Here is a 56,282-nt window from a genome sequence, read left to right on the forward strand (position 1 = left end):
ACGCCGAAGGGGCGGAGCCGGTTCGACCGGCAGCAGCCGGTATGGGTGATCGTGTCGGTCCTGATCGCTGTCGAGATCATCAGTGCGTTCGAAACATCGATGATGTTCGCCGCGATCCCGACGTTGATCGTCGAATTCGACAGCAACGCATCGACGGTCGGATGGGCGGTGACGGCCTTCCTCCTCGTCTCGGCCGCCTCGGCCGCCGTGTGCGGCCGGCTCGGCGACATGTACGGCCGGGAACGGATCCTGATGGTCCTGCTCGCCGTCGCGGCGCTCGGCTCGATGGTCAGCGCCCTCGGTGACAGCCTCACCAGCATCATCATCGGCCGCGCGATCCAAGGTGTGGCCGGTGCGATCCTGCCGCTGTGCATCGGGCTGGCGCGCGAGCATCTTCCCGCTTCCCGCGTTCCCGTTGCCGTCGCACTGATCTCCGGCTCGGCGGTCGCCGCCGGTTCGGCGTCGCTGCTCGTCGCCGGTCTGCTGATCGACAACGCCGGCTGGCACATGATCTTCGTCGTCGCCGCCGTGTACGCGATCTTCGCCCTGCTGCTCGTCTGGTTCGTCCTCCCGTGGCGCCGGCCCACCGGGACCTCCGAGAAGATCGACTACATCGGTGCGGTCACCTTCGCCGGCGCGGTCGCCGCGATCCTGCTCGGCGTCAACAAGTCCCAGTCATGGGGCTGGTCGGACCCGCGGACCCTCGGTCTCATCCTGGGCGGGGCCGTCGCTCTGGTCCTGCTCGTGCGGTGGGAACTGCGCACACCCTCCCCCATCATCAACGTGCGCCTGTTCGCCGACCGCAAGTTCTCGCTCACGATGCTGGCCACCGTCGCGATCGCGGTGGGACCGCTGGGCGTGGTCACCATGATCATTCCGATCATCATGCAGACGCCGTCCACCGGCTACTTCGGCCTGGGCCTGAGCGCGACGCACGCGGGTTGGCTCTCGTTCATCGGCTCCCTGTTCGGATTCGTCTGCACTCCGCTGAGCGGCCGGATCTCCGCCGCGGTGGGTTCACGCGCGTCGATGCTGCTCGGTACCGCCCTGTTCATCGTCGGCGTCGTCGTCATGCTCACCGCGCACCACTCCGTGGTGGCCATGACCGCGATGGTCGTCGTGGTGTCGGTCGCGACCGCCTTCGCCTACACGGCGATTCCGAACCTGATCGTCGAGTCCGTGCCCGAGCACAACACCAGCGAGACGACCGGCACGAACGCCGTGCTGCGTACCGCGGGTCAGGGTGTCGGAACGTCGATCGCGACCATGCTGCTCGCGTTCACTGCGACCCCACTCGCGGGAATCAACATGGTCGGCGGCATGCTCATCGCGCTCTCCGTGGTGACCATCGGGATCACCTTGCTGATCCCACGCAGCGTGCGCACCGCCTGATCCGAACGCCCGTCTCCTCCCGTGTCCCGATTACCGGGAGGAGACGGGCGTCGGCGTCCGTCGGCGTTCTACGGTGATCCGATCGAGAAGTATTCGTATCGAAGGGAACCACTGCGATGACAGCCGTTGAGACACCGGTCGGTTCACGCTCCGTCGTACTGACCGTCGGTGCAGTCGTCCAGGAAACCGCCGACGCCGTTTCGCTGGTGTTCGACGTGCCAGAAGAGCGCCGCGCGGGCTTCGCCTACAAACCGGGACAGTTCCTCACCCTGCGCATCCCGAGCGATCGGACCGGTTCCGTGGCACGGTGCTACTCGCTCGCGAGCTCCCCCCACACCGGCGAGCCTCTCAAGGTCACCGTCAAGCGCACCGCCGACGGGTACGGATCGAACTGGCTGTGCGACAACATCACTGCAGGGCAAACCCTCGAGGTGCTGCCCCCGGCGGGCGTGTTCACTCCGGTCGATCTCACCGAGAAACTCGTACTGTTCGCCGGAGGCAGCGGTATCACGCCGGTGTTGTCCATCCTCGAGTCGGCTCTCCACAGCGGCAATCGCAACGTGGTGCTCGTCTACGGCAACCGCGACGAGAAGTCCGTCATCTTCGCCGAGAGGCTGCGCGAACTCGCCGCCCGGCACGCCACTGCCCTCACCGTCGTGCACTGGCTCGAGAGCGTGCAGGGCCTGCCGACGACGCAGCAGCTCGCGACCCTGGTCTCTGCCTTCGCCGATCACCGCGCGTACATGTGCGGACCCGGGCCGTTCATGGATACCGTCCGCGAAGGCCTGCTGCTGGCCGGCGTCCCGAAGGACCGCATCCACGCCGAGGTCTTCACCTCCCTGTCCGGCGATCCGTTCGCCGACGTACCTGCCGTCGAGATCGACGAGTCGGACACCGACGCCGCCTCCGTGACGGTGCAGCTCGACGGCGAGGAACACGACCTCGTCTGGCCGCGCAGCGCGACTCTCGTGGACATCATGCTCTCGAAGGGCCTCGACGTGCCCTACTCGTGCCGGGAAGGCGAGTGCGGGTCGTGCGCGTGCACCGTCGTCGAAGGCGACGTCGACACCCCGCCGTCCGCGATCCTCGACGAGGAGGACATCGCCAACGGATACGTCCTCGCGTGCCAGGCCAAGCCGAAAAGCAAGCACGTGCGCATCGACTTCTGACCCCCGACAATGAAGCGTCCCCGGCTGCCGTTCCGCAGCCGGGGACGAGTCGTAGAGGAAGCGGCAGAGCTCAGCGGTTCAGGAGCGCTCGCATCGCGGCAGCCGCGCCTCGGACGAGCTTGTCGCGCGGGAATCCGCTGCGCTTGACCGCAGCCTCGTAGTTGCCGCCGGCGACCCACACGGGACCGTCCTGGAGGCGTTCGAGACCTTCACGCGCAACGTCTTCCGGCTCGGCGACGAGCATCCCCGGGATGTCGAAGTTCAGGCCCGCGCGCACCATCGCCGGGGTGCGGGTGACACCGAGTACCAGTTCGACCACGTGCACGCCGTGCGGTGCGAGCTCGAGCCACAGACTTTCGGCGAAGACGCGGCTGAACGCCTTCGAGGCCGCGTAGATGCTCTGGTGTTCGGCACCCATGTAGCCGGAGAGCGACCCGAGCAGCATGATGCCACCGCGCCCGCGCTCTTTCATCGGTCCACCGAACAGGTGCGACAACTCGATCTGCCGGTGGACGTTGAGTTCGATCACGCCGCGGAACCCATCGAGGTCGCCGGTGACGAACTCGTGGCCGTAGCTGTTCGCGCCGGCGTTGAAGATGAACAGGCCGACCTCGATGTCCTCGGTCGCCTTGCGGATCTCTTCCACGGCATCGTCGTCGAGCAGATCCAGCGCGAGGGTGCGCACCTGCACGCCGTTGCTCCGTGCCTTGTCCGCCGTCTCCTCCAACGGGCCCGGCTTACGCGCGATGAGCACGAGATCGAAACCCGCGCGGCTCAATTCGTCGGCGAATGCCGCGCCGACGCCTTCGGAGCCCCCGGCGACGACGGCCCACGGGCCGTAGTACGAGCGGTCGAGATCGAGGGTTTCGGTCATCACTGGTCCTTCAGGAGGTAGTCGGAAGCTGAAGAGGTCACTGCACGATGGGGGCTCGGATCGGGGTGTCGTCGAAGACCTCGATGACTCCCGAGGCGGCCGCCTTGGCGATCGCGGCGTCGAGATGCGAACACGACATCCAGGGCGTGCCGGGTCGCCCGTCGCGCCCGTCGTCGTCCTGCACGACAGGGCAACGACGGCGCGCATCGGTGTTCCACTGGATGGACGTGTGCTCCCAGCTGTTCTTCTGGACGAGCACCTGCGCGGCGCATTCGCCGCAGCGCAACGGTTCCATCCGGTTCTGCATGTCTTTGGCTCCTAGCCCGTCGTGGTGGACTGCTGCGCGCCTGCCTGCTCGTCGAGGGCTGCCTTGCGGGCGATGTTCTCCTCGACCTCCTTCATCCACGCGGCCACCGGGCGAGTGGTGTCCATCTCGAACTCGAAGCGGTCGGTCATCTCCTGCGCAACGTCCTCGACATCGACATAGAACTGCTCGTACCAGCGCCGCAGCTGGTAGACGGGGCCGTCCTCCTCGCACAGGAGCGGGTTGTCGATGCGGGTCTTGTTGCGCCAGATTTCGATGTCCTGCTCGAAGCCCTTCGCGATGAAGTTCCCGAACTGCTGGGCGGTCTGCAGCGCCTTCTCCCCCTCGAGGCGGTCGGACTTCTTGACGATCATGCCGTACATCAGGACGAACTTGTGCTGGGACACCGGGTAGTGGCAGTTGATGAGGACCGACTCGACGTCGTAACCCTCGTACTGGTAGACGAGATCGTCGATCATGAAGGACGGTCCGAAGTAGCTCGCGTCGGAGCGGCTTCCGAGCATCTTCGGCTGTCCGTCCGCGTGCGGACGAGCGTCCATACGAGCCTGACCCCGCATGAACTGGCTGGCCACGTGGCCTTCGAAGACGTTCTTGAAGTAGACCGGGAAGGAGTAGTGCACGTAGAAGAAGTGCGCCATGTCGACGATGTTGTCGATGATCTCGCGGCAGTTCGTATCGACCTCGGTGGTGTACCAGACCCAGTCGGTCCACTCGTCGCTCGTGGCGCCCTCGATGTGCGGGATGGTCACGTCCGCGGGCGGCGGGTTCCCCTGGGGGTCGTGCCACACGAAGAGCATGCCGTCCTGGTCGAGAGTGTGCCACGCGCGGGTCTTGGCGATCGGAGGAACACGCCGCGCATACGGGATGTTCTTGCAGCGCCCGTTGCCGCCCCAGCGCCAGTCGTGGAACGGACACGCGATCTCGTCGCCCTTGACCGTGCCTTGGCTGAGATCCCCACCCATGTGCCGGCAGTACGCGTCGAGGATCTTGATCTCGTCGTTGCTGTCGGCCCACACCACGAGCTTGGTCCCGAATGCCTCGATCGAGTGCGGCTTGCCGTCCTTGAAGTCCTTCGACAGGCCGAGGCAGTGCCAGCCCCGGGCGAAGCGGGCGGGAGCCGACCCGGCGACGATCTCGCGGATCTCGGATTGTTCGGAAGTGCCGATGCTCACGGTCGTCCGTCCTTTCGGGAGGGAAGCGTTGAGGAGGTCAGGCGGCGGAGTCCGCTGGAGCATTCCGTCGCGATACGACCGAAACGCTAGGTGATCGGTATCACCCCTGATGAGGCCATCTCACTGGTCGAGACCTTCTGATGTCGTGAGACCGGGCCGGACCGCGATCATGCGACCGGCGCAGGTTCGGTGGTCGGCAACAGGGCCGCCCGGCCGTTGGCCACGAACTCCCGCTCGATGCGCGCGCGTTCCGCGTCGTCGAGCAGGACGTACTCGGAGGTCCGTCGGACACGCACGTAGACCGTGTCTGGGGTGTTCCACGCGACCGCCCGCAGCGGGGCTTTGTTCACCTTGTTGCTGCCCGTCAGCGGGATCTGCGCGGTGACGCGCACGAATCGCGGCCACCACTTGTCTCCCATGTCGGGCTGCTCGGCGAGGGTCGCCCCGAACACCGCCGGGTCGAACTCCGCGCCGGGCTCGAGTTCGACGGCGCACATGACCTGATCCCCGGTCGTGGGATCGGGCACGGCGAAGACCGGGGCGGACAGGATGCCCGGCACCCGCAGGATGATGCGCTCGACGGGAGTGGCGGAGAAGTTCTCGCTGTCGACGCGAAGCCAGTCGGAGGATCTTCCGGCGAAGTAGAAGAAGCCGTTCTCGTCGCGGTACCCGAGATCCCCCGACCAGAAGTCGTCGCCCTTGACCCGATCGGCCATCGCCTCGGGATTCTTGTAGTAGCCCTCGAAGGTGTGGGCGGCACCGCACGCGACGATCTGTCCGACGGCGTCACTGTTGAGGAGGCGACCGGTCTCGTCGAAACGGGCGCGGGGGCACTCCTGCCCGGTGTCCTCGTCGAGGATGCGGACATCGACGCCTCCGACGGCGACCCCGAGCGATCCGGTCGGGGTGTCGGGGGTGCGGTTGATGCGGAAGACGCCTTCGCTCATCCCGTAGCCTTCGACGACCGTGCAGCCGAAGCGTTCGGAAAAGCGGGCCACGTCGGCTTCGGATGCCTCGGTGCCGAACGCGAGTTCGAGGGTGCTCGCGCGGTCGCGGGGGTCTTCCGGCCGGCTGAGGATGTACGACAGGGCCCGGCCCACGTAGTTGACGAAAGTGGCGCCGTAGTTGTGGATGTCGTCGGAGAACCGGCTCGCGGAGAACCTCCGGATCATGCAGACGGTCGCGCCGGCCCGCATGGCCGTGCCGAGGTTGAGCATGAGTGCGTTTCCGTGGAAGAGCGGCATGCACAGATAGGCGATCGAATCCTCGCGCATGCCAACACGTTCGGTGAGTGGACCGAGGAGGCGCGCGAGCCGGCCCTGGCCGACGATCACGGCCTTCGGAGCGCCGGTGGAACCGGAACTGAACAGCAACAATGCGATGTCGTCGGTGGACGGGATCGTCTCCGGCAGATCCGCACCGCGGAACGGCGCGAGGAACTCCGCGTAGCGATCGTCGTCGATGTCGAGGATGCGGTCGGTCGGCAGTCCGTGGCCGGTGTCCTCGAGCAGATGGGCGAGGCGGGATTCGGTGACGACGAGGTCGATGTCCGCGTGCGCGATGTCGCGGGCGATCTCGGGGCCGCTGCGGCTGGCGTTGATGCCCACGACGGCTGCTCCGGCCAGGGCGCCGGCGCCGATCCAGAAGACGAAGTCCGGGACGTTCTCGAGCAGCACCCCGATGTGGCGCTGCCGATCTGCGGGAGCGGGCACGGTCGCGACGATCGCGGCGGCACGATCGGTGCTTTCCTGAACCACCTCGCCCCAGGTCCACTGCTGGTCCTCGAAACGCAACCCCACCTTCGGGTCACCGTGACGAGCGCGCACTATATCTGCGAACGTGTCCAAGTCTTTCCTCCAGACGGTTGTGGCGATCAAGCGAAAACGGCGCGACCGCCGGACAGGACGGCGCCGGTCTCCGTGACGACGTCGAACCGAACATCCGCTGCGTCACCCCAGGCGCGGACCTGTGCCGCATCGCCGGGGAAGACGGGGGCCGCGAAGCGCCCGAACAGCGTCTTCAGGTCGGCGGGGTGCCCTCCGAGCATGTCGGCCAGAGGCAGGGTCGCGGCCGCCAGCGTGCACAGGCCGTGCAGGATGGGGCGGGGTTGTCCGATGCGCGCCGCAGCCTCGGGATCGATGTGGATGTGGTGCCGGTCGCCGGTCAGCCGGTAAAGCGCCGCCTGGTCGGCGCGTGTGGCGAGCGTGCCGACCACGTCGGCATCCCCCTCCGGTGCGGACGGCGCCGACGGTCCGCGCTCGCCGCCGAAACCTCCCGCTCCCGGTGCGAACAACGACCACGTCGCGATGAAGAACTCGCTCTCGACGACGACCTCGAACACCGCTGCCCGGCCCTTGTCCCAGACCTCACCGACGCGCGCCGACATCGCGATCTCCCCGGAGCGTGGCAACGGTGCGAGCACCTCGAGGCTCTGGGAACCGTGGAGCGCGGTGGCCGTGTCGAAGGCACCGAGCGCACCGAGCGCATCCGGTGCCCACTGGGCCAGCGTCAGGGCGAACGTCGGCAACACCCGCAGCCGGTCCTCGAACACGAGATCGAGGTCCGCCGCGCCGGCGCCCACCGCGAGCGCGTACAGGATCGCGTCCCGCTCGTCGTAGCGGATCGTGCGGGCACCCAGGTCGTGGCCTCGCCACTGCGCGGGCGTCGGCGTCGTTGCGGTCATTCGTCTTCGGTCCTTTCTCACAGGGGCGCCGGGCGGCGACCCGACGGAGACGGGACCTCGCTTTTCCACAGACGCCCAGGTCACAGGCTAGGGAGAGCGATGGTGACCGTCACCGCCCGTCCCACTCACCGGTACATTCGAAGTCGGGGTGACCCGTCGTGAGATTCTGGCGGTACGCACTCGATGGAGGAGGGGACGTCCGTGAAGCGTGCAGGGGCACCGGTGGGATACAGGCGATGACCATCCCCTCCGATCCCTCCCATTTCCTCGATCAGCTGGTATCGCGACTCACCGGTCCGGGTGGCGAGTTCGAGATCGTCGTGCAGGACGTCCTGGGCACCGAGATACCCGTCATGCGCAGACGCGACGTCGCCGTGGCGGATCTGCTCTCGCAGTCCCTCGCCTGGGGCGACCGCGAGTATCTGGTCACGACCGATCAGCGGATCACCTTCGCCCGGAACGCGCGCATGTCGTACGCCCTCGCCGCGGCGCTCCACGTGCGGTACGGGGTGGGCGTGGGCGACCGGGTCGCGATCCTGTCGGCGAACCGGCCCGAGTGGGTCACCGCCTTCTGGGCGACGCAGGCCCTCGGTGCGATCTCGGTGGGCCTGAACGCGTGGTGGGTGCAACCGGAACTCGAATTCGGTATCCGTCATTCGCGACCCCGGGTGCTCTTCGTCGACGGTCCGCGTGCTGCGGCCGTGGCCGGCATCGACCGTGCGCAGACGGTGGTGCTGTCGATCGAGGAGGATCTACCGCGCCTCATCGCCGAATTCGACGGCGCGCAGCCGCCGCCCCCGAGAGTCGCCGAGGACGATCCGGCCGTCCTCCTGTACACCTCGGGCACGAGCGGGGATCCGAAGGGTGCGTTGCACTCGCAGCGGAATCTGCTGGCAGTGGTCGACTACCACCGGTACCTCGACGCGATCGCGACGATCTGGACCGGCGGCACATACGACCGGTCCGCACCATCGGACTCCCGCTATCTGCTGACGTCCTCACTGTTCCACATCACGAGCCTGCACAACACGATCGTGCCGCGCCTGGCCACCGGCAGCACCGTGGTGATGAACCAGGGCTGGTACGGCGTGCGTCCCGTGCTCGAACTCATCGAGGCGGAACAGGTCACCCACTGGATGGCCGTGCCGTCGATGGCGGCGCGGATGCTCGAGGACGAGGATCTCGACAGATACGACCTCACCTCGCTGAGCCGGTTCACCCTGTCCTCGGAACCTTCGACGCCGGAATTCAAACAACTTCTGCGCGAAGGACTTCCGTTCGGCAAGCACGCCATGGTCGACAGTTACACCATCACCGAGTGCAGCACGTCGATCGCTGTGGCCTCCGCCGCCGAACTCGAGGAGTTCCCCGGCACGGTGGGCGCGCCGATCATCACGGTGAGCCTCGAGATCCGGGATCAGAGCGGCGCCTGGCTGCCCGACGGCCGCGTGGGCGAGGTGTGTGTGCGCAGCCCCTTCGTCATGCTCGGCTACTGGGACGACGAGGCGGCGACCGCCGAGGCGATCACTCCCGACCGCTGGTTGCGCACAGGTGATTTCGGCGTGGTCGAGAACGGCCGTCTGCGTCTGGTGGGCCGGCGCGCCGACCTCATCCACCAGAACGGCGAGAACGTCTACCCGTCGGAGGTCGAGCGCGTCCTGGCCCTGCACCCGGCGGTCCGCGAATGCATGGTGACCGGCGCGCCCCACCCGGAATGGGGCCAGGAGGTGGCTGCGGTGGTCGTGCTCGTCGAAGGCTCCACGGTCACCGTCGAGGAATTGACGACCTTCGCATCCGAGCGTCTCGCCTACTTCAAGGTTCCGACGCAATGGACGCTGACGTGCAATCTGTTGCCGCGCAACGCCACCGGGAAGATCATCCGCAAGGGCTGGCGCGACACCCACGGCCACTGGTGACGACGGATCTGCACATCTACGGCCGGAGCAGGCGCTGCAGGGCGTCGCGGAGCGTTTCCTGTTCGAGAACGGGGTCGAAGGACGTCTCGGCGGCGACGACGCCGAGGTAGCCGTCGAGCAAAGCCTGTAGCCAGGTGACGAGCCGATCCGCGGGCAGGTCGGTCCGGATCTCTCCGGCCTGCTGCGCGAGCCGCACCCAGGGAAGCAATCCGTCGCGCAGCGCGCGGGCGTCGCGGTCGAGAGCAGCCGCGATCTCCGGCCGGGTCATCACAGCCCCGACCGCTCGGACGAAGCCGGCCGTACGGGGATCCGACGCATCCTCTGCTGCCCGAACGGCGTATTCGTCGAGTACACGGGTGGCGTCGGTTCGCCCGCTCTGCGCCTCGAACCACGCCACGCTTTCGGCTGTGCCCAGTTCGAGAACGGCCACCATCAGCGACAGTTTCGTGGGGAAGTAGTGGAAGAAGGTTCCGGACCCGATGCGGGCCTCGCGGCAGATCGCGGCCGTGGTCGTGCCGTCGTAGCCGTGTCGGGCGAAGCAGGTCAGAGCTGCGTCGATGATCCCGAGGCGGCGCGCCTCGTGCCGGACCGGATCGACCGTACGTGCCATGTCCTCGGCTCCCTGGATGCCATTGATGGAGTGTCCGCTCTATTATTACTGTATGCCGAAGACTCCGGAGCGCTGGCTGCTCACCTGGGAGAGCGCCGAGCACGCCGTGGAAATCCACGATGCCGGGCTGGGCCGCAGGATCACCTGGACGATCGACGGCGAGGAGATCGCCACGAAGAAGACCTCCGACGACAAGGTCGTCCTCGACGGGCACGAACGCGGCGCGATCGCCGTCAGGCTCCCCACCTTCATCGGACCGGCCCGACGAGTCACCTGGTGGGACGGCGACACCGAACTCGGTGCGGCAGCAGCCGCCCTCACCGGCATCGGCGGGGTCGACCTCGACCCCGAGCCTGGATCCAAGGCGGCTGTTCGCGAGGAATGGATCCGGGCGCACCCCCGGAAATACGCCGCCCAGCGCACGGCGGTCGCCGTAGCCGGGGTCGCCGTGCCGCTGATCGTGCTCTGGCTGCTCGCACAGATCCCGATCCCCGAAATCGATTGGCCCGACTGGGATATCAACATTCCCTGGCCGGACATTCCGTGGCCCGACATTCCGTGGCCGACCATCTCCCTGCCGGAATTCTCCCTGTTCGACTTCACCGTGCCCGAGTGGGTGAAGGCCGTCGCAGACAAGGCGAAGTACGTCTGGCCGGTCGTGCTCGCGGCCGTCCTCGCGAACCGGGAGGTCGCGCGCCGCCGGCGCCAGGACGAGCGCAAGCGGCAGACCGACGACCCCCCGACCGACTCGGAGGACTGAGCTCAGCTGAGGCGTTCGAGCACCATCGCCATGCCCTGACCCCCACCGACGCACATCGTCTCGACGCCGAACTGCTTGTCGTGGGTCTGCAGGTTGTTGATGAGTGTCGCGGTGATGCGGGCACCGGTCATCCCGAAGGGGTGACCGAGCGCGATCGCACCGCCCGAGACGTTGAGCTTGTCCTCGTCGATCTTCAGCTCACGCGCCGAACCGAGCACCTGCACGGCGAACGCCTCGTTGATCTCGAACAGGTCGATGTCGTCGATGCCCATGTTCGCGTTGGCGAGAGCCTTGCGGGTCGCGTCGATCGGTCCGAGACCCATGATCTCCGGCGACAAGCCCGAGACACCGGTGGAGACGATGCGCGCGAGCGGGGTCAGTCCGAGTTCCTTCGCCTTCGTGTCGGACATGATCACCAGAGCGGCCGCACCGTCGTTGAGCGGGCACGCGTTGCCGGCGGTCACCGTGCCGTCCGGGCGGAAGACCGGCTTGAGCTGACTGACGGCCTCGTAGTTGGTGCCCGGACGCGGACCGTCGTCGGTGCTGACGACCGTGCCGTCGGCGAGGGTCACCGGAGTGATCTCCCGCTCGAAGAAGCCGCTCTTGATGGCTTCCTCGGCGCGGTTGTGCGAGCGCACGCCCCAGCGGTCCTGGTCCTCGCGCGAGATGCCGGTGTGGGACGCGACGTTCTCGGCGGTCTGTCCCATCGCGACGTAGACGTCGGGGAGCAGACCCTCGGTGCGCGGGTCGGTCCACGGCACTCCGCCTTCAGCGAGCTTGGCGGTACGCGCCTGGGCGTCGTCGAACAGCGGGTTCTTGGTGTCGGGCAGACCGTCGGCGTTGCCGGTCACGAAGCTCGACACCGATTCGACGCCGGCGGAGACGAACACGTCGCCCTCGCCGGCCTTGATGGCGTGCAGCGCCATGCGGGTGGTCTGCAGCGACGACGAGCAGTACCGGTTGACGGTCACGCCGGGAAGGAAGTCGTAGCCGAGTTGCACCGCGACCACGCGAGCGATGTTGAAGCCGGACTGTCCGGCGGGCTGGCCGCAGCCGAGCATGAGGTCGTCGATCTCGGTGGGATCGAGATCGGGGACCTTCGCGAGCGCTGCAGCGACCATCTGGGTCGCCAGGTCGTCCGGGCGGATCGACGCGAGCGAGCCCTTGCGTGCTCGCCCGATCGGCGACCGTACTGCGGACACGATTACTGCTTCGGGCATCTTCTCTCCTCGATGATCGGTCGTACTTCGACCCTACGGCCCTTCGACCCTCTGGGTCCGGCGGCTATCCTGTGCTAAGTTACCAAGCAATCGCTTGGTTCGGTACAGACGTTAGGAACATGCCATGGGCATCACCTCGACCTCCGACAGCGCCGGTATCACCACGGTCACCGTCGACTTCCCGCCCGTGAACGCTCTCCCCTCACAGGCCTGGTTCGACCTGGCCGAGGCCGTGACCACGGCCGGGCGCAGTCTCGACACCCACGCGGTGATCCTGCGCGCCGAGGGCAGAGGCTTCAACGCGGGTGTGGACATCAAGGAAATGCAGGCCACCGAAGGGTTCGACGCCCTGATCGCCGCCAACCACGGGTGTGCCGCGGCATTCGCCGCCGTCTACGACTGCGAGGTACCGGTCATCGTCGCCGTCAACGGCTTCTGCGTCGGAGGCGGCATCGGCCTCGTCGGCAACGCGGACGTCATCGTCGCCTCCGACGACGCCGTCTTCGGCCTGCCCGAGGTCGACCGCGGTGCACTGGGCGCCGCAACGCATCTCGCGCGCCTCGTCCCCCAGCACATGATGCGCACCCTCTACTACACGGCGCAGAACGTCACCGCGCAGCAGCTCGAGCACTTCGGCTCGGTGTACAAGGTCGTGCCGCGCAGCGAACTCGACGCCGCCGCACGCGAGGTCGCCGAGATGATCGCCGCGAAGGACACCCGCGTCATCCGCCGTGCGAAGGAAGCCATCAACCGCATCGACCCCGTCGACGTGAAGACGAGCTACCGCCTCGAGCAGGGCTTCACCTTCGAGTTGAATCTCGCCGGCATCGCCGACGAGCACCGCGACGAGTTCGTCGCAACAGGAAAGCCGCGCAGCAACAGCTGACGCCTCACACCACCAGGAGTTCGGAACACCATGCGTGACAAGAGAATGTCGCTCGACGACGTGGTCGGCGAGCTGCGCAGCGGAATGACCATCGGCCTCGGCGGCTGGGGATCGCGCCGCAAGCCCATGGCCCTCGTGCGGGCCATCCTCCGTTCGGACGTGAAGGATCTGACCGTCGTCACCTACGGCGGTCCCGATCTGGGCCTGCTGTGTTCGGCGGGCAAGGTGAAGAAGGCGTACTACGGATTCGTCTCGCTCGACTCGGCACCGTTCTACGACCCGTGGTTCTCCAAGGCCCGCACGGGCGGCGAGATCATCGCCCGTGAGATGGACGAGGGCATGATCAAGTGCGGCCTGGAAGCCGCCGCCGCGCGCCTGCCGTTCCTGCCCCTCCGCGCGGGCCTGGGTTCGGCCGTGGTCGACTTCTGGGAGGGTGAACTGAAGACCGTCACCTCGCCGTATCCCGGACCGGACGGCACCGAGACCCTCATCGCCATGCCGGCGCTGAACCTCGACGCGTCGTTCGTGCACCTCAACATCGGCGACAAGCACGGCAACTCCGGTTACCAGGGCGTGGACCCCTACTTCGACGACCTCTACTGCATGGCCGCCGAACGTCGCTACGTCTCCGTCGAGAAGATCGTCGAGACCGAGCAGCTCGTGAAAGAGGTTCCGCTGCAGCAGCTCCTGCTCAACCGCATGATGGTCGACGGAATCGTCGAAGCACCGAACGGGGCGCACTTCACCCTCGCGGGCGACAGCTACGGCCGCGACGAGAAGTTTCAGCGCCACTACGCCGAGTCCGCCAAGGACCCCGAGGCATGGCAGGCATTCGTCGACCGCTTCCTCACGGGCAGCGAGGACGACTACCAGGCCGCAGTCCAGAAGTTCGCACAGGAGCAGGCATGACCACCACCGAGACCGTGACCCGCGCCGAGTACTGCGCGATCGCATGCGCCGACATCTTCTCGGGTGCCGGCGAGATCATGGCGAGCCCGATGGCGACACTGCCGCAGATCGGTGCACGCCTGGCCAAGCTCACCACCGAGCCCGACCTGCTGATCACCGACGGTGAAGCACTCATCCTCGCCGACGTCCCGGCCCTCGGCGCGAAGGCACCGATCGAAGGCTGGATGCCCTTCCGCAAGGTGTTCGACGTCGTCGCCTCGGGCCGCCGCCACGTGGTGATGGGCGCCAACCAGATCGACCGGTACGGCAACCAGAACCTGTCGGCCTTCGGTCCACTCCAGCAGCCGACACGCCAGATGTTCGGTGTGCGCGGCGCTCCCGGCAACACGATCAACCACGCGACCAGCTACTGGGTCGGCAAGCACTCCTCGCGCGTCTTCGTCGACACGGTCGATATCGTCTCGGGTGTCGGATACGACAAGGTCGATCCCGAGAACCCGGCGTACCGCTTCCTGGACATCGCGCGGGTCGTCACCAACCTCGGTGTCTTCGACTTCGGCGGTCCCGACCACACCTTCCGGGCGCTCTCGTTGCACCCGGGTGTCGAGGCGTCCACCGTCGCGGAGAACACCTCCTTCGAGGTCGCCGGCCTGGACGAGGCGGGCGTGACCCGCGAGCCGACCTTCGAGGAACTGCGTCTGATCCGCGAGGTGATCGACCCCAAGGGTCTGCGCGACCGCGAGGTCTCGCTGTGACCGTCCTGCGCACCGCCCTGACCGACCTGGTGGGGATCGAGCACCCGATCGTTCAGACGGGCATGGGATGGGTCTCCGGTCCCCGCCTGACCGCCGCGACGTCGAACGCCGGTGGTCTCGGCATCCTCGCCTCGGCGACGATGACCTACGCCGAACTCGAAGCGGCGGTCGCGAAGACCAAGTCGCTGACCGGCAAGCCGTTCGGCGTCAACATCCGCGCCGACGCCTCGGACGCCGGTGAGCGCATCGACCTGCTGATCCGCGAGAAGGTCAAGGTCGCGTCGTTCGCCCTCGCACCGAAGAAGGAGCTGATCGCCAAGCTCAAGGATCACGGCATCGTCGTCGTGCCGTCGATCGGTGCTGCCAAGCACGCCGTGAAGGTCGCCTCGTGGGGCGCCGACGCGGTGATCGTGCAGGGCGGCGAGGGCGGTGGCCACACCGGTCCCGTCGCGACAACCCTGCTGCTGCCGAGCGTCCTCGACGCCGTCGACATCCCCGTCGTCGCCGCCGGTGGCTTCTTCGACGGTCGTGGGCTCGCCGCCGCGCTGTCCTACGGCGCGGCCGGCATCGCGATGGGCACTCGGTTCCTGCTCACGAGCGACAGTGCTGTTCCCGATTCGGTGAAGCAGCAGTACCTTTCGCGGGGACTGCAGGACACCACGGTGTCACTCAAGGTCGACGGCATGCCGCACCGGGTCCTGAACACCGACCTGGTGAACAGCCTCGAGAAGTCCACCTACGCGAAGGGACTGCTCGCGGCCGCGCGGAACGCGACGAAGTTCAAGTCGATGACGGGCATGAAGTGGTCGACCATCGTCAAGGACGGCCTCGCCATGAAGAAGGCGAGCGACCGCACCTGGCAGCAGATCATCATGGCCGCCAACACCCCCATGCTCCTCAAGGCCGGTCTCGTGGAAGGCAACACCGAAGCCGGTGTGCTCGCCTCGGGCCAGGTCGTCGGCATGCTCGACGACCTGCCGAGCTGCCAGGAACTGATCGACCGCATCGTCGCCGAGGCAGTCGAGCGCATCGACGCCCTCTCCGCCCTGCGCGATCAGGGGCGTCCCGCCGCCTGATTCCGATTCCCAGCAGATCGAGACCGGTGTTGTTGTCGAGTTTCCGCGAGAAATCGACAACAACACCGGTCTCGATCGGTTCCGACGTGCGCAGACTCCGCCGCGCGTCGCCGGACACAGGCGCTGGGTCGTTCACGATGCCTCCCGCGGTCCGGAAAATCGACCCCACTCCGCCGAAGCCCAAGCCATGGCCCGGTCAGGAAGATTCCCGATACCGCGTGACAACAGTTCGCCGCTGTTTCAGTGAATTGCGCTCGGCACGGAGCCAGGCAGGGGTATCAGTGTCCCGTTGCGCACGGCACAGGCGCGGTCGACGAGAGTCAGCCGGCTCAGGTCGTGAGTGACCATCACGATCGCCACATCCCGATCCCGGCTCAGATCGGCGAGCAGGGCCACGACCTCGCGGCTGCGGTTCTCGTCGAGGGCCGAGGTGGGCTCGTCGACGAGCAACACCGAGGGGTCGTTCATCAGTCCTCGCGCGATCGCAACCCGTTGCCGTTGCCCTCCCGACAGTTGGTGCGGACGCCGGTCCAGGTGCCCGTCGAGACCCAATGAACACAACAGGTCCGTGGCACGGGCACGACTCTCGCGGACCGAGTCGCCCGCGAGATGGGACATCATCTGCAGTTGTTCGACTGCGGTCAACGAGGGCAGCAGGTTCGACTGCTGGAACACGAATCCGAGCTTCTCGCGTCGCACGGTCGTGCGCTCGTCACGGTCCAGTCCCGTCATGTCGCTGCCGTCGATAACGACACGACCCGAATCGGGGGTGATGAGAAGGCCGGCGACAGCGAGCAGGCTCGATTTGCCGGACCCGGACGGACCGGTCACAGCCACGAATTCGCCGCGTCGGACCTCGAGATCCACGTCGTCGAGGACGCGTCGATGCCCGTCACCGTCGGGATAGCTGAGGACGATGTTGCGTAAGCAGATACTCATGTCGAAGTCCTTCGTTCTCGGTAGATGACTCATCGAGCGGCTGCAAGGGCAGCGAGCGGGTCGACCTTGGCGATACGGACCAGGGAAGCAGCCGCGCCGATCATGCCCGTCGCAACGAGGGCGAGGAACGGAACCACGGTGGTGGACATCGTGAGCGAGAACGGAACCGACTGCGAGGCTGCCGTTCCGAGACCGGCTGCGGCCAGGGTTCCAAGTCCGGATCCGAGTACCAGCACGATCGAGCTCTGCCCGAGTGCGTCCTGGAGCAGATAGCGGGTGGAGGCACCGACAGCCTTGAGCACAGCGAGGTCCTGGCCGCGCTGGATGGTCCATACCGTGAAGAAGGCCCCGACGACCAAGGCGCTGACGATCATCAGCATCGTCTGCATCAACAGCAGCGATCCACGCTCGGAGGTGTACGACCCGATCGCGTTCAGCGCACCGCGGCCGTCGGTGACGGCCGTCCCGGTCGCCTCACCGACAGAATCGGCGTCGAACCCTGCGGAGGTCCGCAATGCAACGACGGTGCCGTCACTGCCACCGGCCGACGGCAGTGACATCCATGCGTCGTGGTCCATCCAGACCACGGGCTGATGACTGTAGAACGAGTCGTCGACCAGAGCGGTGATGGTGAATACCTTTCCGCTCATCAAAATCCGGGTTCCGTTCGTCCATCCGTTGTCATTGGCGAGGTCGGCGTCCACGGCTACCGAGCCGGCACCGAGCACGACCGGAGCGGCGAAAGAATGCCCGTCGACGCCGAACGCAGAAGCGGCAACTTCTCGACCGTCGACGCTGATCCGAGCGGGTGCCACCCCGATGATCGACGCAGCATCGACACCGTCGGCCTCCGCAAGTTCCGCATACTGCCGCGTCGTCACGGTCGACTCGGCGAACGAGACCGAGCGGCCATCGGGGGGAGCACCGAATGCGAAGTGGTCGGCGCCGATGTTCTCGATCGCAGCGATAGACCGATTACCCAGTCCGGAGGTCAGCCCCGACAGCGTGACCACCATCAGCGAAATGAAGAACAGGGCCGAGGTCATCAGCGTGAAGCGACCTTTGGCGAACCGGAGATCACGGAAAGCGAGGAACATGCATCTCAGTGTCGTGCAAGGCAACATTCCCGGCATCGCGCATTGGTTGGGTTCGCTGATCCATCGAAAGTTGGAGATCGTCGATCGGTGCGGTCGACGGCATAGTGCGGTATTAGAGTGGGCGAGATGCGGAATTCCGATGGGTCTGACTCGGGCGGGGCCGTGCCGGTGCTACGCGCCATGCAATTCGGCGCCCATCTGCTGTTCTTCCTGCTCCTCGCGGTGGGTGTCGTGCGCACGGTTACCGACAGTGCTCATCCCGTTCCGATCGTCGCGCTCGCTGTCGTGGTAGCCGGGTGGTATCTCTTCGGGATCTCGTTCGCGCAGCGTGAGGGCTTCGAGAACGGGGAGCCGGTACAGCGCCGGTCGGGGCAGATCTGGTTCGCTGCGCTCGGGCTGGGCTGGTTGGCTCTCGTGGTGGCGGATGTCAACTTCGTCTGGCTGGCGTTCGCCCTGTTCTTCCTGTGCTTTCCCCTGTTCTCCACTCCGGTCGCGTTGACGGTGACGATCATGCTGACCGCGATAGCGATCGCAGCGACGCTGTGGCACGGCACCACGAACACGGTTGCCTCGATTCTCGGACCAGTGTTCGGGGCGGCAGCTGCCGCCGGAATGGCCGTCGTCTACCAACAGTTGGTGCGGCAGTCCGCGCAGCGACAGCAGTTGGTGGACGAACTCACCGAGGCGCACCGAGAGTTGCTCGGGGCGCAGGACGAATTGGTCGCGCTGCAACGGGAAGCGGGCGCACTGACCGAACGTTCCCGCCTCGCGCGTGACATTCACGACACTCTGGCGCAGGGATTTTCGTCCATTCTGCTGCTCTCCCGAGCCGGGCAGCGCGCTCCCGACAATTCTGCGGCGGTCTTCGCGCAGATCGCGGACACCGCGCAGCAGAATCTGATCGAGGCCCGCCGGGTGGTCGACGCGCTCGCGCCGGTTGCGCTCGAGTCCGCACCGCTCGAATCCGCGTTGCGGCGCCTGCTCGACCAACTCGAGCAGCAGACCGGGATCACCGGTGACCTACTCACCGACAGCGATCCGATCCCGCTGGTGACGGACTTCGACGTCGCCTTGCTCCGCGTCGCCCAGAGTGCTCTCGCCAACGTGCGGTTGCATTCGCGGGCGCGTCGGGTACGGGTGACATTGAGCTACGCATCCGACGAAGTACGGCTCGATATCGTCGACGACGGTATCGGCTTCGATCAACGTCAGGACGGTGGATTCGGCTTACGGTCGATGCGGGAACGACTGGCCGAACTGGGTGGCACACTCGTCGTGGAATCGGCACCCGGAGACGGAACCGCGGTCGCCGCAACCCTTCCGATCGGGCGGGTCGCATGAGTGCGGTACGTGTACTGCTCGTCGACGATCACCCGGTGGTACGGGCGGGACTACGCGCGTTGCTGGCGTCGCACGATGACATCATGGTGGTCGCCGAAGCATCCTCGGGTGAGGAAGCCGTGGCTTCGGCGTCGGCCGAGAAACCCGATGTGGTGCTGATGGATCTGCGTCTGGGATCGGGGATCGACGGGGCGCAGGCGACCGCCCGGATCCTGACTGCGGCCGATCCGCCGAGGGTCGTCGTACTCACCACCTACGACACGGACGCGGACATTCTGCGCGCGGTCGAAGCCGGTGCGGCGGGCTACCTCCTCAAGGACACCGACCCGAAAGTGCTGATCGAATCGGTGTTCGCGGCGGCCCGTGGGGAGACCGTCCTGGACCCGGACGTGGCCCAGCGCCTTTACCGCCGCATGCAGCAGCCCCGCACCGACCTCAGCGCCCGCGAAATCGAAGTGCTGTCGCTGGTCGCCGAAGGGTTGTCCAATCGCGCGATCGCCAAACAGCTCTTCGTCAGCGAGGCAACCGTGAAATCCCATCTGGTGCACGCATTCACCAAATTGGAGGTGGACAATCGCACCGCCGCAGTGGTCGCGGCGCGCGAGCGGGGCCTGATCGCGTGATCGGTGTCGAGGATCGGGCCAGGAGAACGAACCGTGCCTGCCCTCCCCGGACGCGAACCGCGCTGCCCCTCCGACCGTGTCGCTTCCAACGGACTCCATACCGAGGGCGAATACGAACTGTTCGTAGACCGAGCGGCGGTCGTTGCGCATGCAGGTCTGTGGGAAGACTGTGACAGTTCGAGTCCACCGGCAACCGCGTAGCCTTCCACCGCCGCGATCACCGGTTTGGAGAGCACGAGGCGCGTCGGCCGGTTCGGCGGCCATCGGACCGTCGACCGCGTTCCGGCGCTCGGGACGGGCCATGATCACAGTCGTTACCCGATCGCGCGTCTCGACGCGGATCGATTCGTACGGCGTCATGCCCGACCTCCCCGCTCAACAGCATCGGCTTCCCGGGTTCGCATCCGCTGCAGCGTGCCGCTCACGCCAGTAGTCGCGTTCGCTCAGCGGTGGTCGATCCGGATGCTGCCGGCGGTGCAGTTCGACGTACCTCGCGTAGTCGTGGTCGCCCATGACGGCACCGATCCACCACCACGCCCGACGCAGTGCTGTGATCACGACCCACCTCCGTCCCCGTCGCGATGCCGCGAGGCATGGGTGTGTGCGGCGCCCGGGGCGCGGACCTTGCCCGATGCGATCAGTTCGTCCCACTCCTTCTGCAGTTCCCTCTCGGCCGGGGTCGGCACGAAGCCCGCGGGCGCGAATATCTTCGACGGCACGTCGGGTGTTTCGGTGGTGGGCATACCCCCGGCCCGGACCGATCTGGTACACACCACTACTCCTGCGGCGACCACGATGAGCACGAGCACTGCGAACACGATCGACAACGTGCCCTGGATGAATGTGTTGCGGATGACGGCATCGATCTCGTCGGCAGTCTTCGCCGAACCGAATGTGGTTGCGCCGGAGTTCTTCGCGTCGACGAAAGCTCGGTGCTGGGCCCAGTACCCCACCGCGCGGTCGCCGGAGAAGATCTTCTGCCACGACGCCGTCATGGTCACGATCAGATCCCACACCAACGGCACGCCGGGGATCCACGCCCACTTCACCAGTCCCTTCTTCACGACGACGGTGAGCACGACGGTCAGGGCGATCGCGGCGAGCAACTGGTTGGCGATGCCGAACAGTGGGAAGAGCGTGTTGATGCCGCCCAGCGGGTCGGTGACGCCCATCAGCAGGATCGCACCCCACAGGCCGACGACGACCGCGGAGCACAACCAGGCGCCGGGACGCCAGGACGGATCCTTGAAGCGACGAGCGGGACCGCCGAAGTTGCCGAGCGAGTCCGAAAGCATGAACCGCGCGACACGCGTTCCCGCGTCGACGGTGGTGAGGATGAACAGCGCCTCGAACATGATCGCGAAGTGGTACCAGAACGATTTGAGGCTGTCGCCGCCGAACAGGTCGCTGAGCACCTGGGACATGCCGAACGCGAGCGTCGGGGCACCACCGGTACGGGAGATGATCGACTCCTCCCCGACGGATTCGGCTGCCGCCGAGATCTGTTCGGGGGTGATGTCGGGCGACCCCAGCCCGAGACCGTTGACGTAGGCGGCGGCGGTCTCCGGGGTGCCGCCGGTGAGGGCGGCCGGAGCGTTGAGCGTGAAGTACAGGTGCTGGTCGATGATGCAGGCGGTGACCAGCGCCATGATCGCGACGAACGACTCGGTGAGCATGCCGCCGTAGCCGATCAGCCGGATCTGTTTCTCCTTCTCGAGCAGTTTCGGGGTGGTGCCCGAGGAGATGAGCGCGTGGAATCCAGACAGTGCGCCACATGCGATGGTGATGAACAGGAACGGGAACAGCGACCCCGCGAAGGCCGGACCATCGCCGTCGATCGCGAACGACGTGATGTCGGGCATCTCCAGGTTCGGTCGTGCGACGAGGATCCCGATCGCGAGCAGGACGATCGTGCCGACCTTCATGAAGGTCGACAGATAGTCGCGCGGGGCGAGCAGCAACCACACCGGCAGCACCGACGCCGCGAATCCGTAGGCGATCATCAGCCACGAAATCGTCACCGGGGACAGGGTGAACCAGTTCGTTCCCCAGTCGGTCTCGGCGACCCAGCCACCCGCGATGATCGCGACGAGCAGCAGAACGGCGCCGATCAGCGACACCTCCGCGACCCTGCCGGGTCGCAGGTAGCGCAGATAGACGCCCATGAACAGTGCGATGGGAATGGTCATCGCGATGGAGAACAGGCCCCACGGGCTGTCGGCGAGCGCGTTCACGACCACCAATGCCAGCACCGCGATCAGGATGATCATGATGGCGAAGACCGCGATGAGCGCCGCGACGCCGCCGATCGGCCCGAGTTCCTCGCGGGCCATCTGGCCGAGGCTGCGTCCGCGGCGGCGCGAGGAGATCCACAGGACGAGGAAGTCCTGGACCGCACCGGCGAAGACGACGCCGACGATGATCCAGATCGTGCCGGGCAGATAACCCATCTGGGCGGCGAGCACCGGGCCGACGAGCGGGCCCGCGCCGGCAATGGCGGCGAAGTGGTGGCCGAACAACACCCGACGGTCCGTCGGCATGTAGTCCTTGCCGTTCTCGAGTTCCTCGGCAGGTGTCGCACGGTCGTCGCGTGGCTGCACGATCTTGCGTTCGATGAACTTCGCGTAGAAGCGATAGGCGACGAGATAGGTGCACACGGCGGCGATGACGAACCAGACCGCGTTGATCTCCTCGCCGCGGACCAGCGCGATGATCGACCAGGCGACCGCCCCCAGAATCGCGAGCACGAGAAAGACGATCCTCGCGGTGGGTGATATCGGTGTCCGGTCGACGACACCGACCGGTGGAAGATCGGGGTCGGTCCGGAGATATTCCACCTCGCTGCTGGTCGGCGGCGCCGGGTCCACAGCCATATCGGCTCCTCACCAGGCTCGCCCGCAGACCCGCGGAGGTCGCGACGGGCCTCGAACGTGCTCGAATCTCGACCAGCGTCACGCTACCCGCGCGCGTCGACGAACGAACCGGAATCGATCAGCCGCGTGCGGCGATCCTGGCTTGCACCTCGGGCCGACGTAGCGGCGGCACCGAGGGCGGTGGTTGCCGCCGCTCGGGAAGGGCCGCGAGCAATCTCGTCGTCGTCGCGGTCACTTCGGCGACGGCCTGTTCGAACGGCTCCCGGGTGGCGTCGGAGAGTTTGTGGATCCCGCTGACCTTACGGACGTACTGCCGTGCGGCCGCTTCGATCTCCTCGGCGGTCGCAGCCGGCTCGAGCCCCCGCAGCTCCGTGATGTTCCGGCACATGCTTCGAGGGTAGACGTCACCTCCGGACCGGACCATACGTTCGCTTCCGCGCGCCCGCTGTCCGTCCGCTGCGGCGATCGCAGCAGCGGGTGACGAACGGGCGCGCGGATGTGAAGGGGGTGGGTCAGACGCGTTCGATGATGGTCGCGTTGGCGGTCCCGCCACCCTCGCAGATGGTGAGCAGGCCGTAGCGACCACCGGTGCGCTCGAGCTCGTTGAGCAGTGTCGCCATCAGCTTGGTGCCGGTCGCGCCGAGCGGGTGGCCGAGGGCGATCGCGCCGCCGTTGACGTTGACCTTCGACGGGTCGGCGCCGATCTCCTTGATCCACGCCAGGACGACGGGCGCGAAGGCCTCGTTGATCTCGATGAGGTCGATGTCGTCGATCGTCAGGCCGGCCTTCTCGAGGGCGTACTGCGTGGCGGGGATCGGGGCGGTGAGCATGAAGATCGGGTCGTCGCCGCGGGCGCTGAGGTGGTGGATGCGCGCGCGGGGCTTCAGGCCGTACTTCTTCACGGCCTCGTCGGAGGCGAGCAGCACCGCGGATGCGCCGTCGGAGATCTGGCTGGCGACGGCGGCGGTCAGGCGTCCGCCCTCGACGAGGGTCTGCAGCGACGCCATCTTCTCGAGGCTGGTCTCGCGCGGGCCTTCGTCGACGGTGGCGTCACCGAAGGGGACGATCTCGTTCTCGAAGCGTCCCTCGGCGATGGCGGCCTTGGCGCGCTCGTGGCTCTGCAGCGCCCACTTCTCGAGTTCCTCGCGGCTGAGGTCCCACTTCTCGGCGATCATCTCGGCACCCTTGAACTGCGACACCTCGTCGCTGCCGTAGCGCTCCGTCCAGCCCTTCGACCCACCGAAGGGGGTGTCGAAGCCGTACTGCTGCCCGACGATCATGGCCGCGGAGATCGGGATCTGCGTCATGTTCTGCACGCCACCGGCGACGATGAGATCCGCGGTGTCGCTGAGGATCGCCTGGGCACCGAAGTGCAGGGCCTGCTGGCTCGACCCGCACTGACGGTCGACGGTCACGCCGGGCACGTGCTGCGGGTAGCCGGCGGCCAGCCACGCGGTGCGGGCGATGTTGCCGGCCTGGCCGCCGATGGCGTCGACGCAACCGAACACCACGTCGTCGACGTCGGCGGGGTCGATGCCCGTGCGCTCGACGAGCGCCTTGATCACGTGCGCGCCCAGGTCGGCCGGGTGCACGTCCGCGAGCCCACCCTTCTTCTTGCCGATGGGGGTGCGCACCGCGTCGACGATGTAGGCCTCGGTCATGATGTCTCCTTACGAAGAATTCTGGTTCGACAGTCCGTCGAGAACGATGGAAAGGTATTGCTGGGCAACCTGATCGATACTGAGGGAGCCTCCGGGCCGGTACCAGCGCACGGCCACCCACACGGTGTCGCGCAGGAACCGGAAGACCAGTTCGACGTCGACGTCGGGCCGGAACGAACCGTCCGCGACGCCGCGTTCGATCACGCCCACCCACAGGTCGCGGAACTCGGTGTTGAGTTCGCCGATGTAGGCGAAGCGGTCGCCCTCGAGATGCTTGGCCTCACCCTGGTAGATCGCCACCGCGGCGTGCGACCGGTCGATCGCCTCGTAGGAGGTGGTGACGAGTGCCGCGAGGGTTTTGCGGGACGGCAGACCCGACGCGACGATCTTGCGGTACCGGTCGAACAGGTCGTCGAGGAAGGCCCGCAGGATCTCGTCCACCATCGACTCCTTGGAATCGAAGTGGTGGTAGAGGCTGCCGGAGAGGATTCCCGCCGCGTCGGCGATGTCGCGCACGGTCGTGGCCCGCACACCGCGCGACGCGAACAGGTCGGCTGCGATGTCGAGCAGTTCCGCGCGGCGTCCGGACTTGCTGGAGGTGTCGTCGCGTGAGGGAGTCATGACGGACATCCTTTCAAGCCGACCGAGAGCGGGTTCATGCGCGCTGGGAGGAGACCGACACGACCTCGCCGGTCAGATAGGTCGTGTAGTCGCTCGCGAGCATCGCGATGGTCGCCGCGACCTCCCAGACCTCGGCGGCGCGGCCGTAGGCCTCACCGGCGGCGAGGTTGTCGAGCAGTTCCTCGCTGGTGACCTTCGCGAGGAAGGGGTGTCGGGCGATGGACGGGGCGACGGCGTTGATGCGCACGCCGTATTCGGCGGCCTCGATCGCGGAGCAGCGGGTCAGGGCCATGACGCCGGCCTTCGCCGCCGCGTAGTGCGCCTGCGAGTGCTGGGCGCGCCAGCCGAGTACCGACGCGTTGTTGACGAGCACGCCGTTGTGGTCGACCGAGCGGAAGTAGCGCAGTGCCGCGCGGGTCGCGCGGAAGGTGCTGGTGAGGGTGATGTCGAGGACGCGATCCCATTCCTCGTCGGTCATCTCGACGACGGGCGTCTCGCCACCGAGTCCAGCGTTGTTGACGAGCACGTCGATGCGCCCTAGCCGGTCGGCGGCGCCGGTGATGAGGGCGTCGACCTGTTCGGTGGACGACACGTCGCACACGATCGTCGCGACCTGCTGTTCGGGGAACTCGGCCGCGAGCTTCTCCGCGGACTCGCCGAGCCGGCGCTCGTGGAAGTCGGAGACGAGCACGTCGGCGCCCTCGAGCAGCGCGCGACGCGCGGTGGCGAATCCGATGCCGGTACCGGCGGCGGCGGTGACCACGACCTTCTTGTCGCGGAGCAGTCCGTGGCCGGGGGTCTCGACCGGCGGGGTCGCGAGCGGGGATGCGGGACGGGGTGTTGCGGTCACGGACGTGCCTCCCGGGGAAGGCCGAGCACGCGCTCGGCGATGATGTTGCGCTGGATCTCGTTGGATCCGCCGTAGATGGTGTCGGCGCGGGTGAACAGGAACAGCCGCTGCCATTCCGCGAGCTCGAGATGTTCGGGATCGGTGATGTCGGAGGGATTTCCGGCATGGTCGTGCTCGGGGCCGACGAGCGATGACGATCCCTGCACGTCCATGGCGAGTTGCCCCAGGTCGCGATGCCAGTTCGCCCACAGCAGTTTCGCGACCGAGGCCTGACCCGGGTCGGCGTCGCCGAGGGTGCGCAGGGCGTGGGCACGCATGACCCGCAGTTCGATCCGCGCGCGGGCGATGCGTTCGCGGAGGTGCGGATCGTCGATCGCACCGTTGCTCTCGGCGACGGAGACGATGCCGTCGAGTTCGCGGGCGAAGCCGATCTGCTGCCCGAGGGTGGAGACGCCGCGTTCGAAGGTGAGCAGACCCATCGCGACCTTCCACCCGTCGCCGGGGGCACCGACGACGAGGTCGGCGTCGGTGACGGCGTCGTCGAAGAAGACCTCGTTGAACTCGGAGGTGCCCGTGAGCTGCTGAATGGGCCGCACCGTGACGCCGGGCTGGTCGAGGGGCACGAGCAGGAAGCTCAGGCCGTGATGGCGGGTCGAACCGGGTTCCGTCCGCGCGACGACGAAGGCCCATTGTGCGACGTGTGCGAGCGACGTCCAGACCTTCTGACCGTTGATCACCCACTTGTCGCCCTCGAGGCGGGCGGTGGTGGAGACGTTGGCGAGGTCGGAGCCGGCTCCCGGTTCCGAGTAGCCCTGCGCCCACAGTTCGGTGACGTTGCGGATCCCGGGCAGGAAGCGCTGCTTCTGCTCCTCTGTTCCGAACGCGATGAGGGTGGGGCCGAGCAGTTCCTCACCGAGGTGGTTGACGCGCGCGGGCGCGTTCGCCTTCGCGTACTCCTCGTGGAAGATCACGCGCTGATCCATGCTCGCGCCGCGCCCGCCGTACTCGGTGGGCCAGCCGATGCAGGTCCATCCGGCAGCGGCCAGATGCCGGTCCCACGCGAGTCGCTGTTCGAAGAACTCGTGTTCGCTTCCGGGTCCGCCCTTGCCTCTGAGCTCGGCGAATTCGCCGGTCAGGTTGTCTTCGAGCCACTGTCGGACGGTGGCTGCGAACTCCGCATTTTCCTGGCTCTCGCTCTCGTGCACATCCGTACGATAACCTACCAAGCAATTGCTAGGTAGGGAGCTCTGTGAACACACGACCGAGAACCACTCCGGCCGCACTCGTACGTGCCGCCGACACCTGGCCGGACCTGCTCGCGATCGCCGATGGCGACACCCGGCTGACCTTCGCACAACTGCGCGACCACGTCCGCGATGTCGCCGCGGCGCTCGTCTCCCGCGGCGTCGAACGCGGTGCGCGCGTCGTCATCTGGTCGCCCAACACGTTCCACTGGGTGATCGCTGCCCTGGGTACACATTGGGCCGGCGGGGTCGTCGTACCCCTCAACACCCGCTACACCGGAAACGAGGCCGCCGACGTCGTCGAGCGCGTCCGCCCCGAGGCCCTCGTCGTGGTCGGCGACTTCCTCGGTACCGACCGCTACACCGAACTGTGCAAGGTCGCTCCGGAACTGTCGATCCCGACGACCGTGCGGGTCCCGCTGGGAGGGAACGACGCGCCGATCGACGGGATCGTCGAGTGGGCGGACTTCCTGTCCTCCGCCACCGACGCCGCCCGCACCGAGGCCGACGCGCGCGCCGCGGCCGTGACCCCCGACGACGTCTCCGACATCCTGTTCACCTCGGGCACGACCGGCCGCAGCAAGGGCGTGCTCAGCGCCCACCGTCAGTGCATCGGTGTCGCGCAGGCGTGGGCTGAGTGCGCCGAACTGACGATCGACGACAACTACCTGATCATCAACCCGTTCTTCCACAGCTTCGGGTACAAGGCCGGCTTCGTCGCCGCACTGCTCCATGGCTCCACCGTCATCCCCCTCGCGACCTTCGACGTAGAGAAGGTCATGGCGATGGTCGCGGCCGAGCGCATCAGCGTCCTCCCGGGCGCCCCGACGATCTACCAGTCCATCCTCGACCACCCGCGGCGCGGCGAGTACGACCTGAGCAACCTGCGCATCGCCGTCACCGGCGCCGCACCCGTGCCCGTCTCCCTCGTCGAGCGCATGCAGAACGAACTGAGCTTCGACGCGGTGCTCACCGCCTACGGGCAGACCGAGGCGGTCGTCGCGACGATGTGCCGCACCGACGACGATCCCGTCACCGTCTCCACCTCGTCCGGACGCGCCACCGCGGAGTTCGAGGTGCGCATCGGCGACAAGGGCGAGATCCTGCTGCGCGGCCCGAACGTCATGCTCGGTTATCTCGACGATCCCGAGGCCACGGCCAAGACGATCGACGAGGACGGGTGGCTGCACACCGGCGATGTCGGGACCGTCGACGAACGCGGCTATCTCGACATCACCGATCGTCTCAAGGACATGTACATCAGCGGCGGATTCAACGTCTATCCGGCGGAGGTCGAAGCGGCACTGCTGCGCCTGCCTGGAGTCCACGAGGTCGGGGTGATCGGTGTCCCCGACGAGCGCATGGGTGAGGTCGGCCGGGCGTTCGTGGTCCCGCTGGACGGACATCCGCTCACCGAGGACGACGTGATCGCGTACGCCCGAGAGAAACTCGCCAACTTCAAAGCGCCGCGATCGGTTCGGTTCATCGATGCGCTGCCCCGAAACCCGTCCGGCAAGGTACTGAAGAACGTTCTGCGTGAGGAGAAGTCATGACCGTCCCGTTCGAGCCCGATGTCGTCACCTACGAGGTGCGCGACGGCGTCGCGATCGTCACTCTCAACCGACCCGATTACCGCAACGCCCAGAACTCGGTCATGACCTACGCGCTCGACGCCGCCTTCGAGAGGGCCGTCGAGGACGACGAGGTCAAGGTGATCGTGCTGGCCGGCAACGGCAAGCACTTCTCCGCCGGCCACGATCTGGGCACCCCGGGCCGCGACCACCACGTCCACTACGACAACAAGGCCGTGATGTGGTGGGACCACGTCGACAAGCCCGGCGGCGACCAGCGCTACGCCCGTGAGATGGAGGTCTACCTGGGGATGTGCCGCCGCTGGCGCGAGATCCCCAAGCCCACCATCGCGTCGGTGCAGGGCGCCTGCATCGCCGGCGGTCTCATGCTGGCGTGGGTGTGCGACCTGATCGTCGCGTCCGAGGACGCCTTCTTCTCCGATCCCGTGGTCCGCATGGGCATCCCGGGTGTCGAATACTTCGCGCACCCGTGGATCCTCGGAACGCGCTTCGCGAAGGAGATCCTCTACACCGGTGATCGTTTCAGTGCCCAGCGCGCCTACGAGGTGGGCATGGTCAGCCGCGTCGTGCCGCGTGAGGAACTCGAGAACGAGACCCTCGCCCTCGCCGCCCGCATCGCGGAGATGCCCCGCTTCGGGCTCGCGCTCACCAAGCGCGCCGTCAACCAGTGCGAGGACCAGATGGGCATGCGCAACGGCATGGACTCGGTCTTCGGCCTGCACCACTTCGCGCACGCGCACAACGCCGAGGTCGGCGCCGACTCGCTCGGCGGCATGAACGCCAAGTCGATGGCCGCGAGCGCTCGTCCGGTGGAAGGAGCGAAGTAGTGGATCTGCAGCTCGACGACGCCACCCTCGCGTTCCGCGACGAGGTACGCGCCTTCCTCGCCGAGAACGTCCCCACGACGCCGCTCGAGTCGATGGACACGGCCGAGGGCTTCGAGGAACACCGGCAGTGGGAACGGACCCTCGCCGATGCACGCCTGTCGGTCGTCTCCTGGCCCGAGGAACTCGGCGGCCGCGACGCGACCCTCGAGCAGTGGGTCGTGTTCGAGGAGGAGTACCACCGCGCCGGTGCGCCCGGCCGGGTGAGCCAGAACGGTATCTTCCTGCTCGCACCCACCCTGTTCGAGCATGCCCACCCCGAACAGCTCGCCCGCATCATGCCGCGCATGGCCCGGGCCGACGACATCTGGGCCCAGGCCTGGTCGGAACCCGAGTCCGGCTCCGACCTCGCGTCGCTGCGCTCGACCGCCACGAAAGTCGACGGCGGCTGGCTGCTCAACGGCCAGAAGACCTGGAGCTCGCGGGCGTCCTATGCCGACATGGGTTTCGGTCTGTTTCGCTCCGACCCGGAGGCCCAGCGGCACAAGGGCATCACCTACTTCATGTTCGACCTGCGGGCCGAGGGCGTCACCGTGCGACCGATCCCGCAGCTCGACGGTGAGCCGGGCTTCGCAGAGATCTTCCTCGAGGATGTCTTCGTCCCCGACGACCCGGAGCGTCCCGGTGAGTCCGGTGTGATCGGTGCGGTGAACGAGGGATGGCGGGTCGCGATGAGCACCGCCTCCAACGAGCGCGGTCTGTCGCTGCGTGCGCCGGGCCGATTCCTGGCGGCCACCGACCGGTTGCTGCGCGCCTACGGCGAATCCGACCTCCACGGCGACACCGCGCTCCGCAACCGCGTCGCCGACGCGTGGATCGGGGCCCGCGCCTACGAGCTGTCGACCTGGGCCACCGTCACGCGCCTGACCGCGGGCGGGCAGCTCGGCGCCGAATCGTCGATCAACAAGGTGTTCTGGTCCGAGTGGGACATCGCCGCGCACGAGACGGCGCTCGACCTGCAGGGTGCGGACGCCGAACTCGTCGACGGCTGGACCGACGGTTACCTGTTCTCGCTGTCGGGCCCGATCTACGCCGGTACCAACGAAATCCAGAAGAACGTCATCGCCGAGCGGCTGCTCGGCCTTCCGAGGGGTGATCGATGAGATTCGCACTCGACGAGTCCCATGAGGACTTCGCGTCCAGTATCGACGCCCTGCTCACCAAGTCGGATATGCCGCAGGTGATCCGTGCGTGGAACAGCGGCGACACGGCACCGGGTCTGCAGGTGTGGGAGCGACTGGCCGAGACCGGCGTCAACGGTCTGCTCGTTGCCGAGGAGCACGACGGCCTCGGGGCCGACGCGGTCGACCGCGTCGTCGCCGTCGAACAGCTCGGCCGCCACGCCGTGCCCGGTCCGGTGGTCGAAACCGTCGCGGTGGCACCGGTTCTGCTCGCCGCCGTGGCACCCGAGCGTCTCGGTCCGCTTGCCGCCGGATCGCTCGCCACCGTCGCGATGCTCCCCCACGCGCCGTACGCGGTCGACGCGCACGTCGCCGACCTCGCGCTGCACGTCGCCGACGGCACCGTCTCGATGGGCACCGCCGGGGACACGCGCGAGTCGGTCGACCGGTCGCGCACGCTCGCCTCGCTCACCGTCGGCGAGTCGCTCGGATCCACAGATACCGCTGCGGCTTTCGACATCGGTGTCCTCGCGTCTGCAGCTCAGCTCCAAGGCCTGGGCCGGACTCTGCTCGACACCACCGTCGAGTACGCGCAGCAGCGCAAGCAGTTCGGCCGCGCGATCGGCTCCTTCCAGGCGGTCAAGCACCATCTCGCCGAGGTGGCGGTCGCGCTGGAGATGGCACGTCCGCTGCTGCACGGTGCGGCCATCGCCGTCCGCGACGAGCTGTCCACTGCGTCCCGGGACGTCTCGGCGGCCAAGGTCGCGTGCGGCGACGCCGCCTATCTCGCCGCGCGCACGGCACTGCAGGTGCACGGCGCGATCGGCTACACCCAGGAATACGATCTGTCGCTGTGGATCACGAAGGTCCGCGCGCTCGTCACCGCGTGGGGCACCCCCGACGAGCACCGGGCACGCGTGGTCGCGGCACTCGAGAGCGAGGCGTCATGACGTTCGAGACGGAAGATCGTGCCGCACTGCGGGACTCGGTGCGCACCCTGCTCGCCAAGCACTCCGATTCGGCTGCCGTCCGGCGGGCGATCACGACCGGCAGCGGGTACGACGACGAACTGTGGACGATGCTCGTCGAGCAGGTCGGGGTCGCAGCCCTCGCCGTTCCGGAGGAGTACGACGGTGTGGGCGCCTCGTGGGTCGAGGCCCACGTGGTGCTCGAGGAACTCGGCCGCACGCTCACCCCGTCGCCGTTCCTGGGGTCGGCGGTGCTCGCGGCGCAGACCGTGCTGCTGTCCGGTGATGCCGACGCGGCGGCGCGTCTGCTCCCCGGCATCGCGGCCGGCGAGGTCGTCGCGGTGTGCTGGGCGTCGGCCACCGGCTGGCAGCGTCCCGGCGTGAGCGCCGAGGGCAACGTGCTGACCGGAACCGCGCACTACGTGCTGGGCGGCGACATCGCGTCCACCCTGCTCGTGCTCGCCGCCGACGGTGACACGGTCGGTCTGTTCGAGGTCGATCCGGAGACCGACGGGGTGTCGCGGCGCCGCGTGCCCACGATGGATCCCACGCGTTCCCTCGCGGAGGTGTCGTTCTCGGCGGTGACCGGTCGTCGCCTGTCATCGTCCGACGATCTCGTCGACCGGTTGCGGGCGTCCGCGGCGATCGCCCTGTCGGCCGAGCAGGTGGGTGCCGCGCAAGCGGTGCTCGACCTGACCGTCGACTACGCGAAGAACCGCAAGCAGTTCGGTCGCGCAATCGGGTCGTTCCAGGCGCTCAAGCACCGCATGGCCGACATGTACGCGCTCGTGGAGACGGCGCGGTCGATGTCGTATGCGGCTGCGTTGTCGCAGGATCCGCAGGACGCGTACGCAGCGAAGATCTACTGTTCGGAAGCCTTCCAACAGGTCGCCTCGGAGGCCGTGCAGTTGCACGGCGGGATCGCGATCACCTGGGAGCACGACGCGCAGTTGTTCTTCAAGCGGGCGCACGGCAGCGCCCAGTTGTTCGGGCAACCGCGCGAGTACCTGAGCGCGGTCTCCGCCTGAGCAATATCGTCGGCGGCGATCCCTGCGAAAGATCGGTGATGCGCCTCCTCGATTCCTCGGTTCCACTCCCCGTGCGTCCCCGCCGCGTCCTCGTGGCGGGGACGTCGAGGAGTTCACCGCGCACCCACGGTGGGTACCGCGACCGCGTCCTCACCGCGCTCGCACAACGTCTCGATCTGCCGGTCGTGCGGCTGACGGGCCGACGGGAGGTCGATACGTGGGCGGCGCTGCTCGCCTGCCGTCCCCCGGCGTCCGGCGGATGAACTCGACACCCGTCCTCGGAGCCCGCGGGCCGGAGAGCACCCGATCGTCCGGGATCACTCGCGCCCGCCGCGGCGGCTCGCTAACGTCGGAGAGATGACACCTCCCACGATCACGCTGAATTCCGGAACGACGATCCCGCAGCTGGGCCTGGGAGTCTGGCAGGCCACCAACGACGAGACCGAACACGCGGTCCGATACGCGATCGACGAGGCCGGTTACCGGCACATCGACACGGCCGCGGCCTACGGCAACGAGGAAGGCGTCGGCCGCGCGCTCACCGCGTCGTCGGTGCCGCGCGAGGACATCTTCGTCACCACCAAGCTGTGGAACGCCGATCAGGGTTACGAGCCGGCACTGAAGGCATTCGACACGAGCCTGAAGAAGCTGGGCACCGAGTACGTCGACCTCTACCTGATCCACTGGCCGCTGCAGGACCGCGAACGGATCCTGCGCACCTGGGACGCCCTCGAGAAGATCGCCGAGTCCGGGCGCGCGAAGGCGGTCGGGGTGTGCAACTTCGAACCGCACCACCTGCAGTTGCTCGTCGATCGTGGCGGGTTGTTGCCTGCGGTGGATCAGGTGGAGTTGCATCCGCACCTGCCGCAGCAGGAGATCCGCCGGTTCGCGTCCGAGCACGGCATCGCCGTCGAGTCGTGGAGCCCGCTCGGTGGCACGAGCAACTCGGGGTGGGGTCCGAACTCGAAGCCGAACACCCTGCTCGTCGACCCGATCGTCACCCGCATCGCCGATCGTCACAGCAAGTCGGCCGCGCAGGTGCTGATCCGCTGGCATCTGCAGAACGGGCTGATCGTCATCCCGAAGTCGGTGCACGAGCAGCGCATCTCCCAGAACATCGACGTCTTCGACTTCGAACTCGACGAGCTCGACCTCAGCGAACTCGACACGCTCGACGACGGCACGCGGGTGGGCGCGCATCCCGACGAGATGAACATCGGCGCTCCTTCCTAGTCCCTTCCCCCCGGAACTGGAACGTGTTCTCATTGTCGGGGTACGCACGTCCGACTTCCGGAAGGCAGCGATGAGCGAGACGACGACGCATGTGGTGCTGGGCAAGCCGGTCACCATGCCCGTGCAGGTCCGAACGGCCACGGCGTTCATGGGGATGTTCTCGGTTCCCGTGCGCCCCGCGCAGGAACTCGTCGCCCGCACCGGGCTCGAGATCCTGCAGTACCGCCCGGGCCACGGGATCTGCACGCTCGTCTTCGTGGACTACGTCGACGGGGACCTCGGCCCGTACAACGAGTTCGGGGTGTGCTTCCTCGTCCGCAACCATCACAACCGCGGCGACGGCATCGTCGGCGACTGGCGGAGCCTGGTCGGCGGGCAGGCCGGTGCGCTCATCCACCATCTGCCCGTCGACGGCGACTTCACTCTTGCGGCGGGACGCGGCATTTGGGGTTTCCCGAAGACCCTCGCCGACTTCGACGCCGACCACGACAGCAGCACCAAGCGCGGTTCGGTCTCCGCCGACGGAGTGCTGATCGCCGAACTGGCGGTGGCGCCCGGATTTCCGGTGCCGGGCAACGGCCTTGCAGCCTCGCTCGCCGCCTACTCGCACATCGACGACGTCACCCGTTGCACGACCTGGGAGATGAATCCGAGCGGCGTGCGCACCCGGCTCGGCGGCGCGACCCTACGGTTGGGGACGCATCCGATCGCCGACGAACTGCGGTCGCTCGGTCTGCCCCGACGCGCACTGACCTCGTCGTCGATCGCCGATCTGTGGATGATCTTCGGCAACGCGACCGTCGTCTGAGGCTCTCCCGGACTCAGGAGAGCGCGCCCGAGACGGCGAGGACGATCACCGCGACACCCAGCAGGGTGTCGAGCACACCGCAGAACTCCGCGAGCGAGCGGGCGACCACGGTGTTCCGGCGGAAATGAAGGTAGTCCCACGCGGCGTGACCGAGCAGTCCGAGCCCGACGATCACGCCCGCCGGGACGGGGGTGACCGTCACCGCGGCCACCGCGACGGCACCGAAACCCAGCATGGCCACGGTCGACGGCCCGACGAGCATCGCCCGGCCGGCCGGGGTGCGCGCGAGTCCGTAGACGGCGCCCGCGGCACCGAGCGCAACCATCACCACGGTGATCTCGACCGGCACCCCGAACGCGACGACGGCGACCTTGCCGACGCCGATCAGCGCGACGGCGCCGAGGAACAGCGGCCAAGCCGCGCTGCGACGACCCAGCACGGCGGCACCGAGATAGACCAGTGCCGCGCCGGTGAGGATCGCCGGGAAGTCGGTGCCCCCGTCCGCGAGGACGAACGCGGCGAGGGCGACTGCGACGAGGCTCGGCCACCGGCGCAGCACCCCTCGTAGCAGCGCCTTCGGGTCGATGCCGGTCGCAGGTCGATCGACGGGGACGATGGTGATGTCGGAGCTCGTCATGAGGATCCGCCTAAGTTGAACAGTGATGTTCGAGTTGATGGTCAGCGTAACCTGAACATCAGTGTTCGACAAGAGGAGGATCCGTGACCACCCACGAGACATCCCGCCGTCCCGTATCGCTTCACACCAGGAAACGTGCGGACGCCGAGCGGAACATCGAGGCGATCCTCGACGCCGCGCGCATCGCACTGAGTCGTGACCCCGACGCGAGCATCGGGGAGATCGCCAAGGCGGCCGGCGTCGGGCGTGTCACCCTCTACGGCCACTTCCCCACTCGCGCAGAACTCGTCACCGCCGTGGTGCAGCGCGCGCTCGCCGAGGCGGAACAGACCGTGGACCGGATCGACCTCACGGGCGACCCCCGCGACGCCCTTCACCGCCTCATCGCGGGCTCGTGGTCGCTGACCGCCGACGCGGGGGCACTGCTCGCGGCGGCCGAACAAGCACTTCCCGCCGAGGACGTACGCGCCGCACACGACGGCCTGCTCGCCCGCGCGACCGCCCTCATCGAGCGCGGTCGCGCCGAAGGGGCGTTCCGCACCGACCTGTCGTCGTCCTGGCTGGCGTCGGTCCTGCACAGCCTGGTCCATTGTGCCGCAACCGAAGTCGCGGCAGGACGGTTGGCGTCGGAGGACGCCGGCGGCAACATCGCCGCAACGGCCCTGTCGTCGTTCACCCCTCCCGGCTGAGCCGTATCAGCCGGACGCGATCACGCCGTCGACGTTCTGACGCTCGCGGAGCCGGGTGACCGTGTCGTGCAGGTGCTCGTCGAGCAGACGCCGCACCTCCTCCCGGTCGGCGGTGCGGATCGCCTCCCGCAGCACGACGTGCTCGTCCACCTGCACGTGCAGGTCGGGATAGGTGGTCTGCAACGCGCCGAGGCACATCCGCGTCTCGACGAGCAGCGTGCGGGCTGCCCGCACGAGCCGCGGACTGTCGGCACTGGCCACGAGGATCTCGTGGAAACGCCGGTCGCCGTCCGAGACACCGGTGGCGTCCTCGCGTTCGGCGGCGGTGCGCATCTCCTCGATCGCCGGTTCGAGGGCCTTCCACGTCTGTTCGCGACGGCCCTCCAGCACCAGGTCGAGGGCACCGCCCTCGATGACCCAGCGGCTGCGGTAGATGTCGACGACGTCGTCGAAGGTGAGCTCGGTGACGAAGATGCCCCGGTTGCGGATGCTGTAGAGCAGACCTTCGGACAGCAACCGCTGCATGGCTTCTCGCAGCGGGCCCCGGGAGACCTGGAAGTGCGCCGCGAGTTCGGCCTCCCCCAGCTGTTCCCCGGGACCGAGCGCACCCCGGACGATGGCCGACCGGATCTGTTCGGCGATGAGCTCGGCCGTGGACGGCCGGGTGACAGGACGTAGATCTTCCAGATCACCGAGCACCATGATCGGTATCCTCCTCGAACAGTGAGCCCAGCTCCGGGCATTCCACTGTATATCCGGCCAGTTCCAGGCCGTGCCACACGGTGACCTGATTGGCGGTCAGCACCGGCTTGCCGGTCTCCTTCCCGAGTTCCCGCATGATCCGCAGCGTGTGCATCGCGGTGTCGGGCACGAGGACCGCCTGTGCGTCGGGATGATCGTTGGTCCTCACGAATTCGAGGACGGCCTCGTCGGTCAGGGTGCCGACCTCGGCGGCGGTGTCGATGCCGGCGTCGGCGAGCGAGACGACCTCGACATCGGCGTCCGCGAGGAAGGCGACGAACAGTTCGGCGACGTCCCGCGGATAACTCGCCGACACGGCCACCCGGCCGACTCCGAGCGCCCGTAGTGCGGCGACGAACGCGATGCTCGTGCTGGTCGTGGGCACGCCTCCCGCGTCCCGGGAGAGCTGCTCGACCTGGGTGCGTGCCCCCTCGGGTCCGTACACGAAGCTGCCCGACGTGCACGCCCACACGAGAGCGTCGAGGGGCTCGTCCGCGAACTGCGCCGCTCCCCCGGCGAGCTTGGCCGGGCTCCCGAGGTCGAGGAGTTCGGGAACGGCGTGCAGATCGGTTCCGTAGATGTGGGCGACGGGCAGATTCACCCCCAGGAGTTCGGCGGCGAACGGGTAGTCGTCCTCGGCGGCATGATCCGGGTAGACGATCCCGATGGTCGGACGGTCACGATGCATTCAGAACACTCCTCTCAACCACTTTCCCGGCCCGGTCATGGGCAACTTCATCCGTCCCAGGCACGCCCAGATGGTGAGCTGGTTGGCCGTGAGGACCGGCTTGCCGAGTTCCCGTTCGAGCGGCGCGATCAGGTCGTAGGTCGGCAGGTTGGTGCAACTGACGAAGATCGCCTGCGACTCGGGGGTATCGGCCCCGATGATGTGTTCGGCGATGGTGCGGTAGTTGACCTTCCAGATGCCGCCGCCGAGCCCGAGATGCGACGACCGGACGACCTCGGTTCCGGCCTCGTTCAGGAAGTCTCGCAGTAGGTCGGTGAGCTCCCGGTCGTAGGGGGTGATCACCGAGATGCGGGTCAGGTCGAGTGCGCGGAGGGCTTCGAGCAGCGCTCCGGAGGTCGTGACCGCGCACGGTGCGCCCGCCCCGCAGATCGCGTCGCACAGGGCCTTCTCGTAGGCCACCCCGTTGACGAAACTGCCCGAGGTACACAGATACGCAACGACTTCCGGTTCCACCGACAGCACGTCGCGGGTCGCGACCATCAGGTGCCGCCGGTCGGAGACCATCTCGGCCATGGCACGGCTGACCGGCACCGGCTCGTAGGGGGTTCGAGCGAGGTGCAGACTGACCTCGAGCGGCGCCCATCGCCACAGTTCTCGTTCCAGGGCGAGATCGAAGGGTGCGATCACACCGATGCCCCGCTGAGCCAGAGGACCTTCGAACTCGGGAATGTTCAGTTCCATACGGTCCCTCGGCTTCGTCAAAGAGTTCCCTCAGCCTTGAGGATTGTTGACAATAATACGAGGCGCTCTTACGGTGTCAACGTGGATGCCCAGCCGGTCGTTGCAGTGCTTCATGCCGAAGCCGTGCCGGATCGTGCGTGGATGGCCCCGGTGGCCGAACACGCCACGGTGCGCTACACCGACGCCGCCGGTCTGGCCGACGCACTCGACGGCGCCGACATCCTCTTCGCGTACGACTTCCTCACCGACGCCCTGCCCGCGGCCTGGCACGCCGCGACCTCCTTGAAGTGGATCCATGTCGCCGCGGCCGGGGTCGACGCCCTCATGTTCCCCGACCTGCGCGACAGCGACGTGGTCGTCACCAATTCCCGCGGAGTCTTCGACGGGGCGATCGCCGAATACGTGCTCGCCCAGATACTTTCCTTCGCCAAGGACATCCCCGAATCCCTGCGGCTCCAGCGCGAGCACATCTGGAAGCACCGCGAGTCCGAACGCATCGCCGGTCGCTCCGTGCTCGTCGTCGGCACCGGTCCGATCGGCCGCGCGATCGCACGCCTGCTCTCGGCCGTGGGGATGACGGTCCGAGGCTCGGGCCGGCGCCCTCGCGACGACGACCCCGATTTCGGCACCGTCACCACGACCGCGGATCTACCCGGCGCCCTCGCCGACGCCGATTTCGTCGTCGTGGCCGCGCCTCTCACCGAGCAGACCCGGCACCTGTTCGACGCCCGGATGTTCGCCGCGATGAAGTCGCAGGCCCGCTTCGTCAACGTCGGGCGGGGCGAACTCGTGCGCACCGACGACCTCGTCGAGGCACTGCGGTCGGGCGCCATCGCCGGTGCCGCACTGGATGTGCTCGACGTCGAGCCGCTCCCCGAGGACCATCTGCTCTGGGACATGCCGAACGTCTCGATCACCCCGCACAATTCGGGGGATTTCGTGGGCTGGCGCGATGCGCTGGTGGACGTCTTCATCGACAATTTCCACCGTCACCGCAGTGGCGAACCTCTTCGGAACGTGGTGGACAAGAAGCTGGGTTACGTGCCCGGCGCGTGAGAGTCGGCATCGTCCGACGAGAAGGAGGCACGATGGAGCCCACAGACATGACCGCCGTCGAACTCGTGTCGGCGTTCTCCTCGGGCGAGTTGTCTCCCGTCGAGGTGACACGGGCCGTGCTCGATCGGATCGCGGCGCACGATCGCGAGATCAACTCGTTCTGCCTCGTCGACGAGGAGAAGGCCCTCGACCAGGCACGCCGCTCCGAGGAGCGGTGGCGGACCGGCTATTCGAAGGGTCTGCTCGACGGGGTCCCCATCTCGATCAAGGACGTCTTCCTCACCGACGGATGGCCGACCCTGCGGGGCTCGCAGGCCATCGACGAGAACCAGGACTGGAACGTCGACAGCCCGGTCGCGGCCCGGCTGCGCGAGGACGGAATGGTGCTGGTGGGCAAGACCACCACCCCGGAGATCGCGTGGAAGGCGGTGACCGATTCGGCCCTGTACGGGGTGACCACGAATCCCGTCGATACGACGAAGACCGCCGGTGGCTCGTCCGGTGGCAGCGCGGCGGCGGTCGCGGCCGGCTTCGGTCCGTGCTCCGTCGGCACCGACGGTGGGGGCAGTATCCGCATCCCCGCATCGTTCTGCGGCGTGGTGGGTTTCAAGCCCACTCACGGCCGGATCCCGATCTTCCCCGCCAGCCCGTTCGGGCCGCTCGCGCACGCCGGGCCGATCACCCGGACGGTCGAGGACGCGGCGCTGCTCACCGACATCCTCGCGCTGCCCGATCCCCGGGACCCGACGGCCCTTGCGCCGCCGCTGACGACCTTCCGCGGTGGCCTCAACCGCGAGGTGGTGGGGATGGATGTCGCCTATTCCAAGACCCTCGGCTACGTCGACGCGGACCCCGAGGTCGGTGAGATCGTCGACCGGGCGGTCCGCGTCCTCGACGAAACCGGGCTGCGCGTGACCGCCGCCGATCCCGGTTTCCCCGATCCGCTCGATGCCTTCGAGAACCTTTGGGCGGCAGGCGCCGCCACGATGCTGAGGACCTTCCCCGAGGGCACGCGGGACAAGGTGGATCCCGGTCTCGGACGCGTGTGGTCCCACGGCGAACAACTCGGTGCCGTGGACTATCTCGAGGCCCGCGCGGTCGCGGCGGCGGTCGGCATCACGATGGGGATCTTCCACCAGAGGTACAACGTGCTGATCACCCCGACGATGCCGATCCCCGCCTTCGAGGCCGGCCACGACGTGCCGCCGGGTTCGTCGCTGACCTCGTGGCCGCAGTGGACCCCGTTCACCTATCCCTTCAATCTCACGCAGCAGCCGGCCATCAGCATCCCTGTGGGCACCACCTCGGCGGGTCTGCCCGTGGGTCTGCAGATCGTCGGGCCGCGGCATTCGGACGACCTGCTGCTCGCTGTCGCGCGATTCGCCGAGTACGCGTTGAGCTGAAGAAGAGGTCTGCACGGGAACGGCACCGCACAGACTGTGCGGTGCCGTTCCCGTGCGGTGCCCGTCTATGCGCGTGCGAAGCTCAGCGTCTCCCCCACGACCCCCTGGATCCACAGGTCGTTGCACGCGACGGCGAGTTCGGGCAGGCCATCCTCGATCGTCGCGAAGACGTTGCCCGGCACCCAGCCCACATCGCCGTTGAGCAACAGATTGTTCCGGCCGTAGAACAACGCGAGATCGGTCGCTCCCTGCTGCGCATGGGCCTGCGAGCCGGGTTCGTAACCGTATGCGGGATTACCGATCTCCCACGGTTCGAAGTCGAACAGGCACACATCCCCCGGGATCGGTGTCACCGTCGGGTTCTCCCGGTGCGGTGCCGCGGTGATCCTCGGGACGAGGGTGTAGAGCTCGTTGCGGGCGTACTTGGCGTGGAACGCCGAACCGCTCTGCGGCAGGGCGTCCCACACCGCCGCGCAGGTGAGCGGCGCCTCGTCGTCGAGAAGCCTTGCTCTGCACGTGATGTCGCGCTTGTCGAGAGTGATCGTGATGTATCGGGCCACGCGGACTCCCTCGTTCGACGGATTATCGGACCTCGGCGAGGACCTCGGACCAGATCCCGAGCGCATCCTCGATCTGCCGGGTGGTGACGATCAGCGGCGGGATCATGCGCACCACGTTCATGTGCGCACCGCAGGTCAACAGCAGCAACCCCTTCTGCGCGGCGAGCTGCTGCGCTGCGGACGCCCGCTCCCGGTCGGGTGCTCCGTCGGTAGTGAACTCGAGGCCCACCATGAGGCCGAGGCCGCGCACGTCGCCGATGGCGTCGATCGTGTTCTCCCGTGCACCGGAGAGCAGTTCACGTCCACGTGCGGCGGCGTTGTCGACGAGCCCCTCCTTCTCGATCACGTCGAGAGTGGCCACGGCCGCCGCGCAGGAGACCGCATTAGCTCCGTACGTGCCGCCCTGCGATCCCGGACGGGCGCGCTCCATGAGTTCCTCGGAGGCGGCGATACCCGACAGCGGGAAACCGCTCGCGAGGCCCTTGGCGATCGTGATGATGTCGGGTCGCACGTCGAAGTGCTGATGCCCGAAGAACTTTCCGGTCCGCCCGAATCCGGTCTGGATCTCGTCGAAGACGAGCAGGATGCCGTGTTCGTCGGCCCGCTGCCGCAGTCCCTGGAAGAACCTGGTGTTGCCGGGGACGTAACCGCCCTCGCCCAGGACCGGTTCGACGACGAAGGCCGCGATCTCGTCCGGCGCGACGAGGGTCGCGAACAGGTAGTCCAGTTCCTGCAGGGCGAAATCGGTCGCTTCCTCCTCCGACCAGCCGTAGCGATAGGCCGTGGGGAAGGGAGCGACGTGTACACCGCCCATGAGCGGCGAGAACCCTGCGGAGAAACGGGTTCCGGAGGTGGTCATCGTGGCGGCGGCGACGGTACGGCCGTGGAAACCGCCGTGGAAGACGACGATTCCGGGTCGTCCTGTCGCCTGGCGGGCCAGACGCAGCGCCGCCTCGACTGCCTCGCTGCCCGAATTGGCGAAGAACAGCGAGTCGAGTCCTTCGGGGAGCACCGTGCCCAGGCGTTCGGTGAGTTCGAGCAGGGGCCGGTGCATCACGGTCGTGTACTGCCCGTGGATCAGCGAGCCGATCTGCCGGCGGGCGGCCTCGACGACGTGCGGGTGACAGTGGCCGGTACTCGTGACGCCGATGCCGGCGGTGAAGTCGAGATACCGACGTCCGTCGGTGCCGTGGATGTAGCACCCCTCGGCGTGGTCGACGGTGACGGGCGTTGCCTGCAGCAGGCGGGGTGAAAGACGGGTCATGACGATCCCTCCGAACAGCCGAGGGCGCGAACCCTCGTGCCGGTTGTCGGATTGTTGACAATATGGATAACACGCGGGGATGGTCGACGCAACGGCGAGCGGTGTAACGGCAGCGTTTCGTCACTCGCACCGGAGGGCATCCGCACAGCAGGAAGCCGCATCGCCCACGGATGAGGACATCATGATCAGCAACGACGACATCGACACCCTCGCTCGCGCCACCGCGTACGGGCCGGACGGTGACAAGCTCGGACGCGTCGGAGAGGTCTACCTGGACAACGACACGGGCCGACCCGCCTGGATCACCGTCGTCACGGGTCTGTTCGGAACGCGCCGGCACTTCGCCCCGATCGACGAAGCCATGCTCGACAGCACCGGAGTGCGCCTGCCCTTCGACAAGGACACGATCACCGGCGCCCCGAACATCGACGAGAACGGTGAGCTGACCCCGCTCGAGGAGGACGAGCTGTACCGCTACTACCGCCGGTTCGGGGACACCCCTGCAGGGGGTGGATCAACCGGCGATCAGGGCGGATTCACGGACGATCGGGCCGGGTTCACCGACGACCGCAGCGGCCTCGGCGAGCGGAGCGCAGCCGGTGGTGGCCTCGTCGGTGGCGCGGCCGGCGGACCGGGAGGCACCGGGACGTCGCACACCGGCGAGACGTACGGCACCACCACATCGGCGGGAACCGGGCCCTCACCGACACCGCCCGACGTCGCGCGTGAGGAGATCGCCGGCAACTACCGGCCGAGCGAGGGCCAGCGGGACGAATCGCTCGAGCACTCGATGCCGGGGCATACCGCGTCGACGCCGTCCACACCGTCCGGGACCGCGGACTCGTCCACACCGTCCGGGACCGCGGACTCGGCGGCGGACACCGCCCGCCACGCAGCTCCCGGCAGCGACAGCGGCAGCGGCAGCGGCAGCGGCAGCGATCAGGAGATCGTCGGTCCGGGACCGACGGGGCCGGCGCACTTCACGCCGCCGCCGTCGGCCGACACGAGCACGGCCGATGCGAAGACGGACACGGCAGGCGGCGAGGACGCCGACCGGCCGCGCAAGCCGCGCCTGGTGCGCCGCGTCGTGACCACGGAGTACTACGAGGAGGAACCGGACGACGCGACCGGCGCCGACCGTTCCTGATCCACACACGAAGCCGGGACGACCACAATCGATGTGGTCGTCCCGGCTTCGTCGTGCGGTACCACGTGTCGCGCGGTACGGTCCTGCGATCTACAACCAGGTGTCCTCCGTGACAGAGGTGAGGAACGCTTCGAGGTCGTCGCGCCAGGGCGCCGGCGTCGTCTTCTCCGGTTCGATCCCGGTGTACTGCCCGCGGTAGAAGAGCAGCGGGCGTTCCTTCTCGTCGCGCACCTCGCTCAGCGACGACACGCGACCGAAGACCACCCAGTGGTCTCCCCCGTCGTGCACCGTCTCGACCGTGCAATCGATGTGCGCAAGCGATCCCGTCAGGACGGGTGAGCCCAACGGGGAGGGCGTCCAGTCGAGTCCGGCGAACTTGTCGGGTTCGCGAGAACCGAACCGCGCGCAGGTCTCCTGCTGTTCCTCGGCAAGGACGTTGACGCAGAAGCGGCCCGCTCGTTCGATGGCCGCCCACGACCGCGACTGCTTCGTGGGGCAGAACAACACCAGCGGCGGGTCGAGCGACAACGCTGCGAACGACTGGCACGCGAATCCTACAGGCGTTCCGTCGTCCTCGGTGGTGGTGATGACGGTGACGCCGGTGCAGAACTGCCCGAGCACGGTGCGGAAGGCCTGTGGGTCGATCGCACCGTTCTCTCCGGCCTCCGGCGCGGTCATTACTGCATTCCCACCGAGAAGTCGTGGCCCCACAGGCTCACGGCCGTGGATTCACGGGCGATCCAGTCGTCGTCCTCGACCTGCAGCCCCTCGCAACCGAATTCGACGTCGAATCCGCCGGGGGTCTTCATGTAGAAGGACAGCATCTTGTCGTTGACGTGGCGTCCGAGCGTCGCCGACATCTTGACCTTCTTCCGCAGTGCGCGGTCGAGGGCGAGACCGACGTCGTCGGAGTTCTCCACCTCGATCATCAGGTGCACGATACCCGACGGGGTGGGCATGGGCAGGAAGGCGAGGCTGTGATGGCGCGGATTGCATCCGAAGAACCTCAGCCAGGCCGGTTTTCCGTCGGCGGGCCGGCCGACCATCTGCGGAGGCATCCGCATCGAATCACGCAGGCGGAAACCGAGCACGTCGCGGTAGAAGCGCAGCGATTCCTCGTCGTCGCGGGTCGAGAGCACCACGTGCCCGAGACCCTGCTCGCCGGTGACGAACTTGTGCCCGTACGGGCTGACGACGCGGCGGTGTTCGAGGGCGGCACCGTGGAACGCCTCGAGGGTGTTGCCCGACGGATCCTGGAAGACGATCAGTTCGTCGACGCGACGATCGGCGAGTTGCTCGGCGGTGCCCTCCTTGAACGGGACGCCTGCCGCGGACAGACTGTCGCGAACCGACTGGAGATCGGCGGCGTTCGCGGTCTCCCAGCCCGAGACGAGCAGCGTGTCGGACTCGTGCGGCTCGATGACGAGCCGGGCCGGAAAGTCGTCCATCCGCAGGTACAACGCGTCGGCGTGGGTGCCCTTGCCCTCGATCATGCCGAGGACCTTGAGTCCGTACTCGCGCCAGGCCGGGACGTCGGTGGCGCCGATCCGGAGATATGCCAGCGACCGGATACTCATCTATTCGACTCCATCCGTGAGGAAATCCGCTGTCAGGCGGTTGAATTCGTCGAACTTCTCGAGCTGGGCCCAGTGGCCGCATCCACCGAACACGTGCAACTGTGCACGCGGGATCATCTTCAGTGCGACGAGTGCACCGTCGAGCGGGTTGACGCGGTCCTCGCGACCCCAGATCAGCAGTACCCGCTGACGGAGTTTGTAGGCGTCGCGCCAGAGCATCCCCTTCTCGAATTCGGCGCTGGAGAACGACTTCCCCATCGCCTTCGCCGCAGCGAGCGACTCGGGGGTGCTCGCCGACGCGAACCGCTCCTCGACGAGCTCGGGGGTGATCAGCGACTGGTCGAACACCATGATCCGCAGGAACGCCTCGAGATTTTCGCGGGTGGGCTCGTACGAGAACCGGCCGAGATTCTTGACCCCCTCGGTGGGGTCGGGTGCGAACAGGTTGACGCTCAGCCCACCCGGCCCCATGAGGACGAGTCGCCCTGCGCGCTCGGGGTAGTCGAGCGCGAACCGCACGGCGGCACCACCACCGAGCGAGTTGCCGAGGAGGTGGACGCGGTCGGTGATCCCGATCGTGTCGAGCAGGTCGCTCAGCGCGGACGCGCTGTGCACGAAGTACTGCGGATGCTCGGTCGGCTTGTCGGACCTGCCGTAGCCGGGCTGGTCGACGGCGAGCACGTGGAACCGTTGTGCCAGCACCGGAATGTTCCTGGCGAAGTTCGACCACGACGACGCGCCCGGGCCACCGCCGTGGAGCAGGACGATCGTGGTGTCGTTGCCGACACCGGCCTCGTGGTAGTGCAGGCGCAGGTCGTCGCGGACCTGCGCGAAACGGGAGGTCGACTCGTAGGTGATCTCGTCGATTGCGGTCACATCCACCCCTAGACCATCGTGTCGGTGATCGGCAGACCGAACTCGGCGGCACCGAACATCACGTAGGCGCGCTCGGCGTCGTTGGCGGCGTGCACACGACCGGCGTGCGCGTCGCGCCAGAAACGCTGGATGGGTGTGCCGTCCGCGAGTGCGGTGGCACCCGAGTTCTCGAAGAGACGGTCGATCGACGTGATTGCACGGCCGGTCGCGCGGACCTGGTCGCGACGCGCCCGCAGCCGCAGTTCCATCGGAACCTCCTCGCCGGCGAGGAGGTGGGCGTACTCGTCGGCGACGTTGCCCGACAGCTGGCGCCAGGCCGCGTCGATGTCGCTGGAGGCCTCGGCGATGCGCACCTTGGCGAACGGATCGTCCTTGGCCTTCTCGCCGGCGTACGCCGCACGGACACGCTTGCCCTGGTGTTCGACGTGCGCCTCGTACGCGCCGTAGGCCATGCCGACGATGGGCGTCGAGATGGTCGTGGGATGGATGGTGCCCCACGGCATCTTGTAGACGGGTACGGTGTTGCGCTCGAGCCCGGGCGAGGCGAGGTCGTTCATGGCCTTGAAGCTGAGGAAGCGGTGGCGCGGGACGAAGACGTCCTTGACCTTGATCGTGTTGGATCCGGTGCCGCGCAGGCCGACCACGTGCCACACGTCGTCGATCTCGTACTCGGAGCGAGGGATCAGGAAGCTGCCGAAGTCGACGGGGCGGCCGTCCTTGATGACCGGGCCACCGACGACGACCCAGCTCGCGTGGTCGCATCCGGACGACCAGGCCCACGCACCGTTGACCTTGTATCCGCCGTCGACGACCTCACCGGCACCCATGGGCGCGTAGGACGAGGAGATGCGGACGTCGGTGTCGTCGCCCCAGACCTCTTCCTGGGCCTGCTGGTCGAAGAGTGCGAGGTGCCAGTTGTGGACGCCGATGATGCCGGAGACCCATCCGGTCGAGCCGCACGCGCTCGCGATGTTGCGCACCGCGGTGAAGAAGGTGACGGGATCGGCCTCGTATCCACCCCACTGGGCCGGTTGCAGAAGTTTGAAGAAGCCGGCCTCCTGGAGCTCCTTGATCGAGTCGTCGGGCACCCGGCGCAGATTCTCGGCCTCCTGCGCACGTTCTCGCAGCGTGGGCAGCAGAGCGTCGATCCGCTGCAGTACCTCGTGGCTGTCGTGGTCACCCACTGGACGCTCCCGTCTGTTCAGGAATTGATCGCTTGTACCGAGACTAGAACATGTTCTTATTCGTGTCGAGACGCGCCGCACCCGCAGGTAGACAATCTCTGTGGCGGGACCAAAGTCCCCGAACCCTTCCCCTCGGGACGCGAATTCTATAACGTGTTCTAGAAGAGATTTCCGGAGGGAAGTGAGCGGACATGGCACAGATTCGCGAGATCGACGTCGGAGAGGTCCGGACGCGTTTCGCGCGAGGCTGGCACTGCCTCGGCCTCAGTCGCACGTTCAAGGACGGCAAGCCTCACGCCGTCGAGGCCTTCGGCACGAAACTCGTGGTGTGGGCCGACAGCAACGGCGACGCGAAGGTGCTCGACGCGTACTGCCGCCACATGGGCGGCGACCTGTCACAGGGCGAGATCAAGGGCGATTCGGTTGCCTGCCCGTTCCACGACTGGCGCTGGGGCGGTAACGGCAAGTGCACGGACATCCCGTACGCCAAGCGTGTTCCCCCGCTGGCCCGCACCCGTTCGTGGATCACGATGGAGAAGCACGGCCAGCTGTTCGTGTGGAACGACCCCGAGGGCAACACCCCGCCTCCGGAGGTCACCATCCCCGAGATCGAGCAGTACGGCTCGGACGAGTGGACGGACTGGACCTGGAACCAGATCCGGATCGAAGGTTCCAACTGTCGCGAGATCATCGACAACGTCGTCGACATGGCGCACTTCTTCTACATCCACTACGCCTTCCCCACGTTCTTCAAGAACGTCTTCGAGGGGCACATCGCGGAGCAGTACCTCAACACCCGCGGTCGGCCGGACAAGGGTATGGCGACGCAGTACGGGCTGGAGTCGACGCTCGAGTCGTACGCGGCCTATTACGGCCCCTCCTACATGATCAATCCGCTGAAGAACAACTACGGTGGGTACCAGACCGAATCCGTGCTGATCAACTGCCACTACCCGATCACGCACGATTCGTTCATGCTGCAGTACGGCATCATCGTCAAGAAGCCGCAGGGCATGTCACCCGAGCAGTCCGACGTGCTGGCCGCCAAGCTCACCGAGGGTGTCGGCGAGGGCTTCCTGCAGGACGTCGAGATCTGGAAGAACAAGACAAAGATCGACAATCCCCTGCTGTGCGATGAGGACGGTCCGGTCTACCAGCTCCGCCGCTGGTACGAGCAGTTCTACGTCGACGTCGCCGACGTGACGGAGAAGATGACGGGCCGCTTCGAGTTCGAGGTCGACACCGCCAAGGCCAACGAGGTCTGGGAGAAGGAGGTCGCCGAGAATCTCGAGCGTAAGAAGCGCGAGGAAGAACAGGGCAAGCAGGAAGCGGAGGTGTGACGATGAGTGTCTCGACCCGGCGGAGCAGATGGGCGAAGTCCCCGGACTTCTCCCAGTGGCCCGAGCGGGCCGAGGCCGTCGCCGCCCAGACCGCGATCGACAAGATCAACTATCTGGATTCGGGTCAGCACGAGGTGCAGTGCCGCGAGTGCGGCACCTGCGTGCTGGTGCGCAAGAACAGCCTGTCGCACACGAGCGTGCAGTGGCAGGAGGATCCGGACACCGTGTGCCCGACCTTCCGCGAGACCGCCTCGCTCCGAGGCTCGTCCATCACACCGCGCGAAGGGTGTCCGCGGCTCCGGGAGAGCATCGACCGGGCCGTGCTCGACGGCGCCCTTCCCGTACCGGACGGATCACCCACCTGACCGATTCCGACCCCGATCGACCCCGCGACGGCACCGTCCCTATCGGACGGTGCCGTCGCTCGTCGTCGGCCGGCGATATCGCGTTCCAGTGTCGGCGTCACCGCGTCTTCGCTTCACGTCCAGGACTCTTCGCATTCGGGGATGGACTCGGCACCGCCATTTCTATAACGTGTTCTATATGACGAAGCAGGAGTACGACATCGTTGTCGTCGGCAGCGGTGCCGGCGGAATGACCGCCGCCCTCACCGCAGCCCGCAAGGGCGCCGACGTGGTCCTGATCGAGAAGGCGTCGCGCTACGGCGGGTCGAGCGCCCGATCGGGCGGCGGTGTGTGGATTCCCAACAACGAGGCGCTGAAGTCCGCCGGGGTGGACGACACCCCCGAAGAAGCCCGGAAGTACCTCCACAGCATCATCGGCGACGGCGTACCTGCCGAGAAGATCGACACCTACATCGATCGCGGACCGGAGATGCTCTCCTTCGTCCTGAAGAACAGCGCCCTCGAACTGCAATGGGTACCGGGCTATTCCGACTACTACCCCGAGGCGCCGGGCGGACGTCCCAGTGGCCGTTCGGTCGAACCGACGCCCTTCGACGGCCGCCGTCTCGGCGAGGATCTCGCTCTCCTCGAACCCGACTACGCCCGAGCTCCCAAGAACTTCGTCATCACCCAGGCCGACTACAAGTGGCTGAACCTGCTCATGCGGAATCCGCGCGGACCGGTTCGCGCCATGCGGGTCGGCGCTCGGTTCGTCTGGGCGAACATCACCAAGAAGCACCTGCTCGTCCGAGGCCAGGCGCTCATGGCCGGGCTGCGGATCGGTCTGCGCGACGCCGGTGTGCCCCTGCTACTGGAGACGGCGCTCACCGACCTCGTCGTCGAGGACGGGGTCGTGCGCGGCGTCGAGGTGGTCGCGAACGGCGAGAAGTGCGTCATCCGTGCCCGCAAGGGCGTGATCCTCGCAAGCGGCGGTTTCGAGCACAACGCCGAGATGCGGGCGCAGTACCAGCGTCAGCCGATCGGCACCGAGTGGACCGTGGGCGCGAAGGCGAACACCGGAGACGGCATCCGCGCCGGACAGAAGCTGGGCGCCGCAGTCGATTTCATGGACGATGCCTGGTGGGGACCGTCCTTCACTCTCACCGGCGGCCCGTGGTTCGCACTGTCGGAACGCAGCCTCCCCGGGTGCCTCATGGTCAACGCCGCAGGCAAGCGTTTCGTCAACGAGTCGGCGCCCTACGTCGAAGCGACGCATGCGATGTACGGCGGCAAGCACGGCCGCGGCGAGGGACCGGGCGAGAACATCCCCAGCTGGCTGATCCTCGATCAGCGCTACCGCGACCGCTACACCTTCGCCGGCATCACCCCCCGCACTCCCTTCCCCCGCCGGTGGCTCGAGGCCGGGGTGCTCGTCAAGGCCGGTTCCGTCGCCGAACTCGCCGAGAAGATCGGGGTACCGGCCGACGCCCTCACCGAGACGGTGCAGCGGTTCAACGGCTTCGCCCGGGCCGGCAAGGACGAGGACTTCGGCCGCGGCGAATCCCACTACGACCACTACTACGGGGATCCGCGCAACAAGCCGAATCCGAGCCTCGGCGTGGTCGACAAGGCCCCGTTCTACGCGTTCAAGGTGGTCCCCGGCGATCTCGGCACCAAGGGCGGGCTCGTCACCGATGTCCATGGCCGGGTGGTGCGCGAGGACGGCAGCGTGATCGACGGCCTGTACGCGACCGGTAACGCCAGCTCCCCGGTCATGGGTCACACCTACGCCGGGCCCGGCGCCACCATTGGGCCGGCGATGACCTTCGGCTATCTCGCGGCCCTGGACATCCTGGACCGCACGCGTGACGAACGTGCCGAAGAGCTGCGAGAATCCGCCGACACCGTGTGACCCGATCGACTCGCGTTCGAGCCGTAGAAAGGAAGTACCCGTGCCCATCGATCCCTCGGTTGCCGTCGGAGCCGAACTGCCCGCTCAGGAGTTCGAGTGGAGCAGCACCGATGTCCAGCTCTACAACCTCGGCATCGGTGCCGGGTCCCATCCCACCGACGCGGGTGAACTGCGTTACCTCCGGGACAGGGGTCCCCAGGTACTCCCCACCTTCGCGACCGTCGCCGCGACCTTCCACCAGGTCGAGCCGCCGAAGGTCTCGTTCCCCGGGATCGAGATCGATCTCGCCAAGGTCGTCCACGGCAGCCAGGAGGTGACCGTGCACGCGCCCATCCCCGCTTCGGGCAAGGGCCGCACGGTCACCCGCATCGCCGAGGTGTGGGACAAGGGCAAGGCCGCGGTCGTCGTGCAGGAATCGGTGACCGAGGATCTCGACGGCAATCCCCTGTGGACCGCGCGGTCGTCGATCTTCGCCCGCGGTGAGGGTGGTTTCGGCGGCGAGCGCGGCCCGTCGGAGTCGGTGGAGTATCCCGATCGTGAACCGGACGCCGAGTTCGACGTGCCGACCCTTCCACAGCAGGCGCTGCTCTACCGCCTGTGCGGCGACCGCAATCCCCTCCACTCCGATCCCGAGTTCGCATCCGCGGCGGGCTTCCCGGCACCGATTCTGCACGGGCTGTGCACCTACGGCATCGTGTGCAAGGCGGTGACCGACGGTCTGCTCGACGCCGACGCATCGCGCGTGAAGGGATTCCGCGCCCGGTTCGCCGGTGTGGTCTTCCCCGGCGAGACCCTCCGGGTGCGCGTGTGGAACGACGGCGACCGCAAACTCGTGACCGTCTCCGTCATCGAACGCGATCTCGCCCCTGCCCTGGCCGACGTGGTACTCACCGTGGCGTGATCGCCACGCCCTCCCGAAAGAGCGACATTCGAACATGACACTTCGTGATTCGTCGCCGCGCCTGTCGCGGCGCGGTTTCCTCGCGGCCGGCGCCGGTGCGTTGGCGGTCTCCGCCCTCGGTGGATGGACCCCGGTACATGCCGTCCCCTCCGGGTCCGCGGCCTCGACGCTCCCCACTCCCCCGGTGTTCCCCGACGGCATCGATCTCTACCAGCAGGCGTACCAGAACTGGTCCAAGGAGATCATGCTGGACGCCATCTGGACCTGCGCGCCTCGCACCCCCGACGACGTGGTGCGCCTGGTGAACTGGGCGCACGAGAACGGATACACCATCCGTCCGCGCGGGGCCATGCACGGCTGGACACCGCTGACGATCGTCAACGGCGCACCCGTCGACCGGGTGATCCTCGCCGACACCATGCTCCACCTCGACTGGGTCCAGGTGAACCCCGGAGGCTCCCCCGCGACCGTCACGGCAGGTCCCGGCGCGACGCTCGACGTCATCACCACTGCATTGCAGGACCACGGTCTCGGACTCGCGAATCTTCCTGCGCCCGGCGTGTTGTCGATCGCCGGGGCGCTCGCCGTCAACGCGCACGGCGCCGCCCTGCCCGCCAACGGTGAATCCACCCTCCCCGGTCACACCTTCGGGTCGCTGAGCAATCTCGTGACCGAACTGACCGCCGTCGTGTGGGACGGCAGCGCCTACGCACTGCGTACCTTCACCCGCGCCGATCCCGAGATCACCCCGCTGCTCACGCATCTCGGCCGGACGTTCATCACGTCCGTCACGTTGCAGGCCGGACCGAACTATCGCATGCGCTGCCAGTCCTTCACCGACATCACCTGGCAGGAACTGTTCTCCCCCGCCGGTTCGCCGGGTCGGACCTTCGAGTCGTTCGTCGATTCGGCGGGGCGGGCCGAGGCGATCTGGTATCCGTTCACGGAACGTCCGTGGATGAAGGTGTGGTCGCTCGCACCGGAGAAGCCGGCCACCTCGCGGGAGGTGACCGGGCCGTACAACTACCCGTTCTCCGACAACGTGCCCGAACCGATCACCGACCTGCTGGGGCACATCACGGCCGGGAACACTTCGATCGCACCGGCTTTCGGTCAGACCTATTACGGCGTGACCGTGGCCGGTCTCGCAGCGACGGGATCGTCCGACATCTGGGGCTGGTCGAAGGATCTGCAGTTCTACATCAAGGCGACCACCCTGCGACTGACCGAGGGGGGCGGTGCGGTGCTCACGAACCGCGCCAACATCGCCAACGTGATCCACGACTTCGCGCACTGGTTCTCCGAGCGCATCGAGCACTACCGCAGCCTGGGACAGTTCCCTCTCAACGGTCCGGTCGAAATCCGGTGCTGCGGACTGGATCGGCCGGAGGACGTCCTCGTCCCGTCGGCGGGACCGCCGACGATCGCGTCGACCCGCCCGCGTCCCGACCACCCGGAATGGGACACCGCCATCTGGCTCAACGTTCTCGGTGTCCCGGGAACTCCCGGCATGTTCGCCTTCTACCGGGAGATGGAGCAGTGGATGCGGCAGCGGTACAACGGAAGCGACTCGACCTTCCGGCCGGAATGGTCGAAGGGCTGGGCGTTCGGTCCCGACCTGCCGTACACCGACGAGCAGATCCTGACGCAGGGCCTGCCCGACACCTACCGGGAAGGTGTTCCCTCGGACGAGAACTGGGATTCGGCTCGCGCGGTCTACAACCGTCTCGATCCGCATCGGGTCTTCAGCAACACCTTCATCGACACCCTGCTCCCCTGATCTCCCACGGGCGTCCTCGCTCACCACGGGCACAGCGCAGTCCTTTGCTAGGGTTCGCACCATGCGGAACGTGCGAAGGTGGATCGGTGCTGCTGCTGTGCCCGTGCTGGTTCTCGCGGGAGGTGTGACACTCGCGGGAACCGCGGTGGCCCTTCCCGACACGGGTTCGGTCGCCGTGTCGAACGGCACCGACGCCCCGGTGACCTTCGAGGCCGACGGCACCACCTTCCACGGCAGCCTCCGCAACCCGGACGGAGCCGCGGTGGCCGCCGCACTGCTGCTCCCGGGCAGCGGCACCACCGATCGCAACGGCAACCAGCCCGGCTGGGCGGCCGACACCCTGGTGCGCACCGCGGACGCACTCGCCGCCCACGGCATCGCGAGCCTGCGCTTCGACAAGATCGGGGCCGGTGAGACGGGCCTCGGGTCCTACACGGTCGAGACCATCGGCGAGTACGGCTTCACCGAGCAGGTCGACCACGCCGAAGCCGCGGTGCGTCTGCTCGCTGAACACACCGGAGTCTCCCCCGAGGAGATCCTCGTCCTCGGACACAGCGAGGGTGCACTGACCGCGCTCGCACTCGCCGATCGCGGTATCGGAAGCGGCTTCGCACTTCTCGCTCCGCTGCCGATGCGCTACCTGGACCTGCTGACCGCCCAGCTGAATGCCGTGGTGGATTCCGGACAGCTCGGCCCCGACGGCGAGGCGGTCCGGGCCGACCTGCCGCGTGCCGTCGAGTCGCTGCGGACGACCGGGGCCTTCCCCACCGATCTGCACCCGATCCTCGCGCAGTTCGGCATGAACCCCGCGAACGCGAAGTTCCTCTTCGAGTCCGACCAGCTCGACCCGGTTGAGCTCGCCGCGGAGCTGGCGGCCGACACCCCGGTGCTGCTCACCTGTTCCGACAAGGACCTGAACATCAACTGCGCGCAGGTCGAGCCGCTGCGAAACGCCCTCGCCCACACCCACCTGCAGTTCGAGCACTTCACCACCGCCAACCACAGTCTCGAGGAACTCGGCCCGCTGCAGCCCGGCCCGGCCGACCAGGTGGCGCTGCTGCCCATCTCGTTCGAGTTCTCGGCGGCGATCGACAGTTGGGCGGCCGCACGCGGTCGCTGACTGTCGTGTTGTAGGTGATTGTCGTGGTGTAGCTCGGGTATCCCGGGCACATGACAGCACTGCACGCCGTGGCCCTGAACTGCACGCTCAAGCCGTCCCCCGCCGAGTCCAGCACCGACAAGATGGTGGCGCACGTGTTCGACGCACTGTCGAAGCACGACGTCAGCGTCGAAACCGTCCGGGTCGTCGACTTCGACGTCAAGCCCGGTGTCGAAGCCGACATGGGCGATGGGGATCAATGGCCGGAGATCGTCGAGCGCATCGTCTCGGCCGACATCCTGCTCGTCGCCACACCGACCTGGGTGGGACACATGTCGAGCGTCGCCCAGCGCGTCCTCGAGCGGCTCGATGCCGAACTGTCGAACACCGACGACGAGAACCGTCCACGCATGGTGGGCAAGGTCGGGATCGCCGCAGTCGTCGGCAACGAGGACGGCGCGCACAAGATCGTCGCCGACCTGTTCCAGAGCCTCAACGACATCGGTTTCTCGATCCCCGCGCAGGGCTCGACCTACTGGAACGGCGAGGCGATGTCGGGCACCGACTTCAAGGATCTCGACGAGATCCCCGAAGCGGTGCGCTCGACCACCGAATCCGTCGCCCGCAACGCCGTGCACCTGGCGACGCTGTTGCGTCAGCGCCAGTACGCGCCCTACCCGGGATGAACCCACCCGCCGGCCGGACGCCGACGGTCAGCGGCTGACGGCCTTCTGGTACCTGCGGATCGCGAACGGCACGAACACGATCAGCATCAACGCTGTCCACATCAGCGACGCGAGGACCGGATTCTGCAGGGGCCACACGTCGGGGGGCGGCACCATGGGATTGGTGTTGCCGAACAGTTCGCGGACCGCCTGCGTGACGGCCGAGATGGGATTCCACTCGGCGATGACGCGCAGCACCGTCGGCATCGACGACGGGTCGACGAACGTGTTGGCGATGAACGACAGCGGGAAGATCACCATGAAGCTCGCGTTGTTGAAGACCTCGGGCGTGCGGATCCACATGCCGATCACGGCCATCACCCACGACAGGGCGTAGGCGAACAACAACAGCAACAGGTAGCCGGCGAGCGCCTCACCGACCGAGGTGTTGATCCGCCACCCCACGAGAAGACCGGTCAACGACATCACCACGAGGCTGAGCACATTGATCAGCACGTCGGTGCTGGTGCGTCCGATGAGCACCGCGGACGGGGCCATCGGCAGCGACCGGAACCGGTCGATGATGCCCTTCTGCAGGTCTTCGACCATCCCGAGGCCCGTCCAGGTGGATCCGAAGATGACCGTCTGGGTGAAGATGCCTGCGATGAGGAACTCCCGGTACGAGACGCCGGGAACGTCGATCGCGCTGCCGAAGACGTATGCGAAGAGCAGCACGAACATGATCGGCGACAGCGTCGTGAAGACCAGCAGATCCGGCACACGCTTGATCTTGATCATGTTGCGCTTGGCAATGGTCAGGCCGTCGGATGCGACCATCTCGAGTGTGTTCACGACACCGCCTCCTCGACCTTCTCGTCCGTGCCGCGACCGGTGAGCGTGAGGAACACGTCGTCGAGGGTCGGTTTCCGCAATGCGACGTCGGAGACCCGGATGCCCGCGGCCGACAGCTTCCCGAGCGCCATCACGAGCCCGTCGGTTCCGCCGACCGAGTCGCCGCTGACCGGCACGGTGATGCGGCCGGTACTGC

The 56,282-nt window shown here is 67.3% G+C and carries 57 protein-coding genes and 1 pseudogene (1 of these 58 only partly in view); 29 read left to right on the forward strand and 29 right to left on the reverse strand.

The genetic code is table 11. The annotated features are described in order from the left end of the window. Positions 1-45: 45 nt before the first annotated feature. Entirely contained in the window at positions 46-1,392 is a 1,347-nt protein-coding gene (locus A5767_RS02225) for an MFS transporter (RefSeq protein ID WP_064851554.1), read from the forward strand. Between the two features lie 116 nt (positions 1,393-1,508). Next, positions 1,509-2,561 carry a ferredoxin--NADP reductase gene (locus A5767_RS02230; RefSeq protein ID WP_064851555.1) on the forward strand — a complete coding sequence of 351 codons (1,053 nt, stop codon included), beginning with the start codon at positions 1,509-1,511 and terminating at the stop codon, positions 2,559-2,561. A 70-nt stretch (positions 2,562-2,631) separates the two neighbouring features. Here A5767_RS02230 and A5767_RS02235 read toward each other — a convergent pair whose 3' ends face one another. The 5 genes from A5767_RS02235 to A5767_RS02255 all read right to left on the reverse strand — a co-directional run bounded on the left by A5767_RS02235 (position 2,632) and on the right by A5767_RS02255 (position 7,615). After that, positions 2,632-3,435, reverse strand: coding sequence for an SDR family NAD(P)-dependent oxidoreductase (locus A5767_RS02235; RefSeq protein ID WP_064256927.1), 804 nt, complete (start codon positions 3,433-3,435; stop codon positions 2,632-2,634). Between the two features lie 37 nt (positions 3,436-3,472). Next, positions 3,473-3,742, reverse strand: coding sequence for a hypothetical protein (locus A5767_RS02240; protein ID WP_082937574.1), 270 nt, complete (start codon positions 3,740-3,742; stop codon positions 3,473-3,475). Between the two features lie 11 nt (positions 3,743-3,753). Beyond that, positions 3,754-4,932: a Rieske 2Fe-2S domain-containing protein gene (locus tag A5767_RS02245; protein ID WP_064851556.1), complete on the reverse strand. Its 1,179-nt coding sequence runs from the start codon at positions 4,930-4,932 to the stop codon at positions 3,754-3,756. Positions 4,933-5,099: 167 nt separating this feature from the next. Then, positions 5,100-6,731 (reverse strand): AMP-binding protein, encoded by a 1,632-nt coding sequence (locus tag A5767_RS02250; RefSeq protein WP_231913099.1) that lies wholly within the window; start codon positions 6,729-6,731, stop codon positions 5,100-5,102. 74 nt (positions 6,732-6,805) lie between these two features. Further along, positions 6,806-7,615, reverse strand: a complete 810-nt coding sequence (locus A5767_RS02255; protein ID WP_024102911.1) for a MaoC/PaaZ C-terminal domain-containing protein — start codon at positions 7,613-7,615, stop codon at positions 6,806-6,808. 236 nt (positions 7,616-7,851) lie between these two features. Here A5767_RS02255 and A5767_RS02260 point away from each other — a divergent pair, with 236 nt between their 5' ends. Then, positions 7,852-9,531 carry a class I adenylate-forming enzyme family protein gene (locus tag A5767_RS02260; protein WP_019290131.1) on the forward strand — a complete coding sequence of 560 codons (1,680 nt, stop codon included), beginning with the start codon at positions 7,852-7,854 and terminating at the stop codon, positions 9,529-9,531. A gap of 16 nt (positions 9,532-9,547) precedes the next feature. Here the strand turns inward: A5767_RS02260 and A5767_RS02265 are convergent, their stop codons facing one another. Next, positions 9,548-10,141: a TetR/AcrR family transcriptional regulator gene (locus A5767_RS02265; protein ID WP_024102909.1), complete on the reverse strand. Its 594-nt coding sequence runs from the start codon at positions 10,139-10,141 to the stop codon at positions 9,548-9,550. A gap of 52 nt (positions 10,142-10,193) precedes the next feature. Between A5767_RS02265 and A5767_RS02270 the strand changes: the two genes are divergently transcribed. Then, complete coding sequence (locus A5767_RS02270) at positions 10,194-10,901, forward strand: hypothetical protein (RefSeq protein WP_064851558.1); 708 nt, start codon at positions 10,194-10,196, stop codon at positions 10,899-10,901. A 2-nt stretch (positions 10,902-10,903) separates the two neighbouring features. On the opposite strand, the gene A5767_RS02275 is transcribed toward A5767_RS02270, so the two are convergent. Continuing rightward, a complete protein-coding gene (locus A5767_RS02275; protein WP_006550414.1) occupies positions 10,904-12,121 on the reverse strand; it encodes an acetyl-CoA C-acetyltransferase in 1,218 nt (405 codons plus the stop codon). Positions 12,122-12,245: 124 nt separating this feature from the next. On the opposite strand from A5767_RS02275, the gene echA20 reads away from it, so the two are divergent. From echA20 to A5767_RS02295, 4 genes are read left to right on the forward strand one after another with little or no spacing between them, the layout of a single operon-like run. Beyond that, positions 12,246-13,007 carry a (7aS)-7a-methyl-1,5-dioxo-2,3,5,6,7,7a-hexahydro-1H-indene-carboxyl-CoA hydrolase gene (gene echA20 / locus A5767_RS02280; protein WP_024102907.1) on the forward strand — a complete coding sequence of 254 codons (762 nt, stop codon included), beginning with the start codon at positions 12,246-12,248 and terminating at the stop codon, positions 13,005-13,007. A gap of 30 nt (positions 13,008-13,037) precedes the next feature. Next, entirely contained in the window at positions 13,038-13,916 is an 879-nt protein-coding gene (locus A5767_RS02285) for a CoA transferase subunit A (RefSeq protein WP_197483186.1), read from the forward strand. Continuing rightward, the gene (gene ipdB, locus A5767_RS02290) at positions 13,913-14,671 is read left to right on the forward strand and encodes a cholesterol ring-cleaving hydrolase subunit IpdB (RefSeq protein ID WP_024102905.1); all 759 of its coding nucleotides are present in this window, start codon (positions 13,913-13,915) and stop codon (positions 14,669-14,671) included. The genes A5767_RS02285 and ipdB overlap by 4 nt, the downstream gene beginning before the upstream one ends. Continuing rightward, positions 14,668-15,747, forward strand: coding sequence for an NAD(P)H-dependent flavin oxidoreductase (locus A5767_RS02295; protein WP_006550419.1), 1,080 nt, complete (start codon positions 14,668-14,670; stop codon positions 15,745-15,747). Before ipdB ends, A5767_RS02295 begins: the two co-directional genes overlap by 4 nt. Positions 15,748-15,987: 240 nt before the next feature. On the opposite strand, the gene A5767_RS02300 is transcribed toward A5767_RS02295, so the two are convergent. Together A5767_RS02300 and A5767_RS02305 are read right to left on the reverse strand one after the other, a co-directional pair. After that, positions 15,988-16,686, reverse strand: a complete 699-nt coding sequence (locus A5767_RS02300) for an ABC transporter ATP-binding protein (protein WP_064851559.1) — start codon at positions 16,684-16,686, stop codon at positions 15,988-15,990. Between the two features lie 29 nt (positions 16,687-16,715). Next, complete coding sequence (locus A5767_RS02305; RefSeq protein WP_064851560.1) at positions 16,716-17,783, reverse strand: ABC transporter permease; 1,068 nt, start codon at positions 17,781-17,783, stop codon at positions 16,716-16,718. 126 nt (positions 17,784-17,909) lie between these two features. On the opposite strand from A5767_RS02305, the gene A5767_RS02310 reads away from it, so the two are divergent. Together A5767_RS02310 and A5767_RS02315 are read left to right on the forward strand one after the other, a co-directional pair. After that, complete coding sequence (locus A5767_RS02310; RefSeq protein ID WP_064851598.1) at positions 17,910-19,124, forward strand: sensor histidine kinase; 1,215 nt, start codon at positions 17,910-17,912, stop codon at positions 19,122-19,124. Continuing rightward, on the forward strand, positions 19,121-19,747 hold the full coding sequence (locus tag A5767_RS02315) for a response regulator (protein WP_064851561.1): 627 nt from the start codon (positions 19,121-19,123) through the stop codon (positions 19,745-19,747). Before A5767_RS02310 ends, A5767_RS02315 begins: the two co-directional genes overlap by 4 nt. A gap of 170 nt (positions 19,748-19,917) precedes the next feature. Here A5767_RS02315 and A5767_RS23610 read toward each other — a convergent pair. The 8 genes and pseudogenes from A5767_RS23610 to A5767_RS02350 all read right to left on the reverse strand — a co-directional run. Beyond that, positions 19,918-20,107: pseudogene (locus A5767_RS23610) on the reverse strand (crotonase/enoyl-CoA hydratase family protein); the annotation flags it as partial. 15 nt (positions 20,108-20,122) lie between these two features. After that, positions 20,123-20,305, reverse strand: coding sequence for a YbdD/YjiX family protein (locus A5767_RS02320; RefSeq protein ID WP_019290138.1), 183 nt, complete (start codon positions 20,303-20,305; stop codon positions 20,123-20,125). Continuing rightward, positions 20,302-22,620, reverse strand: a complete 2,319-nt coding sequence (locus A5767_RS02325) for a carbon starvation CstA family protein (RefSeq protein ID WP_064851562.1) — start codon at positions 22,618-22,620, stop codon at positions 20,302-20,304. Before A5767_RS02325 ends, A5767_RS02320 begins: the two co-directional genes overlap by 4 nt. A gap of 118 nt (positions 22,621-22,738) precedes the next feature. Further along, the gene (locus A5767_RS02330; protein ID WP_006550426.1) at positions 22,739-23,008 is read right to left on the reverse strand and encodes a DUF2277 domain-containing protein; all 270 of its coding nucleotides are present in this window, start codon (positions 23,006-23,008) and stop codon (positions 22,739-22,741) included. 124 nt (positions 23,009-23,132) lie between these two features. Beyond that, positions 23,133-24,281 carry an acetyl-CoA C-acetyltransferase gene (locus A5767_RS02335; RefSeq protein WP_033096893.1) on the reverse strand — a complete coding sequence of 383 codons (1,149 nt, stop codon included), beginning with the start codon at positions 24,279-24,281 and terminating at the stop codon, positions 23,133-23,135. 9 nt (positions 24,282-24,290) lie between these two features. Further along, positions 24,291-24,902 carry a TetR/AcrR family transcriptional regulator gene (locus tag A5767_RS02340; protein WP_006550428.1) on the reverse strand — a complete coding sequence of 204 codons (612 nt, stop codon included), beginning with the start codon at positions 24,900-24,902 and terminating at the stop codon, positions 24,291-24,293. A 34-nt stretch (positions 24,903-24,936) separates the two neighbouring features. Beyond that, positions 24,937-25,752, reverse strand: coding sequence for an SDR family oxidoreductase (locus tag A5767_RS02345; protein WP_006550429.1), 816 nt, complete (start codon positions 25,750-25,752; stop codon positions 24,937-24,939). Continuing rightward, positions 25,749-26,957: an acyl-CoA dehydrogenase family protein gene (locus A5767_RS02350; protein ID WP_064851563.1), complete on the reverse strand. Its 1,209-nt coding sequence runs from the start codon at positions 26,955-26,957 to the stop codon at positions 25,749-25,751. The genes A5767_RS02345 and A5767_RS02350 overlap by 4 nt, the downstream gene beginning before the upstream one ends. Positions 26,958-27,001: 44 nt before the next feature. Here A5767_RS02350 and A5767_RS02355 point away from each other — a divergent pair, with 44 nt between their 5' ends. The 8 genes from A5767_RS02355 to A5767_RS02390 all read left to right on the forward strand — a co-directional run bounded on the left by A5767_RS02355 (position 27,002) and on the right by A5767_RS02390 (position 34,630). Beyond that, on the forward strand, positions 27,002-28,549 hold the full coding sequence (locus A5767_RS02355; protein ID WP_064851564.1) for a FadD3 family acyl-CoA ligase: 1,548 nt from the start codon (positions 27,002-27,004) through the stop codon (positions 28,547-28,549). Further along, positions 28,546-29,415, forward strand: a complete 870-nt coding sequence (locus A5767_RS02360) for an enoyl-CoA hydratase (RefSeq protein WP_019290144.1) — start codon at positions 28,546-28,548, stop codon at positions 29,413-29,415. Before A5767_RS02355 ends, A5767_RS02360 begins: the two co-directional genes overlap by 4 nt. Next, entirely contained in the window at positions 29,415-30,575 is a 1,161-nt protein-coding gene (locus A5767_RS02365) for an acyl-CoA dehydrogenase family protein (protein WP_033096898.1), read from the forward strand. The genes A5767_RS02360 and A5767_RS02365 overlap by 1 nt, the downstream gene beginning before the upstream one ends. Continuing rightward, positions 30,572-31,543, forward strand: coding sequence for an acyl-CoA dehydrogenase family protein (locus A5767_RS02370; RefSeq protein ID WP_064851565.1), 972 nt, complete (start codon positions 30,572-30,574; stop codon positions 31,541-31,543). Before A5767_RS02365 ends, A5767_RS02370 begins: the two co-directional genes overlap by 4 nt. Beyond that, entirely contained in the window at positions 31,540-32,589 is a 1,050-nt protein-coding gene (locus A5767_RS02375; RefSeq protein ID WP_064851566.1) for an acyl-CoA dehydrogenase family protein, read from the forward strand. The genes A5767_RS02370 and A5767_RS02375 overlap by 4 nt, the downstream gene beginning before the upstream one ends. A 38-nt stretch (positions 32,590-32,627) precedes the next feature. Further along, a complete protein-coding gene (locus A5767_RS02380; protein WP_024102893.1) occupies positions 32,628-32,852 on the forward strand; it encodes a hypothetical protein in 225 nt (74 codons plus the stop codon). Positions 32,853-32,946: 94 nt separating this feature from the next. Further along, the gene (locus tag A5767_RS02385; protein WP_024102892.1) at positions 32,947-33,822 is read left to right on the forward strand and encodes an aldo/keto reductase; all 876 of its coding nucleotides are present in this window, start codon (positions 32,947-32,949) and stop codon (positions 33,820-33,822) included. A gap of 70 nt (positions 33,823-33,892) precedes the next feature. Then, the gene (locus tag A5767_RS02390; protein ID WP_064851567.1) at positions 33,893-34,630 is read left to right on the forward strand and encodes an acetoacetate decarboxylase family protein; all 738 of its coding nucleotides are present in this window, start codon (positions 33,893-33,895) and stop codon (positions 34,628-34,630) included. A gap of 13 nt (positions 34,631-34,643) precedes the next feature. Here the strand turns inward: A5767_RS02390 and A5767_RS02395 are convergent, their stop codons facing one another. Beyond that, positions 34,644-35,267 carry a hypothetical protein gene (locus tag A5767_RS02395; protein WP_006550437.1) on the reverse strand — a complete coding sequence of 208 codons (624 nt, stop codon included), beginning with the start codon at positions 35,265-35,267 and terminating at the stop codon, positions 34,644-34,646. Between the two features lie 83 nt (positions 35,268-35,350). Between A5767_RS02395 and A5767_RS02400 the strand changes: the two genes are divergently transcribed. Next, positions 35,351-35,956, forward strand: a complete 606-nt coding sequence (locus A5767_RS02400) for a TetR/AcrR family transcriptional regulator (RefSeq protein WP_033096904.1) — start codon at positions 35,351-35,353, stop codon at positions 35,954-35,956. A 6-nt stretch (positions 35,957-35,962) separates the two neighbouring features. On the opposite strand, the gene A5767_RS02405 is transcribed toward A5767_RS02400, so the two are convergent. Genes A5767_RS02405 through A5767_RS02415 form a run of 3 tightly spaced genes read right to left on the reverse strand, consistent with a single transcriptional unit; the run spans position 35,963 to position 38,126 of the window. Further along, positions 35,963-36,658 carry a GntR family transcriptional regulator gene (locus A5767_RS02405; RefSeq protein ID WP_033096905.1) on the reverse strand — a complete coding sequence of 232 codons (696 nt, stop codon included), beginning with the start codon at positions 36,656-36,658 and terminating at the stop codon, positions 35,963-35,965. Then, positions 36,645-37,385, reverse strand: coding sequence for a maleate cis-trans isomerase family protein (locus A5767_RS02410; RefSeq protein WP_006550440.1), 741 nt, complete (start codon positions 37,383-37,385; stop codon positions 36,645-36,647). Before A5767_RS02410 ends, A5767_RS02405 begins: the two co-directional genes overlap by 14 nt. Continuing rightward, positions 37,386-38,126, reverse strand: a complete 741-nt coding sequence (locus A5767_RS02415) for a maleate cis-trans isomerase family protein (RefSeq protein ID WP_033096906.1) — start codon at positions 38,124-38,126, stop codon at positions 37,386-37,388. A 141-nt stretch (positions 38,127-38,267) separates the two neighbouring features. On the opposite strand from A5767_RS02415, the gene A5767_RS02420 reads away from it, so the two are divergent. Continuing rightward, positions 38,268-39,182, forward strand: a complete 915-nt coding sequence (locus A5767_RS02420; RefSeq protein ID WP_050993520.1) for a D-2-hydroxyacid dehydrogenase — start codon at positions 38,268-38,270, stop codon at positions 39,180-39,182. Between the two features lie 32 nt (positions 39,183-39,214). Then, on the forward strand, positions 39,215-40,585 hold the full coding sequence (locus tag A5767_RS02425) for an amidase (protein WP_064851568.1): 1,371 nt from the start codon (positions 39,215-39,217) through the stop codon (positions 40,583-40,585). Positions 40,586-40,650: 65 nt separating this feature from the next. On the opposite strand, the gene A5767_RS02430 is transcribed toward A5767_RS02425, so the two are convergent. After that, positions 40,651-41,145, reverse strand: a complete 495-nt coding sequence (locus A5767_RS02430; protein WP_019290153.1) for a DUF3830 family protein — start codon at positions 41,143-41,145, stop codon at positions 40,651-40,653. Between the two features lie 22 nt (positions 41,146-41,167). Continuing rightward, entirely contained in the window at positions 41,168-42,409 is a 1,242-nt protein-coding gene (locus A5767_RS02435) for an aspartate aminotransferase family protein (RefSeq protein ID WP_064851569.1), read from the reverse strand. A 181-nt stretch (positions 42,410-42,590) separates the two neighbouring features. Between A5767_RS02435 and A5767_RS22370 the strand changes: the two genes are divergently transcribed. Next, positions 42,591-43,556 carry a PRC-barrel domain-containing protein gene (locus tag A5767_RS22370; RefSeq protein ID WP_082937576.1) on the forward strand — a complete coding sequence of 322 codons (966 nt, stop codon included), beginning with the start codon at positions 42,591-42,593 and terminating at the stop codon, positions 43,554-43,556. A 90-nt stretch (positions 43,557-43,646) separates the two neighbouring features. Here A5767_RS22370 and hsaB read toward each other — a convergent pair whose 3' ends face one another. The 4 genes from hsaB to hsaA are packed head-to-tail and all read right to left on the reverse strand — an operon-like array spanning position 43,647 to position 47,193. Continuing rightward, complete coding sequence (gene hsaB / locus A5767_RS02445) at positions 43,647-44,234, reverse strand: 3-hydroxy-9,10-secoandrosta-1,3,5(10)-triene-9,17-dione monooxygenase reductase subunit (RefSeq protein WP_019290157.1); 588 nt, start codon at positions 44,232-44,234, stop codon at positions 43,647-43,649. Further along, the gene (gene hsaC, locus A5767_RS02450) at positions 44,234-45,133 is read right to left on the reverse strand and encodes an iron-dependent extradiol dioxygenase HsaC (protein WP_019290158.1); all 900 of its coding nucleotides are present in this window, start codon (positions 45,131-45,133) and stop codon (positions 44,234-44,236) included. Before hsaC ends, hsaB begins: the two co-directional genes overlap by 1 nt. After that, positions 45,134-46,009 carry a 4,5:9,10-diseco-3-hydroxy-5,9,17-trioxoandrosta-1(10),2-diene-4-oate hydrolase gene (hsaD, locus tag A5767_RS02455; RefSeq protein WP_064061707.1) on the reverse strand — a complete coding sequence of 292 codons (876 nt, stop codon included), beginning with the start codon at positions 46,007-46,009 and terminating at the stop codon, positions 45,134-45,136. It lies immediately after the preceding gene. Between the two features lie 8 nt (positions 46,010-46,017). Next, positions 46,018-47,193 carry a 3-hydroxy-9,10-secoandrosta-1,3,5(10)-triene-9,17-dione monooxygenase oxygenase subunit gene (hsaA, locus tag A5767_RS02460; protein ID WP_064851570.1) on the reverse strand — a complete coding sequence of 392 codons (1,176 nt, stop codon included), beginning with the start codon at positions 47,191-47,193 and terminating at the stop codon, positions 46,018-46,020. Between the two features lie 191 nt (positions 47,194-47,384). Between hsaA and A5767_RS02465 the strand changes: the two genes are divergently transcribed. From A5767_RS02465 to A5767_RS02495, 7 genes are all read left to right on the forward strand, one after another. Beyond that, a complete protein-coding gene (locus A5767_RS02465; RefSeq protein ID WP_064851571.1) occupies positions 47,385-48,533 on the forward strand; it encodes a Rieske 2Fe-2S domain-containing protein in 1,149 nt (382 codons plus the stop codon). A 2-nt stretch (positions 48,534-48,535) separates the two neighbouring features. Further along, on the forward strand, positions 48,536-48,898 hold the full coding sequence (locus A5767_RS02470) for a hypothetical protein (RefSeq protein WP_064851572.1): 363 nt from the start codon (positions 48,536-48,538) through the stop codon (positions 48,896-48,898). Positions 48,899-49,076: 178 nt separating this feature from the next. Then, positions 49,077-50,789, forward strand: coding sequence for a 3-oxosteroid 1-dehydrogenase (gene kstD, locus A5767_RS02475; RefSeq protein ID WP_024102879.1), 1,713 nt, complete (start codon positions 49,077-49,079; stop codon positions 50,787-50,789). 40 nt (positions 50,790-50,829) lie between these two features. Further along, positions 50,830-51,690 carry a MaoC/PaaZ C-terminal domain-containing protein gene (locus A5767_RS02480; protein ID WP_006550454.1) on the forward strand — a complete coding sequence of 287 codons (861 nt, stop codon included), beginning with the start codon at positions 50,830-50,832 and terminating at the stop codon, positions 51,688-51,690. Positions 51,691-51,724: 34 nt separating this feature from the next. Beyond that, entirely contained in the window at positions 51,725-53,470 is a 1,746-nt protein-coding gene (locus tag A5767_RS02485; RefSeq protein ID WP_024102878.1) for a cholesterol oxidase substrate-binding domain-containing protein, read from the forward strand. A gap of 61 nt (positions 53,471-53,531) precedes the next feature. After that, positions 53,532-54,590, forward strand: coding sequence for an alpha/beta hydrolase family protein (locus A5767_RS02490; RefSeq protein WP_231913100.1), 1,059 nt, complete (start codon positions 53,532-53,534; stop codon positions 54,588-54,590). A gap of 50 nt (positions 54,591-54,640) precedes the next feature. Further along, on the forward strand, positions 54,641-55,255 hold the full coding sequence (locus tag A5767_RS02495) for a flavodoxin family protein (protein WP_019290163.1): 615 nt from the start codon (positions 54,641-54,643) through the stop codon (positions 55,253-55,255). A gap of 27 nt (positions 55,256-55,282) precedes the next feature. Here A5767_RS02495 and A5767_RS02500 read toward each other — a convergent pair whose 3' ends face one another. Then, entirely contained in the window at positions 55,283-56,071 is a 789-nt protein-coding gene (locus A5767_RS02500; protein WP_170318477.1) for an ABC transporter permease, read from the reverse strand. Between the two features lie 11 nt (positions 56,072-56,082). After that, positions 56,083-56,282, reverse strand: the final stretch of a protein-coding gene (locus A5767_RS02505) for an ATP-binding cassette domain-containing protein (protein WP_064851574.1). Its footprint extends 778 nt past the window's final position; the window shows 200 of its 978 coding nt (coding positions 779-978); the start codon falls outside the window, past its right edge — the gene reads right to left on this strand; its stop codon occupies positions 56,083-56,085.

The sequence above is a fragment of the Rhodococcus sp. 852002-51564_SCH6189132-a genome (assembly GCF_001665495.1).
GTDB lineage: Bacteria > Actinomycetota > Actinomycetes > Mycobacteriales > Mycobacteriaceae > Rhodococcus > Rhodococcus pyridinivorans.

Excerpts from the sequence above, each read along its gene's own strand:
- A5767_RS02415 (WP_033096906.1), bottom strand. The coding sequence starts at position 38,126 with ATGGAACTGAACATTCCCGAGTTCGAAGGTCCTCTGGCTCAGCGGGGC.
- A5767_RS02300 (WP_064851559.1), bottom strand. The coding sequence starts at position 16,686 with ATGAGTATCTGCTTACGCAACATCGTCCTCAGCTATCCCGACGGTGAC.
- A5767_RS02315 (WP_064851561.1), top strand. The coding sequence starts at position 19,121 with ATGAGTGCGGTACGTGTACTGCTCGTCGACGATCACCCGGTGGTACGG.
- hsaB (WP_019290157.1), bottom strand. The coding sequence starts at position 44,234 with ATGACCGCGCCGGAGGCCGGAGAGAACGGTGCGATCGACCCACAGGCC.
- A5767_RS02255 (WP_024102911.1), bottom strand. The coding sequence starts at position 7,615 with ATGACCGCAACGACGCCGACGCCCGCGCAGTGGCGAGGCCACGACCTG.
- A5767_RS02270 (WP_064851558.1), top strand. The coding sequence starts at position 10,194 with ATGCCGAAGACTCCGGAGCGCTGGCTGCTCACCTGGGAGAGCGCCGAG.
- A5767_RS02235 (WP_064256927.1), bottom strand. The coding sequence starts at position 3,435 with ATGACCGAAACCCTCGATCTCGACCGCTCGTACTACGGCCCGTGGGCC.
- A5767_RS02375 (WP_064851566.1), top strand. The coding sequence starts at position 31,540 with ATGACGTTCGAGACGGAAGATCGTGCCGCACTGCGGGACTCGGTGCGC.
- A5767_RS02425 (WP_064851568.1), top strand. The coding sequence starts at position 39,215 with ATGGAGCCCACAGACATGACCGCCGTCGAACTCGTGTCGGCGTTCTCC.
- A5767_RS02310 (WP_064851598.1), top strand. The coding sequence starts at position 17,910 with ATGCGGAATTCCGATGGGTCTGACTCGGGCGGGGCCGTGCCGGTGCTA.
- A5767_RS02330 (WP_006550426.1), bottom strand. The coding sequence starts at position 23,008 with ATGTGCCGGAACATCACGGAGCTGCGGGGGCTCGAGCCGGCTGCGACC.
- A5767_RS02260 (WP_019290131.1), top strand. The coding sequence starts at position 7,852 with ATGACCATCCCCTCCGATCCCTCCCATTTCCTCGATCAGCTGGTATCG.
- A5767_RS02240 (WP_082937574.1), bottom strand. The coding sequence starts at position 3,742 with ATGCAGAACCGGATGGAACCGTTGCGCTGCGGCGAATGCGCCGCGCAG.
- A5767_RS02490 (WP_231913100.1), top strand. The coding sequence starts at position 53,532 with ATGCGGAACGTGCGAAGGTGGATCGGTGCTGCTGCTGTGCCCGTGCTG.
- A5767_RS02230 (WP_064851555.1), top strand. The coding sequence starts at position 1,509 with ATGACAGCCGTTGAGACACCGGTCGGTTCACGCTCCGTCGTACTGACC.
- A5767_RS02470 (WP_064851572.1), top strand. The coding sequence starts at position 48,536 with ATGAGTGTCTCGACCCGGCGGAGCAGATGGGCGAAGTCCCCGGACTTC.
- A5767_RS02500 (WP_170318477.1), bottom strand. The coding sequence starts at position 56,071 with ATGGTCGCATCCGACGGCCTGACCATTGCCAAGCGCAACATGATCAAG.
- A5767_RS22370 (WP_082937576.1), top strand. The coding sequence starts at position 42,591 with ATGATCAGCAACGACGACATCGACACCCTCGCTCGCGCCACCGCGTAC.
- A5767_RS02325 (WP_064851562.1), bottom strand. The coding sequence starts at position 22,620 with ATGGCTGTGGACCCGGCGCCGCCGACCAGCAGCGAGGTGGAATATCTC.
- ipdB (WP_024102905.1), top strand. The coding sequence starts at position 13,913 with ATGACCACCACCGAGACCGTGACCCGCGCCGAGTACTGCGCGATCGCA.
- A5767_RS02465 (WP_064851571.1), top strand. The coding sequence starts at position 47,385 with ATGGCACAGATTCGCGAGATCGACGTCGGAGAGGTCCGGACGCGTTTC.
- A5767_RS02285 (WP_197483186.1), top strand. The coding sequence starts at position 13,038 with ATGCGTGACAAGAGAATGTCGCTCGACGACGTGGTCGGCGAGCTGCGC.
- A5767_RS02335 (WP_033096893.1), bottom strand. The coding sequence starts at position 24,281 with ATGACCGAGGCCTACATCGTCGACGCGGTGCGCACCCCCATCGGCAAG.
- A5767_RS02370 (WP_064851565.1), top strand. The coding sequence starts at position 30,572 with ATGAGATTCGCACTCGACGAGTCCCATGAGGACTTCGCGTCCAGTATC.
- A5767_RS02385 (WP_024102892.1), top strand. The coding sequence starts at position 32,947 with ATGACACCTCCCACGATCACGCTGAATTCCGGAACGACGATCCCGCAG.
- A5767_RS02265 (WP_024102909.1), bottom strand. The coding sequence starts at position 10,141 with ATGGCACGTACGGTCGATCCGGTCCGGCACGAGGCGCGCCGCCTCGGG.
- echA20 (WP_024102907.1), top strand. The coding sequence starts at position 12,246 with ATGGGCATCACCTCGACCTCCGACAGCGCCGGTATCACCACGGTCACC.
- A5767_RS02305 (WP_064851560.1), bottom strand. The coding sequence starts at position 17,783 with ATGTTCCTCGCTTTCCGTGATCTCCGGTTCGCCAAAGGTCGCTTCACG.
- A5767_RS02420 (WP_050993520.1), top strand. The coding sequence starts at position 38,268 with ATGGCCCCGGTGGCCGAACACGCCACGGTGCGCTACACCGACGCCGCC.
- A5767_RS02275 (WP_006550414.1), bottom strand. The coding sequence starts at position 12,121 with ATGCCCGAAGCAGTAATCGTGTCCGCAGTACGGTCGCCGATCGGGCGA.
- hsaC (WP_019290158.1), bottom strand. The coding sequence starts at position 45,133 with ATGAGTATCCGGTCGCTGGCATATCTCCGGATCGGCGCCACCGACGTC.
- A5767_RS02360 (WP_019290144.1), top strand. The coding sequence starts at position 28,546 with ATGACCGTCCCGTTCGAGCCCGATGTCGTCACCTACGAGGTGCGCGAC.
- A5767_RS02405 (WP_033096905.1), bottom strand. The coding sequence starts at position 36,658 with ATGGTGCTCGGTGATCTGGAAGATCTACGTCCTGTCACCCGGCCGTCC.
- A5767_RS02410 (WP_006550440.1), bottom strand. The coding sequence starts at position 37,385 with ATGCATCGTGACCGTCCGACCATCGGGATCGTCTACCCGGATCATGCC.
- A5767_RS02340 (WP_006550428.1), bottom strand. The coding sequence starts at position 24,902 with ATGACTCCCTCACGCGACGACACCTCCAGCAAGTCCGGACGCCGCGCG.
- A5767_RS02495 (WP_019290163.1), top strand. The coding sequence starts at position 54,641 with ATGACAGCACTGCACGCCGTGGCCCTGAACTGCACGCTCAAGCCGTCC.
- kstD (WP_024102879.1), top strand. The coding sequence starts at position 49,077 with ATGACGAAGCAGGAGTACGACATCGTTGTCGTCGGCAGCGGTGCCGGC.
- A5767_RS02390 (WP_064851567.1), top strand. The coding sequence starts at position 33,893 with ATGAGCGAGACGACGACGCATGTGGTGCTGGGCAAGCCGGTCACCATG.
- A5767_RS02380 (WP_024102893.1), top strand. The coding sequence starts at position 32,628 with ATGCGCCTCCTCGATTCCTCGGTTCCACTCCCCGTGCGTCCCCGCCGC.
- A5767_RS02435 (WP_064851569.1), bottom strand. The coding sequence starts at position 42,409 with ATGACCCGTCTTTCACCCCGCCTGCTGCAGGCAACGCCCGTCACCGTC.
- A5767_RS02395 (WP_006550437.1), bottom strand. The coding sequence starts at position 35,267 with ATGACGAGCTCCGACATCACCATCGTCCCCGTCGATCGACCTGCGACC.
- A5767_RS02485 (WP_024102878.1), top strand. The coding sequence starts at position 51,725 with ATGACACTTCGTGATTCGTCGCCGCGCCTGTCGCGGCGCGGTTTCCTC.